Source organism: Nonomuraea sp. NPDC050540, from assembly GCF_044457485.1.
Taxonomy (GTDB): Bacteria; Actinomycetota; Actinomycetes; order Streptosporangiales; family Streptosporangiaceae; genus Nonomuraea.
Window position 1 is genome coordinate 733,810 of record NZ_JBITHA010000002.1, and the last position, 57,671, is coordinate 791,480.

Sequence of the window (57,671 nt, forward strand, 5' to 3'; positions counted from 1 at the left end):
GCTGACCGGCTGGCAACTGACGTGGGGCGGGCTTCTGCTGGTGCCGTTCATGTTCCTGATCGAGGGCGCGCTGCCGTCCTTCACCCTCACCAACCTCGGCGGCTACGCCTACCTCACGCTCGTCGGCACCGCGCTGGCGTACGTCCTGTGGTTCCGCGGCGTCACCACGCTCGCGCCCACCCGGGTCACGGTCCTCGCACTGCTCAGCCCGGTGGTGGCGGCCGTTCTGGGCTGGGCCGCGCTCGGCCAGTCGCTGTCGCCCGGTCAGCTTCTCGGCGCCGTGGCGGTCCTGGGCGCGATCCTGCTGGGCGCCTCCCGGCCGCGCCGCCGCACCGAGCCGCCCGCCGGTCCGGCGGCCGAGCCCCTGGCCTCGGCTAAGCGAGCGTGAGCCTGATCAGCTCTCTGCGCGAGGAGATGCCGAGCTTGGGATAGGCCTTGTAGAGGTGGTACTCGACGGTCCGCGGGCTCAGGAACAGCTTGGCCGCGATCTCCCTGCTGCTGGCTCCGTCGGCCGCCAGCCGTACCACCTGGAGCTCCTGCGGCGTCAGGCGGTCGAGCAGGTCCGCGGCGGCGGGCGTCGCGGCGGAACCACCGGCGATCCGCAACTCGGCGCGCGCCCGCTCGGCCCACGGCCGCGCGCGCAGCCGTTCGAACGTCTCCAAGGCCGACCCCAGCAACCCCCTCGCGTCGGCGCGGCGCCGCTCACGCCGCAACCACTCGCCGTAGAGGAGCTCGGTCCGCGCGCGCTCGAAGGGCCGGCTCGTCCCTTCATGCAGCTGCACGGCCCGCGCGAAGTGAGCCTCGTCCTCGGTCAGCAATGCCAGGCAGCGCTCGGCCATCGACAGCGCCCAGGGCTGCCCGCCCGCGGCCGACCACTCGCGCAGCCCGCGCAACGGCTCCCGCGCCGCCTCCGGCGCGCCGGCCCTGACGGCGGCCTCCACGAGATCCCCGGTCGCTCCCATGAGCACGCCCGCGTGCCCGCCGGGCCCGCGCCGGGCGGCGAGCAGGCGGTCGAGCGCCTCCTGGGGACGTCCGAGGCCCAGGTCGAGCAGGCTCAGCATCGTGTCGGCGGCGACCCGGCCCGTGGCGGTGGAGTGGCGGGTGAGTTCCAGGCAACGTTCCTCGTCGCCCTCGATCGCGGCGATCCTGGCCAGGACCGTGTCGAGCTGCCCGGCCCGTCGCCGCAGCCCGGTGTCGCGGGCGATCGCCGCCGCCTCGGCCACGGACGCCTCGGCGTCGCGGTGGAGCCCGGCCACGACCTGTATCTGGGCGAGCGCCTGGAGGGCGTCCGGCAGCGCGCCGACCAGGCCGTAGCGGCGGCACATGGCCACCTCCTCGGCCGCCCCGGCGAGCGTGGCGTCGTCGTCGCCCACGATCCAGCCCAGGTGCACGGCCCGCATCCGTGGTACGCCGTCCTCCCGCGCGGCGCTCCTGAGCAGGCGGACGCCCTCGGAGTGGTCGCCGGAGATCAGGGCGGCCATGCCGCGCGCCGCCGGGTCCGGCCGTCCCAGGTCACGCAGCCGGTCGGCGGCCACGGCCACGATGTCCGGCATCCCGGCGAACCAGGCGTAGTCGGCCGCGGTGCGCAACATCCCGGCCGCCACGTCCACGGGCGCCGATCCGGCGGCCTCCACGAGGATGGCGGCGGCGTCACCGGCGTCGCCGCGTTCGAGCTCCACCGCGGCCCGCACCCGCGCCGCCGTCGCCGGAGCGGGCCCTTCTGAGGTGAGTGCGCGGGTCTGCCCGGCCAGGTCGGCGGCGACGTCCACGTCACCGGCGGACAGGGCGAGCGTGGCGGCCTCGGCCAGGCGTACGGCGCGTTCGTCCGGGGCGGGGGTGAGGTGGGCGGCCTGCCGGTAGAGGTGCGCGGCGGCGGCGCAGGCGGTGCGGAGCCTGGCGCGCTCGGCGGCTGCCACCAGTTCCACCGCGGTCTCCTCGCCGGGGGCGATCGTGACCAGGGACAGGTGCAGGGCGCGGGTGTCGAGGTCGTCGGCCGCGCCCGCCAGCGCCCGGTGCGCGGCCATCCGCCGTGCCATGGGCATGCCGCGATAGGCGGCGGTGGCGATCAGCGGGTGCCGGAAGGCGATCCCGGCGCCGGTGACCCGGATCAGGGCGGCGCGCTCGGCGGGCTGCAGATCGTCGAGCCCCACCCCAAGCTCCTTCCCCGCCGCCAGCACCGCCCGCAGATCCCGCCCATCCCGCCCATCCCGCGCAGAAGCACCAGAAGGGCTTGAGTGGCCGGAAGCACCTGAGGAGTCGGCGTGGCCGGACGAGCCAGACGAGCCGGCGTGGCTGTAGGAGCCGGAGGGGCCGGCCTCGACGTGGGCGCTGCCCGCGGCGGCCGCGAGCAGCAGCATGAGCTGCGTCCGCTCCGGCAGCACCGCGATCTGCGCCCGGAAGGCCGCCAGCACCCGATCGGCCACCGGCAGCGGCTCGCCCCGCCCACCCTCGGGAGCGGCGGCGGCGAACTCCCGCAACGCCAGCGGGTTGCCGCCCGACTCGGCCAGGACACGTTCCCGCAACGCGGGCGCCAGCCCGTACGCGCCCAGCAGCCGGCCGGCGTCATCGGCCCCGAGCCGGCCGGGCCGCAGCTCGGCCAGTCCCGGCGCGTCGAACCCCTCCTGCCGCGCGGCGAACACCATGGCCACCCCGTCCGCGCCGAGCCGCCTGGCGGCGAAGGTCAGCGCGTCCGTGCTGGCCCGGTCCAGCCATTGCGCGTCGTCCACCAGGCACAACACCGCCCGATCGACGGCCAGCTCCGCCAGCAGCGTCAGCACGGCCAGCCCGATCCTGAACCGGTCGCCGGGCGCCCCGTCGGCCGCCGGACCGCCCAGGACGGAGTGCAGCGCGCGGGCCTGGGCCTCAGGCAGGTCATCCAGGCGCGACTGCACCGGCCACAGCAGCCCGACCAGCCCGGCGAAGGCGAGGTCGGCCTCCGCCTCGATGCCGGTCACCCTGACCACCAGCAGCCCGGCCGCCGCCGCCCGCTCGGCGGTCCAGTCGAGCAGCGCCGACTTGCCGATCCCCGCCTCGCCGCGCAGGACCAGCGCCCCGCTGCGTCCCTCCAGGGCATCGGTGACCAAGGCCCCGAGCGCGGCCTGCTCGGCGTGCCTGCCGTGCAGCACGTGGCCCACCGGACACCCCCGAAGTTCCGTAACCCAACCCAGAAATCCTACTGATTCGCGGTACGTAGACCTTTCCTACGGTGGTGACCAGCCGTTTTAAGGAGTTTGACCGTGAATGAGAAACGTGGGCTGAGCCTGGCTCTCCTGGCGTTCGCCAACCTGATCACCTCCCTGGATTTCACCATCGTCTACGTCGCCTTGCCGGACATCGCGCGGGAGGTCGGGTTCACCCCGCACTCGCTGCAGTGGGTGGTGAGCGCCTACGCGGTGCTGTTCGGCGGGTTCCTGCTGCTCGGCGGCCGGTTGGCGGACCTGGTGGGCCGGCGCAGGATGTTCGCCGCCGGCCTCAGCCTGTACGGCGTGGGCTCGCTGCTCGGCGGCCTGGCCCCCTCGCCCGCCCTGCTGATCGTGGCCAGGATGCTCCAGGGCCTCGGCGGGGCGATCCTCGCACCGGCCACGCTTTCCCTGGTCAACACCATGTTCCCGGCCGGCAGGGCCCGTACCAGAGCATTGACCGTGTGGGCGACCGGCGGTGCGGCGGGGCTGAGCCTCGGCTCGCTGCTCGGCGGCGCGCTCACCAACTGGCTCGGCTGGCAGTGGGTCTTCTTCGTCAACGTGCCGCTGGCCCTCATCGGCCTCGCCCTCGCGCCCGGCCTGCTGGTCGCCGACGGCGCGCGGGAGCGCGGGCGGACCTTCGACCTGCCCGGCGCCCTCACCGGTACGGCCGGCGTCACGCTCCTGGTGTTCGCCGTCGCCCAGGGCCCGGAGGCGGGCTGGACCTCGGCCCCGGTGATCGTCTCTGCCCTGCTGGCCGTGGTCCTGCTGGCGGCGTTCCTGCTGGTGGAGAAGCGCAGCTCCAGCCCCCTGATGCCGCTGAGGCTGTTCGGCAACCGGAGCCTGAGCGCCGCCGCCGTGGTCATCCTGGTGTTCGGGCTGACCCTGCAGGCGATCCCGTACTTCCTCACGCTGTACTTCCAGGGCGTGCTCGGGTTCAGCGCGCTGCAGACCGGGGTCGCCTTCCTCGGCCCGACCCTGTCCATCACGTTCGGCAACACGATCAGCGAACGCCTGATCGGCCGGCTCGGCACCAGGACCACGCTCATCGCCGGTCTCGTCGCGGGCGCGGCGGGCAGCGCGCTGCTCGGGCCGGGCATGACGGCGGACGGGTCGTACCTGACCGTGCTGGCCGGCATCGTGGTCGTCGGCCTGGGGATGGGCCTGATCTACCCGGCCATGTTCAACGCGGTGGGCAGCGGCGTGGACGGCTCCGAGCAGGGCACCGCCTCCGGCATCGCCAACACCGCGCTCCAGGTGGGCTCAGGCGCCGGGCTGGCGGTGCTGGTGGCCGTGGCCAACGCCGGGCTGGGCGGGCTGTCCGGTGAGGCGCTGCGCGCTGCCACCGCCGACGGCCTCGCGGTCGCCGCCTACGTCGCCGCCGCCGGATCGCTGCTCGGCGTCCTGGCCGCGCTGCGCCTGCCCGGTCAGTCCAGGACCCCGGTCCTGGCGGAGGAGAGCGTCTAGACGCCTGAGGGGTGGGCGCCGGGCGGCGGCCCCCCCCCCCGAACGTGCGAGCCCGCCGGCCCCCCCCGCAACAACGGCCGCCGCCGCGCGCCCCGCGTCTAGATAGGGTGGGCGGCCCGCACCCCGCGCGGGCGGGTGGGGGGCCGGGCGGGCGCGCCGGGGGCCCCGGCCCCGGCCCCGCCCGCCCCGGGGCGGGGGGTGTGCCGCCCCGGGGGGGGCGGGGGGGGGCCCCGCCGCCCCCCCCCCACCCCTCAGGAACGTGCGATCAGGCCTTCAGCCAGCTCATCATCGGCCGCAGCTGAGCGCCCGTCTTCTCGATCGGGTGCTCGGCCAGCTCCTCGCGGTGCCGGGTGAACTCCTTCTGGCCGCTCTCGAACTCCTCGACCAGCTGCCGCGCGAAGGTGCCGTTCTGGACCTCTTCGAGGATGCGCTTCATCTCCTTCTTGGTCTCCTCGGTCACCACGCGCGAGCCGCGGGTGTAGCCGCCGTACTCGGCGGTGTCGGAGACCGACCAGTACATCTTGGAGATGCCGCCCTCGTACATGAGGTCGACGATCAGCTTCATCTCGTGCAGGCACTCGAAGTAGGCCACCTCGGGCTGGTAGCCGGCCTCGATGAGCGTCTCGAAGCCCGCCTTGATCAGCTCGGAGACGCCGCCGCACAGCACGGCCTGCTCGCCGAACAGGTCGGTCTCGGTCTCCTCGGTGAAGGTGGTCTTCAGGGCGCCCGCGCGCGTGCCGCCGATGCCCTTGGCGTACGACAGGGCGAGGTCGAAGGCCTTGCCGGAGGCGTCCTTCTCGACCGCGACCAGACACGGCACGCCGCGCCCGGCCTGGTACTGGCGGCGCACGAGGTGGCCGGGGCCCTTCGGGGCGACCATGGCGACGTCGACGCCCTCGGGCGCCTCGATGAGGCCGTAGCGGATGTTGAGGCCGTGGCCGAAGAAGAGCGCGTCGCCCTCCTGCAGGTTCGGCTGGATGTCGTTCTCGTAGATGCCGCGCTGCAGGTGGTCCGGCGCGAGGATCATGATGAGGTCGGCCTCGGCCGCGGCCTCGGCCGGCGTGACGACGCGCAGGCCCTCGGCCTGGGCCAGCTCACGGCTCTTGGAGGTCTCGGGCAGCCCGACGCGGACGTCCACGCCGGAGTCGCGCAGGGACAGGGCGTGCGCGTGGCCCTGGGAGCCGTACCCGATGACGGCCACGACCCTGCCCTGGATGATGGACAGATCGGCGTGGTCGTCGTAGAAGATCTCGGTCACTTGCTGAAAACCTTTCAGGCGGTACGGTCCAGTGCCCTGAGGGACCGGTCGGTGATGGAACGGGCGCCGCGGCCGATGGCCACCATGCCCGACTGAACGAGCTCTTTGATGCCGAACGGCTCAAGCACCTTCACGAAGGCCTCAAGCTTGTCCGGCGTGCCGGTGACCTCGATGGTCACCGCGTCGGCCGCCACGTCGACGCAGCGGGCGCGGAAGAGCTGGACGAGTTCGAGCACGTGCGAGCGGCTGTCGGCGTCGGCCTTGACCTTGATGAGCATGAGCTCGCGCTGCACGGAAAGCGAGGTGTCCAGCTCGACGATCTTCAGGACGTTCACCAGCTTGTTGAGCTGCTTGGTGACCTGCTCCAGCGGGAGTTCTTCCACGCTGACCACGATCGTCATACGGGAGATGTCGTCGTGCTCGGTGGGCCCGACGGCAAGTGAGTCGATGTTGAAGCCTCGCCTGCTGAACAGCGAGGAGACGCGTGCCAGCACGCCGGGCTTGTTCTCCACCAGCACGGAGAGCGTGTGTCTGCTCATCAGTCCTCGCTGTCCCAGACCGGGGCCATGTCCCGGGCGATCTTGATGTCGTCGTTGCTGGTGCCCGCGGCCACCATCGGCCAGACCATCGCGTCCTGGTGGACCACGAAGTCGACGACGACGGGCACGTCGTTGATCTCCATGGCCTTCTTGATGGTCGCGTCCACGTCCTCGGGGCGCTCGCACCGCAGGCCGACACAACCATAGGCCTCGGCGAGCTTCACGAAGTCGGGGATGCGGCGGGTGGTCTGCAGGTCGGTGTTGGAGTAACGCTTGTCGTAGAACAGGGTCTGCCACTGGCGGACCATGCCGAGGTTACCGTTGTTGATGACCGCGATCTTGATCGGCACACCCTCGATGGCGCAGGTGGCCAGCTCCTGGTTGGTCATCTGGAAGCAGCCGTCGCCGTCGATCGCCCACACGGTCGCCTCGGGCCGGCCCATCTTGGCGCCCATCGCGGCCGGGACGGCGAAGCCCATCGTGCCGAGCCCGCCGGAGTTGATGAACGTGCCCGGGTTCTCGTAGTCGATGAACTGCGCCGCCCACATCTGGTGCTGCCCGACCCCGGCCACGTAGTACGTCTCCGGCCCGGCGTTGGCGCTGAGCCGCTTCATCACGTACTGCGGGGCCAGCGAGCCGTCCTCGAACTCGTCGTAGCCCAGCGGATAGGTCTGCTTGTAGCCGTTGAGCAGCGTCCACCATTCGGCGTAGTCGCCCTTGCCCGCGGTCCCGACGGCGCCGATGAGGTCGGTGATGACCTCCTTGCAGTCGCCCACGATCGGGACGTCCGCGTGGCGGTTCTTGGAGATCTCGGCCGGGTCGATGTCCGCGTGCACGATCTTGGCGTACGGCGCGAACGTGGACAGCTGGCCGGTCACCCGGTCGTCGAAGCGGACGCCGAGGCCGACGATCAGGTCGGCTTTCTGCAGGGCGCCGACCGCGGAGACGCTGCCGTGCATGCCGGGCATGCCCATGTGCTGGGGATGGCCGTCGGGGAACGTGCCGCGCGCCATCAGCGTGGTGATGACCGGGATCTCGGTCAGCTCGGCCAGCTGCAGCAGCTCGGCGGAGGCGCCCGCCTTGTGCACGCCGCCGCCCACGTAGAGGACGGGGCGCCGCGCCTCGGCGATGAGCTTGGCGGCCTCGCGGATCTGCTTGGAGTGCGGCCGCGTCACCGGGCGGTAGCCCGGCAGCTGCATCGTCGGCGGCCAGTGGAACTCGGTCTGGGCCTGCAGCGCGTCCTTGGAGATGTCCACCAGGACCGGACCGGGACGGCCGGTGGAGGCGATGTGGAAGGCCTCCATGATCGTGCGCGGGATCTCCGCGGGATCGGTCACCAGGAAGTTGTGCTTGGTGATCGGCATGGTGATGCCGGAGATGTCGGCTTCCTGGAAGGCGTCCGTGCCGATGGCCGCGCTCGCCACCTGGCCGGTGATGGCCACGATCGGCACCGAGTCCATGTACGCGTCGGCGATCGGGGTCACCAGGTTGGTCGCGCCGGGGCCGCTGGTGGCCATGCACACGCCGACCTTGCCGGTCGCCTGCGCGTATCCCTCGGCCGCGTGGCCGGCGCCCTGCTCGTGGCGTACGAGCACGTGCCGGACCTTGACCGAGTCGTAGAGGGGATCGTAGGCGGGGAGGATCGCTCCGCCGGGAATCCCGAACACGGTGTCGACTCCCACGTGCTCCAAGGCCCTGACCAGGGCCTGTGCACCTGTCATCCGTTCGGTCATCGGCTCGTTCCTTAAAGGCCAGACACTTAAGGACATAAAAAAGGCCCCTCCCCACCGGGGGGTGGGACTGGGGCGGCGCGCAGGTCGAAGTGCTTCGCTATCGGCCCGCGCGCCGGCGAAGTACTACGAGAATCTCACTGCGAAGCATGCTGCCACCTTAGCCGCTCAATGGCCCACAGTGTCAACTTGCTGGACAGCTATCTCATTATTTGGGATCAGAGGGCGGACTGGAGGCTGGTGCGCATCAGGGTGTCGACGCCCCGCGCCGCCATCGGCCGCGCCACCAGGAAGCCCTGGCCGCGCGTGCAGCCCATCTCCCGCAGCTTCTCCAGCTGCTCGGGACGCTCGATGCCCTCGGCCACCACGATCAGGCCCAGGTCGTGTCCCAGGCGGACGATCGTCCTGGTCAGCAGCGTCAGCGTCTCGTCGCGGCCCAGGCCGGAGACGAAGCTGGGGTCGATCTTGATCATGTCGACCGGCAGCTGCCGCAGGAACGCCAGTGAGGCGTAGCCGGTGCCGAAGTCGTCGATGGCCAGTCGTACCCCCAGAGCGCGCAGCTCCGACAGCCGGGAGATCGTCTCCTCGGCGTCCTCCACCAGCATCTCCTCGATCACCTCAAGGGTCAGCGCGGAGGCCGACAGGCCGCTCTCCTCCAGGGCCTGCGAGACCGTCTCGACGAAGCGCGGCGCGGTGATCTGCCGGGCCGAGAGGTTGAGCGACAGGCCGATGTCCCAGGAGGACGCCCGCCAGGCTGCCACCTCGCGGCAGGCCTCGCGCAGGATCCACTCGCTCAGCGGCACGATCAGCCCGGTGTCCTCGGCGGGGCCGAGGAACTGCTCGGGCGGCACGAACGTCGAGCCGCGCCACCAGCGCACCAGCGCCTCCACCGCGGTCACCCGCGAGGTCGCCAGGTCCACCACGGGCTGGTACTCGATGGCGAACTGGTTCTCGATCAGCGCGCGCTGCAGGTCGGCGGCGAGTTCGAGGCGGCGCACGGCGTCGGCGTGCATCTGCGCGGCGAACACCTCCACCCGCCGTCCGCCCAGGTCCTTGGCCCTGGCCATGGCCACGTCGGCGTTGCGCAGCAGGTCGCCCGCGGGCATCTCCTCCTCGGCGAAGGCCACGCCCACGGACGCGGTCAGCGCCACGTCGCGGTCGGCCACGCGGAAGGGCTCCTGGGAGACCGCGCGCAGCAGGCGCTCGGCCACGTCCACGGCGAGCTGGGCCTCGCCACCGGTCTCCACCAGCACCGCGAACTCGTCGCCGCCCCAGCGGGCGAGCGTGTCCTCGGGGCGTACGACGCCGCGCAGCCGCCTGGCCGCCTGGCCGAGCAGGGTGTCGCCGCTGGCGTGGCCCACCGAGTCGTTGACCGAGGTGAAGCCGTCGAGGTCGAGGAAGATCGCGGCCTGCCCGTAGACGCGCCCCGCCACCACCTCGCGGGTGCGCTCCTCGAAGTAGGAGCGGTTGGGCAGCCCGGTCACGCCGTCGTGGAAGGTCAGGTGGACGACCTGGTTGCGCAGGGCCTCTTCGTCGCTGATGTCGCGGGTGGTGATCAGCAGCACGTCCTCGCCGCCCACGTGGCGGGTGGCCACCGACTCGGTGGGCCGCCAGGTGCCGTCGGCGGCGCGTACCCGGCAGGCGATCAGGCAGGCGCCGGGTTCCGCCGTGTCCTCGTCGAGGCCCATGGCGCGCAGCGCGATCTGGATGCCGGGCAGGTCCTCGGGGTGGATGTAGTCGAAGATCGAGCCGCCGACGATCTCGTCGGGGCGGTAGCCGTACGTGACCTCGACGCCCGCGCCGATCTCGCGCACGGTGCCGTCGTAGTCGCACAGCAGCACCACGTCGCCCGAGCTCTCGGCCAGCTCGCGCAACTGCCGGTCGCCGAGCGCGACCAGCCCGCGCAGGCGGGCGTGCGAGGTGGCCAGCACGAACAGGCGCAGCACGAGGATCAGCACCACCGAGGCGGCGACCACCACCACGCCCGTGACCGGACGGTCGCGGCTGCCTGCCAGGTGGACGGCGAGCACGACGACCGAGACGGCCACCAGAGCGAGCGGGACCAGCGCGAGCAGGTCGGCCACGGCGGGACCGCTCGCGGGCCGCTCGTCGCCGCCACGGCGCACGCCCCAGGGCGCCGCCGCCAGCAGCAGGAACGCCACCGGCGCCAGCACGAGGCTCCAGGTGGGCGGGGCGCCCTCGCCGAGCCTGGCCACGGCGGAGGCGGTCTCGGCGATCGTGGTCGTGGCCAGGACGCCGATCCCGGCCAGGCCCAGCGGCAGGCCGGAGACGGTCCCCTTGACCACGACGGGAATGGTGGCGCAGGTCACCAGCAGGCAGACCATGGCCGGCAACAGCATGAAGGTGAAGCCGGGCGAGCTTTCCGCGTAGACCTGGCGCAGCGCGACGACCCAGCCGATGAGGAAGAGCGCGGCCGTGCACAGGTAGGCGTCGATCAGGTAGCGCAGCGCCGCCTTGGCGGTGGTCCTGCGCCCCGAGGCGATGATCGCGCCGCCCGCCATGAGGACGGCGCCGACCAGCACGAGCAGGTCGGCGAAGCTGAGGATGAAGCCGGAGGCGATCGGGCGCACGCCGACGCCGGCCGACCACACCACCGCGCCGGCGCCCAGCCAGCGCGCCCCGGCCGCGTGCCGTGGGTCGCCCGACCTGAACGCGCTCACCAGCAGCGAGACCGCCGCCAGCAGCGCCGCCGTCAGTCCCGCGATCGCACCGGTCGCCAGCGCGGGCCCGCCCACCGCCAGCGCCATGGCGAAACCGGCCGCGCCTATGGCGGCGGCGGCCGTAATCGGCGCCCGTGGGTCACGCCAGCGGATCACAGTCCTTGCCCTCACATCGACAGTGTGTGCGGTGCCGGGTACGCGAGTGGTGACAACGCCGATGTCGTCACCGATCTGATAACCACACAGACCGAATAGCTCCCGAGCCCTCCTTGACTGGGAGTCAAGGGGCCCCAGTAGACGACAACCGTACGCACCGAAGGTCACGGACCAGCCACGTTCCGGATTCCTCTCAATACGTGTCGGAAATGACGTTGTTCAGCGGCTCGCCCGCCAGATAGCGCAGCAGTTGCGAGCGCACCAGGCGCAGCATGCGCCGGCCGGAGGCGGGGGTGCTGCCCGCGACGTGCGGGGTGATGAGCAGGCCGGGAGCCGACCAGAGCGGGTGCCCATCGGGCAGCGGCTCGGGTGCGGTGACGTCCAAGGCCGCCTTGAGCCGGCCGGACTTCAGCTCGGCCACCAGCGCGTCGGTGTCGACCACGCCGCCTCTGGCCGCGTTGACGAGCAGCGCGCCGTCCTTCATCCGGGCCAGGAACGCCGTGTCGACCATGCCCGCGGTGTCGGCGGTGGCCGGCACGAGCAGCACGACCACGTCGGCCCGCGGCAGCAGTCCGGGCAGTTCGTCCATGCCGTGCACGCCCTCGCGCGCGGTGCGTGCCACGCGGACGACGTCCACCTCGAACCCGTCGAGCCGCCGCTCCAGCGCGCCGCCGATGGACCCGTAGCCGACGATCAGCACCGTGGAGTCGGCCAGCACCCCGGTGTGGTGGTAGGTCCAGGCGCCCCTGCGCTGCGCGTCCACGAACTCGGGGAACTCGCGCAGCACCGCGATCATCGCGCCGACCGCCCACTCGGCGGTGCCCGCGTCGTGCACGCCGCGCGCGTTGCAGAGCATCGCGCCCTCGGGCATGTTCGGCCGGTACGGTTCCACGCCCGCGGTGACCGTCTGCACGAGGCGCAGCGAGGGCATCTTGGCCAGCGTCCCCTTGACGTCGGGCGGCGTGATCAGCGGCGGCACCCAGACCTCGACGTCCTCGATCCCGTCCGGCAAAGCCTCCTTTCCGTCATAGACCACGCATTGAACGCGAGGCAGGTCGGAAAGGACGTCAATCATGGCTTCTGACGGCACCCAGATCTTCATGCCGAGAACCTTACGACCCGGGGGTCAGTATGGAAGGCATGAGGAAGCTCTGGTTGATCGTCCTGCTCGCGCTGGCCGGGTGTTCCACCGGCGGCGCGGTGACGCCCGCGGCCAACGTGCCCGCCGCCCCGCCGCCGGACGAGCCGCGGGTCGTGGCCTCCGGCCTGAGCGTGCCGTGGGGCATCGCGTTCCTGCCCGGCGGGGACGCCCTGGTCACCGAGCGCGACAGCGCGCGGCTGCTGCGCGTGACGCGGCAGGGCAAGGTCACCGAGGTGGCGAAGATCTCCGAGGTCAGCCCCGGCGGCGAGGGCGGGCTCATGGGCGTCGCGGTCAAGGACGTCTTCGTCTTCCTGTACTACACCGCGGCCGAGGACAACAGGATCGTCCGCTACCGCCTGAACGGTGACACGCTCGCCGAGCCGAAGGTCCTGGTCGAGGGCATCCCCAAGGCCGGCATCCACAACGGCGGCCGGCTCGCGTTCGGCCCGGACGGCTTCCTGTACGCCTCGACCGGCGAGGCGGGAGAGCGCCCCCTGGCCCAGGACCCGGACTCACTGGGCGGCAAGATCCTGCGCGTGGGCGTGGACGGCGACGCCCGGATCTACACACTCGGACACCGCAACGTCCAGGGCTTGGCCTGGGACGAAGCGGGCCGCATGTACGCCTCCGAGTTCGGCGCCAGCTCCTTCGACGAGGTCAACCAGATCGTCGAGGGCCGCAACTACGGCTGGCCGCAGGAGGAGGGCCAGGGCGAGGACTCCGCCTTCGCCGACCCGATCGTCACCTGGGACACGGGCGAGGCCTCGCCGTCCGGCATGGCCTACGCGGCGGGCTCCCTGTGGGTGGGCGCGCTGCGCGGCGCCCGGCTGTGGCAGGTCCCGCTGGACGCCGAGGGCCGGCCGGGCAAGCCGGTCGCGCACTTCGCGGAGACCTACGGCCGGCTGCGCGCGGTAGCCGTGGCCCCCGACGGCACGCTGTGGGTGGGCACGAGCAACAAGGACGGCAGAGGCTCGCCCGCCCAGGACGACGACAGGATCCTCGCCGTCACTCCACGTCGTTCCTAGCGGCGCAGGTGACCTGGGCCTGCGGGCGGTACTCGGTGGTCATCTTCTTGTCCCGCTTGACTTCCTTGCCGTTGTCGTAGAAGACGCGGGTGACGTCTACGGTGAAACCCTGCTGGCCGACGGTCGGCAGGCAGCCTGCCTCGCTGCTGCTCTGGCGGCGGAACGGGGTGACCTCGCGGCGGTCGGAGACGACGGCCTCGACCTTGTCGTAGCGCCGGGTGCTCCACAGCGTGACCGTGACCGAGGTGGGTGAGGAGGCGGTCTTGATCAGCACGCCGTACTGGGAGTTGTTGACCCAGGTGAAGTCGCGGCGGGGGTAGAGGACGGCCACGTCGCGGCCCTCGGGGTAGCGGGGGGCGTGGTAGTCCATGGGCGTGTGCTCGCCGTTCTCGAAGCCGCCGAGGAAGACCGCGTTGTAGAGCGTGGTGGCGAACTGCGAGCCGCCGCCGCCCACGACGTTCACCATCCGGCCGCCGACGACCTGCGGGGCTTCGAGATAGCCGGCCTCCGCGGTCGGCTGGCCCATGGCCTCGTTGAAGGAGAAGGTCTTGCGCGGCAGCACCATCGCGCCGTCGAGTTGCTGGGCCATCTTCTGGATGTTGGTCGCGCGCGCCTGGCAGCAGTCGAACAGGGTGGTGAAGGTCGCGACGTTCTCCTTGATCCCGAGGCCGCTCACGTCCGCGGTGCTGAGCCGCGGCTTGACCGCGCCGAGCGAGACCGCCAGCGTACGGCCGCCGCCCTGCGTCAACATGCGGTTCAGGTCCTCGGCCAGCTTGCCGGCGTCCACTCCCCTGCCCTGGCGGGCCGGGACGAGCACGGGCCTGTTGTCGATGATCTGGTACGTGGCGTCCGCCGGCCGCTGGGCCAGGTCGACCAGCTCGCCCTCGATGGGCTCCAGTGCCTTCTCCGCGTCGAACTGCGGCTTCAGCTCGCCCTTGCCGTCGGGGACGAAGGTGAGGTGGGCGGCGATGGCGGCGGGGGTGAGCTCGGCCCGCTTGCCGTCCTTGGTCAGGGTGACCGGGGCGGCGACCGCCCGCTTGGCGCGGGCCGCGGCCTGCCGTACCGCTTCCTCGGTGGTTTCCGGCTTGGCCGGGACCATGTTGAGCGCGACGTCGCCCTGGGAGCGCAGGAACGCGGTGCTGATGGCGCGCACGGCGGCGTCGCGGTCGAGGAGCAGTCCGTCCTGCGGCAGTACGGCGCGCGGACGCAGGCCGGAGAAGACGACGCGGCCCTCCTTGGGCGCCTTGTCCACGGCTTCCGCGAGGCCTTCGACGGTCCTGGCGAGCTGGGCGGCGTCGATGGAGATCTTCGGCTGGAGGTCGGTGGTGCCGGTCAGGGCCCGCCAGACCTCGGCGGGAGTGGGGAAGCCGCTGGGGGCCTCGCCGATGGTGGCGACCACGTCGAGTTCGAGCCCGGCCTCGTCGGGCTGGATGCTCTCCTCGCGCCCGCCCATGCTGACGGTGACGGGCCGGTCGAGCCGCGCGGCGAGCTCGGCGCGGAGCTTGTCGGCCGCCTGGGTGACGGTCAGCCCGCCGATGTCGATGCCGGCGACGCGGGTGCCGCGCAGCACGGAGCCGGACATGACGACCGCGGGCACGAGGTAGGCCAGCAGGCCCAGGACCACGAGGACGAGCAGGAGCGTGGGCAGGATACGGCGGCGGTGCGGCTCGGGGTCGAAGCCGGGCGGCCTGGGCGGCGGCTCGGCGGGCCGGAAGGAGGCGGGCGGCTGGGGCTCCTGCATCGGCCAGGGCGTGGGCGGCGGGGCCACGGGCGGCAGTCCGCCGCCGGCGGCCGGTTCCGGCTTGGGTTCGGGCTGGCCGGTGGCGCCGAAAATATCCCGTGAGACGCCAGGTGGCAGTCCTTCGACCTTCGGTGGCTTCTTGCCGGGCATGGGCAAGGGCACCGAGGCGAACGGGTCGGTCGGTGAATCGATCGGTCCGGCGCGCCGCACGCCTCTATCTCCTCCTGCTCCGCAGCCTCTCCTCAGGCAACAGTAAGGCACGGGTATCCCGGTATGTCACGGGAAATGGGTTATCTCGGGTCAACCAATCCAGCGGTAGCGGTGTTCTGGGCGGCCGGCGGTGCCGTACCTCGGACGGAGTTCCGCTTTGCCCACCGCGCACAGGTGCTCCAGGTACCTGCGGGCGGAGACCCGTGACAGGCCGGCGAGCACGGCCGCCTCGGCGGCCGACAGGTCGCCGGCCGCGGTGCGCAGCGTGTCGGCGACCAGCTCGCACGTGGCCGACGACAGGCCCTTGGGCAGCGGCGTCTTCAGCGCGCCGAACAGCCGGTCGACCTCGTCCTGGCCGACCTCCGGGCCGAGCGCGGTCAGCCGCTTCCTGCTCGCGGCGTACTGCCGCAGGCGGTCGGCCAGGGCGGCGGCGGTGAACGGCTTGATCAGGTAGTTGACCGCGCCGCTGCGCATCGCCTCCCTGACCGTGGGCAGGTCGCGGGCGGCGCTGATCATGAGCACGTCCACGTCGTTCAGCGCCTTGAGCACGTCGAGGCCGGACAGATCGGGGAGATAGATGTCGAGCAGCACCAGATCCGGGCGGAAGCGGCGGACGGCCTCCAGCGCGTCGTTGCCCGTGTGGGCCGCGGCCACGACCTCGAAGCCCGGCATCCGCGCGACGTAGCCGCTGTGGATCCTGGCCACCATGAAGTCGTCGTCGACGACCAGCACCTTGATCATGGCAGCAGCGCGGTGAAGACCGCTCCTCCCTCGTTGCGTACGTTCACCCAGCCGCCTCTCCGCAAACACGCCTGCCTGGTCAGCGCCAGCCCGAGCCCGCGCTGGCCGGCGCGCGCGGCCTTGGTGGTGAAGCCCTCCCTGAAGACCTCCTCGACCAGGCCGGGGGTGATGCCGGGGCCCGAGTCGCCGACGCGCACGTGCAGGCCGTCGGCGGTGGCCCTGACCGACACCTCGATCGTGCCGGGCGCTCCGTCGAGCGCGTCGATGGCGTTGGCCACCAGGTTGCCGACGACCAGGACGGCGTCCTGCGGGTCGCCGAGCACGCCCTCGGGCACCTCGGAATCCTCGGCGAGCTCCAGCGTCGCGCCGCGCTCGGCGGCCTCGGCCGACTTGGCCAGCAGCAGGGCGGCCAGCGTGGGGTCCTGGACGCGTTCGCGGATGCCGACGGCGTAGGTGCTGCGGGTGGTTCTGGTGATGAAGGAGACCGCCGCCTCCTGCTCGCCCAGTTCCAGCAGGCCGACCACGGTGTGCATGCGGTTGGCGAACTCGTGGGCCTGCGCCCGGAGGGCCTCGGTGGCGCTGCTGGCGTCGTCGAGATCGCGGGCCAGCCGTACCAGCTCGGTCCGGTCGCGCAGGGTGACCACCCAGCCGCGGTGCTGGCCGCGCACCGAGACCGGCGTGCGGTTGAGCACCAGCACACGCTCGCCGTGCAGGACGATGCGATCCTCGCCCGGGTCGGCGCCGCCGAGCACGTCGCGCATGCGGTCGGAGACCGGCATGGCGGTGAGGTCCTCGCCGACCTCGCCGAGCAGCTCGCGGGCGGCGTCGTTGACGAGCGTGACGCGTCCGGTGAGGTCGAGGGCGAGCACGCCCTCCTTCACGCCGTGCAGCACGCCCTCGCGCTGTTCCAGCAGCGCGGCGATCTCGCGCGGCTCCAGGCCGAAGGTCTGCCGGCGTACGCGCGCGGTGATCAGGGCGGCGGCGGCGGAACCGGCGAACAGTACGGCCAGCGCCGTCCACAGCAACGGCGGCAGGGTGTCGAACAACTGCTCGCTGACCGTCGCCTCCAGCACGCCGACCGAGGTCAGGCCGATCACGGTGCCGTACTCGTCGAAGACGGGCGCCTTGCCCCTGACGGTGGTGCCGATGGTGCCGGTCTCGGTGCCGACCCAGGTGCGGCCGGTCTCGATGACGCCGCTGCCGTCGGTGGACAGCTTCCGGCCGATCAGGGTGGTGTTGGGATGCGCGTAGCGCGTCTGCTCGCGGTTGGCGATCACGACGTAGTCGGCGCCGGTGGCCTGTTGGACGCTGACGGCGAGCGGCTGCAGCACCTTTTCCGGATTTTTCGCGTTGAATGCCTCGCGGACCTGCGGCATGCCCGCCACCGACTGGGCGATGGCCAGGGCGCGCTGCTGGTAGCGCGAGTTCAGCTGGGTACGCGTGTGCCCGGCCCACACGACGGCCGTACCACCGACGGCGAGCAAAACGATCACCATCTGGAGCACGAACAGCTGAGTGCCGAGCGAGGCGTTTGTGACCCTCCTCACGCGCTTCATGGAAACAGGCCCAGGTCACGGGCGGGTAGCGACCAATACGAACAAAAAGACGGCAAGTGCGTAAAGGCTCGACCGGGAGGGGTTCTCGGCTCACGATCGCAGTTCACCGAACGTGAGAACCCCCCTTGGAGTGATCATGCGCCTGCGCATATTCGCCGCGCTCGCGGCCCTTTCCGTGGCCGCCCTGTCGGCCTGCGGCAACAGCGGCGGCACGAGCGCCTCCGGCAGCGGCACGCTGAAGATCATGGCGCCCGCCAACGCCGGCGGCGGCTGGGACCAGACCTCGCGCACCGCCGAGCAGGCGATCAAGCAGGCCGACCCCTCACGCAAGGTCGAGGTCTACAACGTGCCCGGCGCCGGCGGCACCATCGGCCTGGCCCAGCTCGCCGGCGAGAAGGGCAACGGCAACCTGCTCATGACGATGGGCCTGGTCATGGTCGGCGCCATCGAGCAGAACAAGTCCAAGGTCACGCTGTCGGACACCACGCCGATCGCCAAGCTGACCGAGGAGTACGAGATCATCGTCGTACCCGCCGAGTCCAAGCTCAAGACCGTCGCCGACCTGGTCGCGGCGTGGAAGGCCGACCCGAAGACCGTCTCCATCGCGGGCGGCTCGGCCGGCGGCACCGACCACATCCTGGCCGGGCTCATGGCCAAGGCCGCGGGCGTCGACCCCAAGCAGATCAACTACGTCGCCAACTCCGGCGGCGGCGAGGCGCTCAACCTCCTGCTGGGCAACAAGGCCACGATCGGCATCTCGGGCGTCGGCGAGTTCGCCGAGCAGGTGAAGGCCGGCAAGCTGCGCGCGCTGGCCGTCAGCTCCCCGCAGCGCCTGCCCGACCTCGACGCGCCCACGATCAAGGAGGGCGGCCTCGACGTCGAGATCGCCAACTGGCGCGGCATGGTCGCCCCCGGCGGCCTGTCCGACGCCGACAAGAAGGCGCTGACCGACCTGGTCACCAAGATGCACGCCTCGCAGGCGTGGAAGGACGCGGTCGCCAAGAACGGCTGGATCGACTCCTTCCAGACCGGCGACCAGTTCGCCACGTACCTCAACTCCGAGCAGACCCGGGTCAAGTCCATCATCGCCGAGATGGGCCTCGTCTCCTGATGGACCCCTCGTCCTCGTCCTCGCCGTCGTCCTCGCCCGAACCTTCGCCTGAGGCTTCGACCGAGCCCTCGACCGAGACTTCGACGGGCAAGAAGCGGGGCTGGTGGCGACCCGAACTCGGGCTGGCGCTGGCCCTGCTGGCCGTCGGCGTCTACGTGATCGTCGGCACCCTGAACGTGGAGGCGGCGACGTCCGTCGTCGGACTGGGGCCGAGGTTCTTCCCCATGCTGGTCGGCGGCGCCATCACCGTCGTGGGCGTGTTCTACGTGATCGACGTCGTGCGCGGCGGCCGCGGCGACCCCGAGGAGAGCGAGGACATCGACGCCGACGCCCCCGCCGACCTCAAGCAGGTCGGGCTGGTCGGCGGCGTCTTCCTCGCCTTCACCGCGCTGCTCGACACGCTCGGCTGGGTCATCGCGGGCAGCCTGCTGTTCTTCGGGCTGTCGCTGGCCCTCGGCGCCGAGCACCGCGTCCGCGCGGCGATCATCGGCGTGGCTCTGGGCCTCGGCACCTACCTCGCCTTCGTCAGGGGCCTCGGCGTGAACCTGCCCGCGGGCCTCCTGGAAGGGGTGATCTGAACCATGGACTCCCTCCAGCTCCTGCTCGACGGCTTCGCCTCCGCGCTGACGCCGGTCAACCTGCTCTACGCGCTCGTCGGCGTCACCCTCGGCACACTCGTCGGCGTCCTGCCCGGCATCGGCCCGGCCATGACGGTCGCGCTGCTGCTGCCCGTGACGTTCACCGTGCCGCCGGCCAGCGCGTTCATCATGTTCGCCGGCATCTACTACGGCGGCATGTACGGCGGCTCCACCACCTCCATCCTGCTCAACACCCCCGGCGAGTCCTCCTCCATGATCACCGCACTGGAGGGCAACAAGATGGCCAAGCGGGGCCGCGCCGCCCAAGCGCTGGCCACGGCGGCCATCGGCTCGTTCGTCGCGGGCACGCTGGCCACCGGCCTGCTCGTGGTGGCCGCCCCGGCCGTGGTCGCGTTCGCGATCGCGTTCGGCCCCGAGGACTACTTCGCCCTGGCCATCCTGGCCTTCACCGCGGTCTCCTCGGTGCTGTCCCGCTCGGTCGTACGCGGCCTGGCCTCGCTCGGCTTCGGCCTGGCGATCGGGCTCGTCGGCATCGATCAGCAGACCGGCCAGGCCAGGCTCACGCTGGGCATTCCGCAGCTGTTCGACGGCATCGACGTGGTGATCGTCGCGGTGGGCCTGTTCGCGCTGGGCGAGGCTCTGTACGTGGCCTCCCGGCTGCGGCACGTGCCGCCGGAGGTCATCCCCGTCGGCCGCGCATACCTGGGCCGCGCCGACTGGGCGCGCTCCTGGAAGCCGTGGCTGCGCGGCACCGCGCTGGGCTTCCCGTTCGGCGCGCTGCCGGGCGGCGGCGCCGAGATCCCCACCTTCCTGTCGTACGCGACCGAGAAGAAGCTGGCCCGCGGCGTGGCCCGCGAGGAGTACGGCAAAGGCGCCATCGAGGGCGTGGCGGGCCCGGAGGCGGCCAACAACGCCTCGGCGGCCGGCACCCTGGTCCCCCTGCTCAGCCTGGGCCTGCCCACGTCGGCGACCGCCGCGATCCTCCTGGCCGCCTTCCAGCAGTACGGCCTGCAACCCGGGCCCCAGCTCTTCGACCACAACCCGGCCCTGGTCTGGGGCATGATCGCATCCCTGTTCGTGGGCAACGCGATGCTGCTGGTGCTCAACCTGCCGCTGGCGCCGCTCTGGGCGAAGGTGCTGCATGTGCCGCGGCCATACCTTTATGCGGGGATCGTGATGTTCGCCGCGCTCGGCGTCTACGCCCTGAACGCCTCGGCCGTGGACCTGATCGTGCTCTTCGTCCTCGGCCTGCTGGGCTGGGCGATGCGGCGCTTCGGCCTGCCGGTGGCGCCCGCGGTGATCGGCATGATCCTGGGCCCGATGGCCGAGATCCAGCTCCGCCGCGCACTGGCCATCGGGGCGGGCGAGGTGACCGTACTGGTCAAGAGCCCGATCGCGGTGGTGCTGCTCGTGTTGTCGGCGCTGGCGCTGCTGACCCCGCTCTTCAGAATGCTGATGGCACGCAGGCGCGGCAAAGCGGTCGACGCCCCGAGTAGAGGAAGGTGAAACGGGGCATCACCCGAGTGGTTCCTGGGGGAAGTCGTTGTGGCCCCGCCGACCTTGTCCACCGGCGGGGCCACAAGCACGTTCTTTCCCTGCGGCGCGCTCCGCGCGTGCGGGGTTCCAGGCGTTTCTCCAGCCGAGCTGAAGTACACCCCTTGAAGCTCCTCCCCCGACCGGCTGCCCTCTCAGGCCCGCCAGTGGCCCGGTCATGGAAACCCGCCCCGGTCAACCGTGCTCCGCACGGTCCGCCACCCGGAGCGTGGCCCCGACCCCACGACCGATGCGTAGACGCGCTGTCGACCCTCCGCACGAGCACGCGGGAATACTGCGGCACTGGAGAACGTGGACGGCTTGCAGGATGCCCTCGGCCGCCAACCGCTCGCGGTGACCGGTCCAACCAGCTCACGGCGCGGCGGCCGTACCCCTGACTCCGCGCCCGCGCCCCGCACGCGAGTCGGAGGCGAGGTGCGAGGCACCTGGCGCGTGGGGCGGGAGTGCGGCGGGGCGGGGGACGTGGAGGAGCCGGGCGCCTGGGTGGGCGTCCGGCTCCGGGCTCAGCAAGGGTTAGGCGGCGGTGGCCACGGCTGTCTTCTGGTGGCCCGGGGTGGTCACGCCGAAGCGGGGGGCCACCCACAGGCCTGCCAGCGCCATCACCAGCGTCGCCGCGAACACGGTCCAGTAGCCCGAGGCCGCCGCCGTGAACAGGGCGCTGGTGACCGCGACCGCCACCACCGAGAAGACCGCCTCGCCCACCTGCAGCGACGAGCTGTTGGCCCCCTGCTCGCCGGGCGAGGACAGTTCGAGCGTCAGCACCGAGAGGGTCGGGTACACCAGCCCCATCCCGAAGCCGGCGATGATCCACGACGGGTACGCCAGCCAGATCGGCACCGGCTCGAAGGTGACCGCGCCCATCAGCAGGATGCCCAGGGCGATCAGGGCGGTGCCGCCACGGAGGTTCGTCATCCGGCTGAAGACCTCGCGGCCCTGCAGCCACGAGGCGAGTGACCAGGTCAGAGCGCCGCCGGTCAGGGCGACGCCGGCGACGAAGGTCGACAGCCCGCGCTGGCTGATCAGCATCAGCGGGATGATCACTTCGGCGGCGAAGAAGGCGCCGGTGGCCAGGCCGCGCAGGGCCACGACCGAGGGCAGGCCTCTGGCGGCGCGCAGCGTGCCGGCGGGCAGCAGCCTCGGCAGGGCCAGCGCCAGGACGACCAGGCCGGAGACGAGGAGAAGGACCTGGCCCTGGCTGCCGTACTGCATGAGGCCGGCGCCGACGGCGGTCACCGCGGCCCAGCCGAGCTTGCCGAGCATGCCGGGCGCGGTGTCGGCCTGCCCGCCGGAGACCGGCTGGCCCGCAAGGCCACGGAACAGGACGAGTGCCGCGATCGCGGTCAGGATCGGTACGCCCAGAAAGACCCAGCGCCATCCGGCCGTCTCCACGACGACTCCGACGATCGCCGGTCCCACCATGGACGGCACCACCCATGCCGTCGCGAACAACGAGAAGATCTTCGGGTGCATCGCCTCGGGGTAGGTCCTGGCCACCACGACGTACAGGGCGACCTGGACCAGCGCCCCGCCGAAGCCCTGCACGAGGCGTCCGGCGATCAGCATCTCCATGCTCTGCGCGAACCCGGCCAATCCCAGACCGCCGGCGAACGCCACCGCTCCCACCCAAAGCGGCGCCAGCGGCCCGCGGAGGTCGGCCCATCGGCCGCCCAGGACGGTTCCGATCACGCCGGCGGCCATGGCACCGCTGAAGGCCAGGCCGTACAGCTCAAGTCCGCCCAGTTCGCGGGCGACGACGGGCATGGCGACCGCGACCGCCATGTACTCGAAGGCGACGAGCGACACCATCGCCACCAGGCCAACTGTCAATGCTTTGCGCTTCATGCCCATGAAAGTACGGCGGCGCCGGGGACAGCACATCGTGCCGTGGTCCTAGGTCCCCATGGGTCCATAGTCCTAGACCTTCTATATCCAGAATAACCGGAATCAAGCGCGAGCAAGGGCCCCGCCGCGACGGCGGGGCCCTAGGAACTACTCGGAGACGCCCAGCTTCTCCAGGATCAGCTGCCGGGCGCGGCCGGCGTCGGCCTTGCCTCGGCTGGCCTTCATGACGCCGCCGACCAGCGCGCCCACCGCGGCGATCTTGCCGGAGCGAACCTTGTCGGCCACGTCGGCGTTGCCGGCCAGGACCTCGTCGATGATGGCCGACAGCTCGCCCTCGTCGTTGACGATCTCCAGGCCGCGCGCGGCCACGACCGCGTCGGGCGTGCCCTCGCCGGCCAGAACGCCCTCCAGCACCTGGCGGGCCAGCTTGTCGTTGAGCGAACCCGAGGCGACCAGCACGGTCACGCGGGCGATGTCGGCCGGGGTGATGGGCAGGTCGGCCAGGGCGGTGGCGCTCTCGTTGGCGCGGCGGGCCAGTTCGCCCATCCACCACTTGCGCGCGTCGGCCGCCGGGGCGCCCGCCGCGACCGTCGCCTCGACCAGGTCGATGGCGTCGGCGTTGTGCATGGCCTGCATGTCGAGGTCGGACACGCCCCACTCGGCCTGCAGCCGCTTGCGCTTGACCAGCGGCAGCTCGGGCAGCTCCGCCTTCAGCCTGGCCACCCACGCCGCGTCGGGCGCGATGGGGACCAGGTCGGGCTCGGGGAAGTAGCGGTAGTCCTGCGCCTCTTCCTTGGAACGGCCGGGCGTGGTGGTGCCGGTGTCCTCGTGGAAGTGCCTGGTCTCCTGGATGATCTTGCCACCCTCGGCCAGGATGTGGGCCTGCCGTTCGATCTCGGAACGGACCGCCCGCTCGACGCTGCGCAGCGAGTTGACGTTCTTGGTCTCGGTGCGGGTGCCCCACTCGGAGGCGCCGCGCGGCATCAGCGAGACGTTCACGTCGCAGCGCATGGAACCTTCCTCCATGCGTACGTCGGAGACGCCCAGCGACCGCATGATCTCGCGCAGCTCGGTGGCGTAGGCCTTGGCCACCTCGGGCGCCATCCGGTCGGTGCCCGGGATCGGCTTGGTGACGATCTCGACCAGCGGGATGCCGGCGCGGTTGTAGTCGACGATCGAGTAGTCGGCGCCCTGGATGCGGCCGGTGGCGCCGCCCACGTGGGTGGACTTGCCGGTGTCCTCCTCCAGGTGCACGCGCTCGATCTCGACGCGCACGGTCGCGCCGTCGACCTCGACGTCGAGGTAGCCGTCGAAGCAGAGCGGCTCGTCGTACTGCGAGATCTGGTAGTTCTTCGGCATGTCCGGATAGAAGTAGTTCTTCCGGGCGAAGCGGCACCACTCGGCGATGGAGCAGTTGAGCGCCAGGCCGATGCGGATCGTGGACTCGATCGCCGCCTCGTTGGCCACCGGCAGCGCGCCGGGGAAGGCCAGGCAGGTCGGGCAGACCTGCGTGTTCGGCGCGGCGCCGAACGTCGTCTTGCAGCCGCAGAACATCTTGGAGGCGGTGCCGAGCTCGACATGGGTCTCAAGGCCGAGAACGGGCTCGAACCGGCCCAGCGCCTCGTCAAAAGCCATCACGGTCATAGCGCGGGCGCCTCCTTCAGCAGCGGGCCGCCCCAGCGGCTCTCCAGGGCCTTCTCGACCGCGGCGGCGACCCGGTAGCAGCGGTCGTCGCCCAGCACCGGGGCCATGATCTGCAGGCCGACCGGCAGGTCGTCCTCGTCGGCCAGGCCGCACGGCACCGAGATGGCCGCGTTGCCCGTCAGGTTCGACGGGATCGTGCACAGGTCGGCGAGGTACATCGCCATCGGGTCGCCGGTGCGCTCGCCGAGCTTGAACGCCGTGGTCGGCGTGGTCGGCGAGATCAGCACGTCCACCTGCTGGTAGGCGGCCTCGAAGTCGCGCGAGATGAGCGTGCGGACCTTCTGGGCCTGGCCGTAGTAGGCGTCGTAGTAGCCGCTCGACAGGGCGTAGGTGCCGAGCATGATGCGCCGCTTGACCTCGGGGCCGAAGCCGGCGGCCCTGGTCAGCGCCATGACCTCCTCGGCGCTTCTGGTGCCGTCGTCGCCGACGCGCAGGCCGTACCGCATGGCGTCGAAGCGCGCCAGGTTGGACGAGCACTCCGACGGCGCGATGAGGTAGTAGGCGGGCAGCGCGGTGGTGAAGGTCGGGCAGGAGACCTCGACGACCTTGGCGCCGAGCGACTCCAGCAGCTCGACGGCGTCGTGGAAGCGGTTGAGCACGCCCTGCTGGTAGCCCTCGCCGCCGAACTCCTTGACGACGCCGATGCGCATGCCCTGGACGTCGCCGTGGCGCGCGGCCTCGACGACGGCGGGCACCGGGGCGTCGATGGAGGTGGAGTCCATCGGGTCGTGCCCGGAGAAGACCTCGTGCAGCAGCGCCGTGTCGAGCACGTTGCGGGCGAACGGGCCCGGCGTGTCGAGTGAACTGGCGAAGGCGATGACGCCGTAGCGGGAGGAGCCGCCGTAGGTGGGCTTCATGCCGACGATGCCGGTGACCGAGGCGGGCTGGCGGATGGAGCCGCCGGTGTCGGTGCCGGTGGACAGCGGCGCCTCGTAGGCCGCGACCGCCGCCGACGAGCCGCCGGAGGAGCCGCCCGGGGTGCGGGTGAGGTCCCACGGGTTGTGCGAGTCGCCGTAGGCGGAGTTCTCCGTGGAGGAGCCCATCGCGAACTCGTCGAGGTTGGTCTTGCCGAGGATGACCAGACCGGCCGCGCGCAGCCGCGCGGTCACGGTCGCGTCGTACGGCGGCCGCCACCCCTCCAGGATCTTGGACGCGGCGGTCGTCGGCATGTCATGCGTGGAGAAGATGTCCTTGTGCGCGATCGGCACGCCCGCCAGCGGCCCGAGCTTCTCCCCCGCGGCCAGCCGGGCGTCGACCGCCCGCGCCTGGGCCAGCGTGACCTCGCGGTCGACGTGGAGGAAGGCGTTGACCTTGGGCTCGACCTCGGCCATCCGGTCGAGGTGCGCCTCGGCCACCTCGGCGGAGGAGGTCTCGCCGGACGCGATGAGCGCGCCGAGCTCGGCGGCCGTCTTACGGATCAGACTCATGCTTCCTCCCCCAGGATGCGCGGAACCCGGAAGCGGTCGTCCTCGACGGCCGGCGCCCCGGCCAGGGCTTGCTCGGGCGTCAGGGACTGTCGCACCTCGTCGGCGCGGAAGACGTTGGTCAGCGGAAGCGCGTGCGACGAAGGCGGCACGTCCTCGGCGGCGACCTCGGCGACCTTCGCGACAGCTTCGATGATCGCATCGAGCTGCGTGGCGTAGTGGTCGAGCTCGTCGTCGGACAGCGCCATCCTGGACAGCCGGGCCAGGTGGGCGACCTCGTCGCGGGTTATGGCGGACATGAGTCGTTGAACCCGTTTCTGGATGGAGTTTGGACACTGTCATCCTAGGGGGCTCGGGCAACCGGGGCCGAACGGATAACGGGGCCCGCGGTTCATCCGTTTCCGCTGCGTAACTCCCCGGCGGCCGACGAGGAGCGGCGCGCCTGGGTCCTGGACCTGCACGCCGCCGGTCCTGAAGGGCTGGGACGGCTCAGGCGGTTCTGGTGACCTCGGCGGGGCGGTAGCCGTAACCGAGCGCGGGTTCCGCGTCGAGGTGGTCGCGCAGCCAGAGGGTGGCGTCGGCGGCGACCATCGGCTCGCAGAACAGCCAGCCCTGGCCCACGTCGCACCCCATCTCGGCCAGCCGGTGCGCGGCCTCGTCCGACTCGACGCCCTCGGCCACCGAGCGCAGCCCGAGCGAGCGGACGAGGTCGACGATGGAGCGGACGATCCGCTCGTCGTCCTCGGACTCGGTGATCCGCCGCACGAACGACGAGTCGATCTTGACCTCGGCGACCGCGAGGCGCTGGAGGCGGATGAGCGAGGAGTAGCCGGTGCCGAAGTCGTCCAGGGAAAGGGGGACGCCGAGCGTGGCCAGCGCCTTGATCGTGTCGTGCGTGTACGCCTGGTCGCCCATGAGGATGCGCTCGGTGACCTCCAGCTGGATGGCGTCCGGCGGCAGGCTGTAGCGGGCCAGCCCGACCTCCAGTTGCTCGGGCAGCGCCGAGTCGAGCAGGTCACGGGCCGAGACGTTGACCGAGATCTGCACTTTGAGCCCCATGTGCCACCACCGGGCGGCCTGTTCCAGCGCCTCCTCGATGACGTACTCGGTGAGCTGCCGCATCAGGTACGACTGCTCGGCCAGCGGGATGAACTCGGCCGGGGGGATCGTCCCGTGCACCGGGTGCCGCCAGCGCACCAGCGCCTCCACCCCGTGGACGGCGCCGGTGGTGAGGCCGACCTTGGGCTGGTAGTGCAGGCGCAGCTCACGGTTGTCGACCGCGCGGCGCAGGTCGCCGAGCAGGTGGAGGCGCTCGGGCGAGTTGCGGTCCTTGTCCGGCTGGTAGAGCTCGACGCCGGTACGCGCCTCCTTGGCCATGTACATGGCGACGTCGGCGCGCTGCATGAGGAGCTCGAAGTCGGGCGCGTGGTCGGGGAAGAGCGCGATGCCGACCGATCCGTCGAGGTCGAACGTCATGCCTTCGAGCCGCACCGGCTCGGTGAGGGCGGCGCGCAGCCTGGCCGCCACCTCGCGGGCGGCGTGGGCGTCGCGGATGGACGGCAGCAGCACGGCGAACTCGTCGCCGCCGAGCCTGGCCACGACGTCGCCGGGCCGTACCGAATGGAGGAGGCGGTGGGCCACCATCTGCAGCAGGCGGTCGCCCACCGGGTGGCCCATGGTGTCGTTGACCTCTTTGAACCGGTCGAGGTCGAGGAGGAACAGGCCCACGCGCTCGCCTTCACGCGCCTCGGCCAGCGCCTCCTCGGTGCTGACGATGAGCATCTTGCGGTTGGGCAGGCCGGTGAGCTCGTCGTGCAGCGCCTGGTGGTCGCGGCGCATCGAGAGCGTGGCGGTGAAGTACACGGCCGCCAGCGGGGCGACGAAGAGCGGCACGAGGCCGGGCGAGTGGCTCATGACGACCACGACCAGGGGGGCCAGGCCCAGCAGCGCGGTGTAGACGAGGGCCTGCGGTCCGGCGGTGCCGCGCAGGACGCGGATCACCGAGCGGCGCTCGTGCAGGGCGACGGCGCCGCAGACGAGCGTGGCGCGGGTGATGAAGTAGGCGATGCCGGACAGCGCGATCGGCACGAGGTCGGCCCCGCTCGGCACCCAGGGCACCGCGGGGGTGGGCACGATCCCGAAGACGCCGAGCACGACGGCGGCGGCGGTGAGGGCGAGTGTGGACTGGCCCACGTTGAACACGACCCGGTGCCAGGCCTTGCGGGTGACGACCCCGTTCATGACGACGCCGACGACCTGCATGAGCACGGCCGTGGGCAGCCCGAAGTGCAGCAGCACCGCGAAGGTGAACATCGTCGAGGGGTAGGTGCCGCCCACGGAGGCCGCGGACGAGACCATGACGGGCCTGAGCTCGCCCAGCACGACCAGCACCGCGAGCACCCAGAACAGCGGGGTCCTGGCGAGCTCCGCCAGGCCGACGGGGTCGAGCCTGAGGAGGGCCGCGACCAGCGCGGTGCCGCCGATCGCGGAGATGGCCGCGAGGAAGGCCCACAGCGGAGTGCCCATGCGCGGGCCGGTGTCGCGGGTGTCGGTTGGGTCAGTCATGAGTAACAGAACCCCCATTAGGTCACTATGGGAGGGTACGACCTTAACCCCACTTCGCGAAACCAAGCGCGTACGTTCCGTCACTTCGCCTTTCCGACATTCCTTCACATTCTGACCTGGCCAGAACCTACTTCTAGAACCCCATACGGCCCCCGACCTCGCGCGATGCCCGCCGCGACCAAGGGCTCCAGGATCTTTTACGGCTCAGGCTCGACCGCGACCGCCGCGGCCGCCTCCGGCCCCTGCTCCAGCAGCACGCCGAAGCCCCGCTCGTCCAGGACGGGCACGCCGAGCGACACCGCCTTGTCGTACTTCGACCCGGCGTTCTCCCCCACCACCACGAACGCGGTCTTCTTGGAGACCGAACCGGCCACCTTGCCGCCGCGCGACTCGATCTCCCGCGCGGCCGAGTCGCGGGTGTGGCCCTCCAGCGTTCCGGTGACCACGAGCGTCAGCCCCTCCAGCGTCTGCGGGGCGGTCGCCCGCGCGGGCTCGTCGTCCTCCATGCGCACGCCCGCCGCCCGCCACCGCTCGACGATCTCGCGGTGCCAGCCGACCTCGAACCACTCCTTGATCGTGGCGGCCATGTTGGGCCCGATGTCCTTGATCGCGGCCAGCTCGTCCACCGAGGCGTTCATGATGGCGTCGATCGAGCGCATCGCCGAAGCCAGCGCGCGCGCCGTCGGCGGCCCCACGTGCCGGATCGACAACGCCACCAGCACCCGCCACAGCTCCTTGTCCTTGGCCGCCTCCAGCTGCTCGCGCAGGCTGAGCGCGGCCATCGACGGCTCACCGTTGGCGTTGGAGAACAGCGAGACGACCTTGGGCTCGCCGGTCTTCTCGTCGATCTTGGGCACGCCGGTGTCCTGGTCGCGGACGATCGAGCGGATCGGGATCAGCTTGTCGAGCGTCAGGTCGAACAGGTCGGCCTCGGTACGCAGCACCGGCTCCTGCCCGGCCACCGGCTGGGTGAGCGCCGTCGCGGCAACGTACCCCAGGCCGCCGATGTCGAGGGCGTTGCGGCGAGCGGCGAAGAAGACTCGCTCGCGCAGCTGCGCCGGGCAGTGCTGGGCGTTCGGGCAGCGCAGGTCGGCGTCGCCCTCCTTCTCGTAGGCCAGCGCGGTGCCGCAGGCCGGGCAGTGCGCCGGCATCGTGAACTCGCGCTCGCCGCCGTCGCGCAGGGCGAGCACCGGCCCGACGATCTCGGGGATGACGTCTCCGGCCTTGCGCAGCACCACGGTGTCGCCGATGAGCACGCCCTTGGCCTTCACCACCGCCGCGTTGTGCAGCGTTGCCCGTTCCACCGTCGATCCGGCCACCACGATCGGCTCCATGACCGCGAACGGCGTGACCCGCCCGGTCCTGCCGACGCCCACGTGGATGTCGAGCAGCTTGGTGTTGACCTCCTCGGGCGGATACTTGTAGGCGATCGCCCAGCGCGGCGCCCGCGAGGTCGAGCCCAGCTCACGCTGGGTGCGGAAGGCGTCGACCTTCACCACGACGCCGTCGATCTCGTACGCCGGGTCGTGCCGGTGCACCCGGTAGTGCTCGATGAAGGCGTTGACCTCGGTGAGACCGGCCACCACCTGGTACAGGTCGGAGACCGGCAGCCCGAAGGCCCGCAGCCGGTCGTAGACGTCCGACTGCGCCTTCGGCTCCTCGGCGCCCTCCCAGACCCCGATCCCGTGCACGATCATGCGCAGCGGGCGCTGGGCGGTGACGCGCGGGTCCTTCTGCCGCAGCGTGCCCGCCGCCGCGTTGCGCGGGTTGGCGAACAGCGGCTTGCCCTCCGCGCCCAGCTGCTCGTTGAGCTGGGCGAAGTCGGCCACCGGGATGTACACCTCGCCGCGTACCTCCACCAGCGACGGAATGTCGTCGCCCCGGAGCCGGTGCGGCACCCCCTGGATCGTGCGCACGTTCGGGGTCACGTCGTCACCTGTGCGCCCGTCGCCGCGGGTCGCTCCGCGCTCCAGCTTCCCGTCCCGGTAGACCAGCGCGATCGCCAGCCCGTCGATCTTCAGCTCGCACAGGTACGGCCCCGCGTCCCCCTCGGCCAGCCGTTCCGCCCGCGCGCTCCAAGCGGCCATGTCGGCCTCGTTGAAGGCGTTGTCCAGGCTCTCCATCCGCGCGATGTGCTGCACCTTGGCGAAATCGCCCGACGGCGGCGCGCCCACCTTCTGCGTGGGCGAGTCGGGCGTGCGCAGCGTGGGGTCGATCTCCTCCAGCGAGAGCAGTTCACGAAACCACTCGTCGAACTGGGCGTCGCTCACCGTCGGATCGTCGAGCACGTAATACCGCCAGCGAGCTTCTTCGACCAGTTCGCTCACTTCCGCGTGCCTCTTACGGGCATCGCCCGGCGCTTCGGCGGTCATCCCCGTACTCCCCTCGTTCAACGTTCAGAGAGAACGCTATCCAAGGGAGCGGCGGTCAGGAAAAGACATTGGGGTCCCTGCCGCGCACCCCTGTCTCGTGCGAATTGATCCGCTCGACTTTCGCGCCCATCTCGGTGATCTTCCGGCTGGTGTTGATGACGATCGTGCCGGTGTCCGTACCGGGCCCGGGATTGTAGATCTCACGACTGCCCCGGCCGCCGCCCTCGGTCCTGTAGTAGATGGTCAGCCGCGTGTCCCACCCGGGTCCGCCGTCCTCCAGGGAGTAGCGGACGCGGTACCTCTTGAACCCTTTTCTCCTGGGGCTGATCTTGAGTGTCGCGTCGGCCCGGTGAGAAGGCGACGGAAGGGGCACCGTTCTGCTGCTGCTCTCCACCATTTCCCGCCTCTCCTAACACGTGGTCAGTGCGCAGGCCGCGATCAACGGCTGGTCGATCACATCGGCCAAATAGCGGAAATCCCATTCGACAACCCCGCTTTGGACGCTACTTGCGACCATCGCGTACGTGCCAGGCCCAAAGGCGACCCCTTCCCCGGCCCTGGACAGCGTGTGCACGCGGCGGGGTCCGGAACGGTCCCGGATGAGCCAGACGGCGACCGTCTCGTCCAGGGCGGCCGTCGCGGCGACGCGGCCGTCGGGGCTGATCGCCACCTCGTGGACCGGGCCGCCGTGCCCGCCCATCGAGCCCGCCGCGTCCAGTCGCGTGCCCCCGCTCACCTCCCACAGCACCGCCTTCCTGTCCTCGCCGCCGCTCACCACCACGTCCCCGCGTACGGCCAGCGCCCGCACGTCACCGGAGTGCCCCGCACCGGTGGCGGTACGGCGGGGCCGTACGGGATCACGCAGATCCCACAGCGCCAGCCGCCCGTCCGTCCCGCCCACGACCCCGAACCCGTCGCCCAGCGCGACCACGGAGGCGGCGCCCGTCCCGGGCAGGCGGCTCTCCAGCCCGGTCGCCGCCGACCACAGGACCACCCCGCCGGGCCCGCTCATCAGGGCCAGGCGGCCGTCGGGGCTGAGCGCGACCGAGCGCAGCCGCATCCCCGCGGCCAGCGTCAGCGATCCGGCCGGACGGCGCAGCGTCGCGCCGGACTCGCCGCCGACCAGAGCCGTGGTCCCGTCCGCGCTCAGCGCCACCGCCGTCGCCTCCGGAAGCCTCGCCACCTCGCCCCCCGGGCCCCAGAGGGTGGCGCCTTCACGGTCGTGGGTCAGCTTCATCGGCCCGCCCACCGCGATCTGGTCCGCCGTGCCGGGCAGGACCTTCCTGCCGGGCGGGTCGGCGTAGCGCCAGAGGATGGCGCTGGTGTCGCCGCCGCCCGTGAGCAGCCGCCCGCCGGGTCCGAACCCGACCGCGGTCACCTCGGCGGTGTGCCCGGCCAGCCGGGTCCTGATCTGCGGGAAGCGCGGGTCGGCCAGGTCCCAGACGATGACCGAGTAGTCGTCGCCGGCGGTGGCCAGCATGGTGCCGTCCGGCGCGAAGGCGACGTCGCCGACGAAGCCCTCGTGCCCGGTCAGGTAGCCGACCAGCTCGGGCCGGCCGCGTACGTCCCAGACGCGCTCGCCCACCACGGCCAGGTCGCCGTCCGCGCGCAACGCGACGCCGAGGCTCGGGTTGCTCTCCGTCTCCGGCACGGGCAGCGGCTCCGAGGTTCCGGCGCCCAGGCGCCAGACGCGCCCCGCGCCGGACCCGTCGGACGCCACCAGCACCTCACCGGCCACGGCCAGGTCGGTGACCGGAGGGCCGAAGTGGGAGAGCATCTCCGGCGTGCCGCGCACGTCCCACAACTGCACGCCCCGGTCCGTGGCCACGGCCACCCGGTCGCCGCCCGCGTAGAACTCCGCGTGGTGGCCGGGATCGCCCAGAACCGCCTCCAGCCGGGGCGACGGGCCGGTCAGGTCCCAGATCTCCGGCGCCGTCTCACGCCAGGACACCACCGCCCGGCCGTCCGGGCCGAAGCGGGCCGCGTAGACCGAGCCCTTGCCGGTGGCGGGCAAGGTGGCGAGCCTGGTGCGTTTGTCCAGGTCCCAGAGATGGAGTGCGCCCTGGAAGTCGCCGGTCAGGGCCCTGGCGCCGTCCGGGCTGACGGCGACCGCGTTGACCGAGGCGGTGAACCCGGTCAGGCGGGCGCGGTAGGCCATGCTGAGCGCGTCGGCGGCGAGGGCGGACTCCGTCACGGTTCCGGCGTCGGTTCTGACCGCCTCGATGCCGAGGCGGAGGGCGGCGGGTGGGTCGGCCTGCCGTACGACGTCGGCCTGGAAGACCTTCGCGCGCGCGGCGGCCGTGCGGCGCTCGCGCTCGGCGTCCTGATATTTGAGTACGGCCGCCGCGGAAGCGATCAGCGACACCACGAGCAGCCCGCTCAGCACGGACACCAGCGCCACCCGCAGCCGGGCCCGCCGCCTGGCCAGCGCCTGCGAGGCGGCCAGGAACCGGGCCACCAGCGGTCCGGGCCGCCGCCCCGCCGCCCATTCGCGGGCCAGCTCCAGCCGCGAGCCCCGATACAGTCCCGCCGCGTCGCCCTCCCACGCGCGGGCCGCCTCGACCAGGCGCTGCTCGACCAGGAGCGCGGCCCGGTCGTTCTCGATCCAGTCGCGCAGCGCCGGCCAGGCGGTCAGCAGCGCCTCGTGGGTGATCGTGACGTGCTCGCCGTCCAGCGTGAGCAGGCGGGCGTCGTCGGCGGCGAACGCGGCGATCGCCTCCTCGGCGGGCAGCTCAGCGGCGGGCAGTTCCAGGGCGAGCTGGTCGCGGGTGAGGCGGCGGCGGGTGTCGTCGGTGCCGTCGCCGACGTGCACCAGCCGCAGGAACAGCGCCTTCGCGCGGCCGGGATCGGGCAGCGAGGCCAGCACGTCGTCGGCGGTGGCGGCGAGCGCGCCGTGGATGCCGCCGGTCTGGCGGTATCCGGCCACGGTCAGGACGGTTCTGCGCCGCTGCTGCCAGGTGGTCAGCAGCGCGTGGGAGAGCAGCGGCAGCCGTCCCGGCTCCTGGCCGAGGTCGCGCAGCAGCAGCTCGGCCAGACCCGGCTCCAACGTCAGCCCGGCCGCCGCGGCGGGGCGTTCGACGGCGGCGCGTAACTCGTCCTCGGTCATCGCGCCGACCACGACCTGGCCGCGTTCCAGCGCGGTGCGCAGGGCCGGGTGCTCGGCGCAGCGGCCGAGGAAGTCGGCGCGGACCGCCAGCACGGTCAGGCCGGGACGGGCGCAGACGCGCGCGGCGGCGTCCAGGTCCTCCTCGAACTGGTCGACGATCAGCACGTCCACGTCGCCCGGCAGGGGGTCGCCCGGCCTGATCACCGCGGCGGAGCGCGGGCCGCCCATCGCGCCCTGGCGCAGCGCCGGGACCAGGCCCGCGCGCAGCAGCGAGGACTTGCCCGACCCCGACGGCCCGGTGACGATCAGCGGCGCCGGGTCGGCCTCGCGTTCGGCCAGCCGCCTGACCAACTCGGCGACCAGGCGGTCCCGGCCGAAGAACAGCGCCGCGTCCGTCTCGCCGAACGCGGCCAGGCCCTTGTAGGGCGCGCCCTCCGGCAGGCTGGACGGCGACAGCCGTACACCGTCGGGAGAAAGCCCGTGGGCGGGGTTGCGGGCGAGCGCGAGCTCGCCCACGCGGCCGGTGGAGCGGGCGCGCGGGCGCGGAAACCCGGCCGCGGGCAGCGTGCGGCTCAGATGCCGGTGGACGTGCTGCAGCGTCAGGTACGGCGGGCCGCCCGGATCCCCCTCCCGCAGCAGGCGCAGCAAGGCCCCGGAGAAGGCCGTGTACCTGGCGCCCTCCGGGGCGAAGGAGGGCTCGCTGCGCCCGGCCGAGGTCAGCACGTACGCGCCGGTGATCTCGGTGAGCCCGGCCACCTCGTCGAGCGCGGACATGCCCTCGATGGCCCGGCCGGAGAAGCAGCAGTCGAGGACCACCGCGACCGGCGCGTCCACGTTGTCGAGGAGGTAGCGCCGCACGGTGTCATACGGCAGAGCCGTGTGTTCCAGGTGGAGCGGCCCGGAACGGGTGACACCGGCGGCGAGATGAAGCGAGCCACGACGGCTGACAAGGCCGTGGCCCACGTAATACACGATCAGCGGGCCGCCCGCGGCGGCCGCCGCCTGGGAGACGGCGGCGCCCAGCTCCAGCGGACTCGCCAGATCGAGCCCGACCCGGACGTCGGCCAGCCCGCACGTCTCCAGCAACACCGCACGCAGGTCGTGGAGGGTACGAGCGACCGCGGGGAGGTCCGGCAGGTCGGATTCTGGACGATGCGTGCCCGTGCCGATCAGCAGCGCGCTGGCGCCCGCGAAGTCACCGGCTCTCACGCATCGAGTTCAGCACAATCTCGCGATCGCGCCATGGGTAGGGCCCTACTCAGCCACCTGGGGTCTCAGCCTTGGGCCCCAGACTGGGCATTGGGCCCCAGACTGGGCCCCGGGCCTCAGCCGCCTTGGGCCCAGACGCCGTCCCAGCCGGAGCACCTTCCGGTGATCTTGGTGGCGGTGCCGCGGCAGACCTTGCCCTCGATGGAGAGCATGTAGCCGGTGCTCAGGGAGAACGCCAGCGGCTTGGTGCCCGAGCAGTTCCTGTAGGTCTTCTTGCCCTGGCCGCCGCTCTCCTTGGTCCAGCGGAACTTCAGCCAGGAACATCCCTTCTTGCCGGGGAAGTCGTAGAGCTTGCCGGAGACGGTGAAGCCGGGCCGGTCGAGGACGACCTTGCCCTTGGCCTTGCCCGCGCGGTCAGCGGAATAGATGGAGCCCCAGCTCCAGGTCTCGGGGTTGGCCGAGGCCATGGCTGGCGCCGCCAGCGTCGCCGACGCGAAGAGGAGGGTCGCGCCGACGGCCATGGTGCGAAAAATCATGATTCCGAGGCTAGTCAGGCGCCTTGCATCCCGCTTGCAGGATCATCCCGCAGCACCTCCGCCGCCTTGTGGCAGGCGCGCAGCGCCGCCCGCGCGTACCGGGGAGAGGCCCCGGCCAGCCCGCACGCGGGCGTGAGCGTGACCCGGTCGGCCAGATCACCCGGCGCGAACCCGAGCCGCCGCCACATCTCCACCGCCGGACCGGCCACCGCACCGACGTCCGGCAGCGGCGCGTCCGTGCCCGGCACCACGCCCAGCAGGAACACCAGCCCGGCCTCGACGGCCTCGCCGATCGCGTCGTCGTCGCGCCGCCGCAGCAGCGAGGCGTCCATGGAGACCCCGCGCACCCCGGCCCGCCGCAGCAGGCCGAAGGGCACACCCGGCGCGCAACAGTGCACCAGCGGCGCCTCGAACCCCTTCAGCGACTCCTCCACCCGCCATTCCTCGACCGCGGCCAGCCGCCCGAACCCCGAGGCCGTCGGCACCGTGCCCCTCAGCACGCCGGGCAGTCCGGGCTCGTCGAGCTGGAGCACCACCTCGCTCACCCCGGGCAGCCGCTTCCTGACCTCGGCCAGATGCTCCTGAACTCCCTGGGCGAGAGAAGCGGTCAGATCCCGCACCGCCCCGGCGTCGGACAACATCTTGTCGCCGTGGCGCAGCTCGATCGTGGCGGCCAGCGTCCACGGCCCGCACCCCTGCACCTTGAACGGCCCCTCGAACCCCTGCCCCAGCTCTTCCAGCCCGTCGAGGTCACGGCGCAGGTGGTCGGCCGCGCGGTGGTGATCACGTCCGGGCCGGTCCGTCAGCCGCCAGCCCGACGGCTGCACCTCGACCGCCAGATCGACGAGCATCGAGGCCGTCCGCCCGACCATGTCCGCGCCCACGCCCCTGCCCGGAAGCTCCGGCAGATAAGGCAACCCGGGCACCTCACCGAACACCACACGCAGCGCCTCCAGATGATCTTCACCCGGATGCGAACCAACCCCGGTAGCCTCCCACGCAGTCATGGCCCCCAGCCTAGTTATCGTGGGGACCATGGAGCTCACCAAGTACGGACACGCGTGCGTGCGGCTGGAGAAGGACGGAAAGGTCCTGATCATCGACCCGGGCGTCTTCACCGAGGACCCGGTCCTGGACGACGCCGACGCCGTCCTCATCACCCACGCCCACTTCGACCATCTCGACACCGAGCGCCTGAAGGCCGCCTCCCCCGACATCGAGGTCTGGACCTGCGCGGAAGTGGCCGCCGCCCTGACCGACGCGCCCATGAAGATCCAGACGGTGAAGCACGGCGACACCTTCACCACCGCCGGATTCACCGTGAGCACCCACGGCGAATGGCACGCCGCCAACCACCCCGACATGCCGATCGCCAACAACGTCGGGTTCCTGGTGGACGAAGAGCTCTTCTACCCCGGGGACGCGCTGACGGTGCCCGAGGCGCGGGTGGGAACACTGCTGGTGCCTACCGGGGCGCCATGGTTGAAGCTGTCGGAGATGGTGGAGTACCTGCGCACGATCCGCCCGGCGCGCGCGTACTCGACGCACGACGCGCTGTACAGCGAGGTGGGCCTGACCTTGGTCGACAACTGGCTCAAAATGGAAGCCGACCGCCAGGGCGCCGACATCCGCCGCCTCCCCCTCCGCTCCCCAACGACCCTCTCCTGACCCGTCCCTGTCCGTCGCGTTGCCTTCATACGGGCGCCTGCCCGTCGCGTTGCCTTCTCAAAGGCGCCTGCCCGTCGCGTTGCCTTCTTAAGGGCGCCTATCCGTTACGGCAAGCCGCCCCACCGCCACCCGCCGTCGTGGGCTGACGCAGGTCGGGGGGATCGCTTCTCACGTCGGACGTGGTCCCCACCGCAACGGCCCCCTTGACCAGCTCCCGTGGTCAATCACCGGCTCGAAGGCACGCTTCCGGGGGCCCACCCCTCCTCACCCACACGATGGCCACGCGGCTGGGAGCGCAGACCGACGCGTACGTGAGCGGGGCAGGGTGAGGTGCGCGCCCGAATGCGCAGGGCGGAGGCGTGTGTTTGGGGTGAGGCGGGGGTGGGGTTAGGAGGAGGAGGTGATGGTGGCGGAGCCTATGACCGTGTCGCCCGTGTACAGGACGGCGGCCTGGCCGCCGGCCACGCCCGTGGCCGGGCGGGCCAGCGTGATGTGGAGGTCGTCGCCGGTCTGCTCGTAGTGGCAGTCGTAGACCTCGCCGTGGGCGCGGAGCTGGACCGTGACCGGGCCGGTGGCGGCGGGGCCGTTCCAGAGAGGCCGGACGCAGTGGATCCTCGTGACCTCGAGCGCCGCGCGCGGGCCCACCGTCACGGTGTTGGAGACCGGCTCGATCGACAACACGTAGCGGGGGCGGCCGTCGGGGGCGGGGCGGTCGATGTGCAGGCCCTTGCGCTGGCCGACCGTGAACCCGTGCGCCCCTTGGTGGGCGCCCACCACCTCGCCGTCCTGGTCGAGGATGCGGCCAGGCTCGGAGCCGAGGCGCTTGGCCAGGAAGCCGCGGGTGTCGCCGTCGGCGATGAAGCAGATGTCGTGGCTGTCGGGCTTGTCGGCCACGGTCAGGCCGCGGCGGGCGGCCTCCTCGCGCACCTGCGCCTTGGTGGAGTCGCCGAGCGGGAAGATCGCGTGGCTGAGCTGCTCGCGGGTGAGCACGCCGAGCACGTACGACTGGTCCTTGGCCATGTCCGGGCTCCTGGACAGCACCCCGTCGGCCAGCTTCGCGTGATGCCCGGTGGCCACCGCGTCGAACCCCAGCGCCAGCGCCCGATCCAGCACCGCCTCGAACTTGATCTTCTCGTTGCACCGCAGGCACGGGTTCGGCGTGCGTCCCGCGGCGTACTCGGCCACGAAGTCCTCGACCACGTCCCGCTGGAAACGCTCGGCCATGTCCCAGATGTAGAACGGAATCCCGATCACGTCCGCGGCCCGGCGGGCGTCGCGGGAGTCCTCGACCGTGCAACACCCACGCGCGCCGGTACGGTGCGATTGAGGGTTGGCCGACAGAGCCAGATGCACACCGGTGACATCATGACCGGCCTCGGCGATCCGGGCAGCGGCCACGGCAGAGTCGACGCCGCCCGACATGGCGGCAAGCACACGAAGTCCCATGACCCAACCAGCGTACCCGCTCAACCACGCCACCCTTTTCCCCTCCCACCCCAAGGACAGACACCCCAGACCCAAGACCAGACCCACCAGCCCACGACGTCCCCACCCGGGGCGACGGACAAAGACCCGGCAGACAAGGCGACCGTGCGAGCGAGCCAACGGAGCCCACAAGCGGGACCCTGCAAGCGGGCCAACAGGGCCAACGGAGGCCGTTGCGGTGGGGACCACGTCCGACGTGAGAAGCGATCCCCACGATCGGCGCCCGCGCACGACGGCGGGTGGCGGTGGGGCGGCTTGCCGTAACGGAAAGGCGGCCCTAACGGAAAGGCGGCCGTAACGGGAAGCGCGCCGTGAGAAGGGCACCGCGGAACGCGCCGTGAGAGGGGCGGACGCTGCCACGAAGAGAGAAGAGACGGAGGAAGGGGTGCGGGGGCTCTGAGAGAATGACGGGTTATGCGACTGTTCGGGCGCAAGGACGACGAGGACCAGGAGCCGGTCATGCCCGGTGATCTCATTGCCGACTTCTGGGTGTGGTGGGAGCGGACGCGGCCACAGCTGGACGGCATGGTGGCGGCCGAGGAGCCGGAGCGGCTGGCCGAGGCGCTGGAGCCGGCCGTCGCGGCGGTGCATCCGGGGCTCGTGTACGAGATCGCGCCGGGCCGGGGTGCGGCCCACGCGCTGGTCGTGACCGCTGCCGGGGACGCCGAGCTGCGGTCGCTGGCGCACCGGTGGGCCAAGGCGGCGCCGCCGGCGGATCTGCTGTGGGAGTTCCATCCGTCGCGGCAGGCCAATCCGCTGGCGCTGGAGCTGACGCTGGATGTGGGCGGCAAGGAGTTCGCGCTGGAGGAGCTGATGCTGGGGCTGCGCGTGCCGCGCGGATCGGCGCGGATCGACGTGGCCGCCTACCACCCGGTGTTCAGCGATCTTGACGACGAGACGCGCATGGAGGCGGCGCTGCTGGCGCTCGACTGGCTGCTCGGCGAGGACGATGTGGCCCGCTGGATCGGTGAGATCACCGCGGCGACGTTCGAGCCGATCGACGCCGTCTCGGCGGCTCATCTGCGGGCCGTCGTCGACGACGTGGCCTCGGGGTATGACGAGGAGCAGTGGGCGCTGCTGGAGGGGCAGACGGCGGGTGGCGCGCCGCTGGTCGCCACGACGCGGTATCCGCTGCGGCCCGTCGACCATCCGATGTTCGACCAGCACATCCAGATCACGCTCCCCTACTCCCACCGCGACGAGAACGGCCTGCCGGTCGGCGACTCGCTCATCGCGCTGCGCGACTTCGAGGAACGGCTGGCCGCCCGCCTGACCAAGCTCCACGCCGACGCGATCCTGGCGGCGCACCTGAGCGCCGAGGGTCACCGGGTGATCCACCTGTACGCGGACCCGACGGGCGAGGCGGCCATCCACGCCAAGGAGCTCATCGTCAGCTGGCAGGAGGGCGATCCGGTGGTGGACGTCGACTCCGATCCCGCCTGGGTGTCGGTGGCGCCGTTCCTGTCCTGAGCGGCAGGGTGACGGTGAAGACGGTGCCCTCTCCCGGGGCGCCGGCGGCCGTCACCGTGCCGCCGTGGGCGGTGACGATGCTGCGGACGATGGCCAGGCCGAGTCCGCTGCCGCCGCCCTTTCTGCTGCGGGAGCGGTCGGCCCGCCAGAAGCGGTCGAAGACGTGGGGCAGATCTTCGGGGGCGATGCCGGTGCCGGTGTCGGCCACCTCGATCGCCATCTGATCGCCGAGCGGGCGGCCGGTCAGCGCGATGTGGCCGCCGGGCGGGGTGTGGCGGATGGCGTTGGTGACCAGGTTGCCCACGGCTTGGCGCAGCCGTACCGGGTCGGCTTCGAGGGTGAGGCCGGGGGCGGCGGTGACGGTCAGGGTGAGGCCGGGCGCGGGGTGGGCGGCGGCCACCTGGTCGAGCAGGTCGCGCAGGTCGGCGGGCTCGGGGTGGAGGCGGAGCCTGCCCGCGTCGGCGATCGACAGGTCCTGCAGGTCGTCGATGATGTGTTGCAGCAGGAGCGACTCCTTGAGCAGGCGCCGCGTGTCCAGGGGGGCGACGCCGTCTTCCACCGCCTCCAGCCAGCCGCGGATGTTGCTGAGCGGGGTGCGCAGTTCGTGGGCGACGTCGCTGACCATGTCCTTGCGCAGCGCCTCCAGGCGGAGCCGGTGCTCGGCCATCTCGTTGAAGGCCGCGGCGAGGTCGCCGAGTTCGCCGCCCGCCGACACGCTGACCTTGGCGGCGCCGTCCTCGCGCATGCGGTGGACGGCGGCGGTCAGGGCGCGTAGCGGGTGGATGACGCGGGTGGCCAGGTAGAAGCTGATGGCGGCGCTCAGCACCAGGATGGCGGCGGCCACGGCGGCGATGCGGGCGGTGTTCCCCGGCGAGAGGTTCAGGGCGGGGGCGGTGGGCGCCGACTCGATGAACAGCCAGGCCGCGGGGGCCACGTGGGAGCGCAGTTGCTCGCGGCGGCTGGTGTCGAGGCAGCCGTTGACGCCTTCGGCGACGGGGCCGCCGACGACCGCGGGGCGGGTCCAGGTCCAGGTGAGGTCGCGGGAGAGCTTGACGGGGTCGCGGCCTTCGCGGTTCAGGCAGGCGTTGACCAGGGAGTTGAGCTGGCGCAGGGCCTTGGCCTCGGTGCGGGTGGAGCGGGTGAGCTCGTACTTGGTGCACGCGTCCCGGACCGGGGTGGGTTCTGTGCCTTCCACCTCGACGTCAGGACGGCCGGACGGGCTGGTCACCGCCTTGGCGTCGAACCCGGTGCGGCGCAGGCACTCCACGCGCAGCTGGGCGAGCCGGCGCAGCGCGCGTACCTCGGCGGTGCGCAGGGTGAACGGGCCGGTGGCTCTGGGGTCGATGCGGTCGGGGCCGGCCGAGGGCAGCAGCGCGGTGTCCACGGCCAGCGGGTCGACCACGGCGGAAGGGGTCGCGGGCGGGGTGCCGGGGGCGGAGGCGGCGATCGGGCGGCGGTCGTGGGTGGTCAGCGTGATCTTGCGGCCGGTCTTGGCGGCGAGGTCGGCGACGACCCGGTCCACGCCGTTCCACGCGGGGTGGCGGGCGGCGTAGGCGAGGAGGGTGTCGTAGACGCGGGTGTCCTCGGCGAGTGCCTGGCCGCGCTGCTGCTGGATGGCGCCCGAGGTCAGGGTGCTGACGACCCAGGCGGTCGCGGCGACGGAGCAGACGGCCACGAGGACGGAGGCGGCGAGCAGCTTGACCCGCAGCCCGCTACGGCGCCGCATCGACGAGCTTGTAGCCGACGCCGTAGACGGTCAGCAGGGTGACGGGGCGGCGGGGGTCGGGCTCGAGCTTCTTGCGGAGGTTCATCACGTGCATGTCGACCGTGCGCTCGGTGATGTAGCGGTCGAATCCGTGGATGTGCTCCAGGAGCTGGCGGCGGGTGAAGACCCGTTCCGGTTCCGCCGCCATGGCCGCCAGGAGCTGGAACTCGCCGGGGGTGCACTCGACGGGCCGGCCGCCCTGCCGTACCTGGTGGCGGAGGGGGTCGATGAGCAGGTCTCCGATGGCGTGCACCGGGGAGGCGGCGCGCACGCGGCGGCGCAGGAGGGCGCGGGCGCGCGCCATCAGCTCACGCGGGCTGAACGGCTTGGTCATGTAGTCGTCGGCGCCCAGGTCGAGGCCGAGCAGCAGGTCGTCCTCGGTGCTGCGGGCGGTCAGCATGAGCAGCGGCACGTCGGACTCGGCGCGCAGCACGCGGCAGACGTCCAGGCCGTCCACCCGGGGCAGCATGAGGTCGAGGATGACCAGGTCGGGCTCGGCGGCGCGGGCGGCGTCAATGGCGGCGCGGCCGTCGTGCACGGCGGTGACCCGGTGTCCCTCGTGTTCGAGGTAGCGGCGGATCAGCTCGGCCTGGCCCTCGTCATCCTCGGCGATCAAGACATGTGCCCCCATGCGCTTCACGGTATGTGACAAGACAGGTTTCCCATGTCGTCCTGACAAGTCCCTTAAAAGCGGGCGGCAGGGTGAGGCCCATGAAGCTCACCCAAGCACTCGCCATCGCCGGTCTCACCGCCGTCACGCTGGGCGGCGGCATGGTCGCGGCGCACGCCGCGACCCCCAGCCCGGCGCCCGCTCCCGCCAAGAGCCCCGCACCCGCGCCTGTCGCGGACAAAGCGGAGAAGGGCGTACGGCTCCCGCTCGACTACACCGAGTCCCGGCTTCTGCGCCTGAGGGAGGTCTACAACCGCTGCCTCAAGGCGCAGGGCGTGAAGTTCACCTCGGCCCCGGCGGTCGTGGGGCCGGGCGGCATCGGCGTCCCGGCCAAGGGCCAGGAGGCCAAGGTGAAGCGTTGCGCGGACAAGCGGGTGCTGATGCCCAAGGCGATGGACCCCAGGTACAACCGGAACTACGACGCCGACTTCCGTGAGTGGGTACGCCTGCTCAACGCCGCCGGGGTCAAGGTGAAGGCCGTGAAGGGCGGCTGGGAGTACACCGAGACCCCGAAGATGGGCAAGGCGGAACGCCTGGAGATCGAGCGGCGCACCCGCGTCGAGGCCTTCTCCTAGCCGGCCCTGGCCAGCTCGCGCTCCTCGCCCCGCTCCGGCATCCTCACGGGGGCGAGCAGGCGCGGGCGCGGCAGGAAGCGGGCGGCCAGCGCGATCAGCAGGCCGAGCACCACGGCCAGACCCAGCGCGGTGCGCAGTGAGGTCACGTCGGACAGGAACCCGATCACCACGGGACCGAGCAGCAGTCCGGCGTACCCCATCGCGCCCGCCTGGGCGATCGCGCGCCCGGGGGTGTCCGTGGCGGTTCCCGCCATGGACATCGTCACCGGTGCGATCGTGGCGACGCCGAGGCCGACGAAGAACATCGCGGCCAAGGCCATGATCGGCGTCGCCGCGGTCAGCACGATGGCGAAGAAGGCGGCCGTGGCCAGCCCGGAGGCGGTCATCAGGCCCTTCACCCCGAAGCGGGAGCGCAGGCGGTCACCGGTGAGCCGTGCCAGCAGCATGCCGGCCTCGAAGATCGGGTAGCCGAGCGCGGCCAGCGCCTCGGGGGCGCCGAGCGAGTCGCGCATGAACAGGCCGTTCCAGTCGGCCACGGTGCCCTCGACCATGAAGGCGAAGAACATGATGGCGCCGAGCAGGTAGACGACCGGGGGCAGGCGCTTCTTGCCGGTTTCCCTCGTGGAGCCCGCGACGGGCTTGTCGGCCAGGTACGAACGGCTCACCCACACCATGACGGGCAGCGAGACGAGGGCGATGAGCGCCAGGTTGGCGGTCAGCGACAGCCCCGAAGCGATCGACAGGGAGCCGATCACACCCGCGCCGATGGCGCCGACGCACCAGCCCGCGTGCATGCTGTTCATGAGCGGCCGGCCGTACGCCTGCTCGACCGCCGAGCCCTGGGCGTTCATGGCGATGTCGACCGCGCCGAACGCCATGCCGAACAGCACCGCGGTCACCAGCAGCAACGGCAGGTTGGGCGCGAAGGCGAGTCCGAGCAGGGAGAGCGCGGTCAGGGGACCGCCGACCCGCAGGACCGCCCCGCTGCCCGCGCGGCTCATGACGCCGCGCATCGCCTGCATGCTGACGAGCGCGCCGAGACCCCAGGCGAGCAGTACGCCGCCCACCTCCGCCGCGGACAGACCGAGTTTGTCGGTCAGCGCGGGGATGCGCACGGTCATGGTGCCCACCATCAAGCCAGCAAGGACAAAGGTGAGGATTGCCCCGAAACGGGCAGTCCTCAGGTCGCGGGTCATCACAGGTTCCTTTCACACACACGAAGAAGAGGGGCACGGCCGCCGGGCCGTACCCCTTGTCAGGAAGGGTTTCGCTCAGAGGAGCGCGAGCAGTCGCCGCTCAAGCGCGGCGAGCTCCTCCTCCGAATGCAGGCTCGGGTCGTGGCTGGCTACGTCCCACAGGCCCTCACAGGCCAGGCGGACGATCTGGGCGGCGACCGGGTCGGGCTCGTCCCTGATGCCCTCGGAATGCCAGCGGCTCATGGCCTCACGCAGCGGCGTGAGCAGGAACATGTTCCCGGAGGCTCCGGTCACCACGGCCCATCGTCGGAGCCGGCCGGAGCGGATCGCCGCCATCGTGGCGCCCAGGTAGCGTTTGGTATAGGTGTCGTACGGCTGCGCCGCCATCAGCTCGTCGAAGTCGCCGATGAGGCGTTCGGCCATCGCTTTGATCAGCGCTTCCTTGGTGCTGAAGTGATAGAGCAGCCCGCCCTTGCTCACTCCCGCACGGTCGGCCACGGCGGCCAGCGTGAGCGCGTCGGAGCCATGGTCACAGAGGAGTCCCTCCGCGGCATCCAGCAACTCGTCTCTACGCATACCTGACACTGTACCGTCCGGACGGTACAGTAGCAAGCGAGATACCCTGGACGGGTGACCAGACCGTCGGCCTACCTTGATCACGCGGCGACCACCCCCATGCTCCCCGAGGCGATCGAGGCCATGACGGAGCAACTCGGCCGCGTGGGCAACGCCTCCTCCCTGCACGCCGCCGGCCGCCAGACGCGCCGGATCGTCGAGGAGTCACGCGAGTCCATCGCCGAAGCCCTCGGCGCCCGCCCCAGCGAGGTCGTCTTCACCTCCGGCGGCACCGAAGCCGACAACCTCGCCATCAAGGGCCTGTACTGGTCGCGCCGCCCCGCCGACCGCATCCTCATCAGCTCCGTCGAGCACCACGCCGCCCTCGACCCGGCCCAGTGGCTCGAACGCAGCCAGGGCGCCCGCGTCACCCTCCTGCCCGTCGACCCGGCGGGCCGCGTCGACCCGGCGGAGCTGCGCGCGGCGATCGCCGAGGACCCGTCCGGCGTGGCCGTGGTCAGCGTCATGTGGGCCAACAACGAGGTCGGCACCGTCCAGCCCGTGCGCGAACTGGCCGGCGCCGCCCACGAGCACGGCATCCCCTTCCACACCGACGCCGTGCAGGCCATCGGCCAGCTGCCCGTCTCCTTCGCCGCGTCCACGGCCGACGCGCTCACGCTGACCGGGCACAAGATCGGCGGCCCGATGGGCGTCGGCGTCCTGCTGCTGGCCAGGGGGCTGACCCCGGTCTCCGTCCTCCACGGCGGCGGCCAGGAGCGCGACGTACGCTCCGGCACCCTCGACGCCCCCGCCATCGCCGGGCTCGCCGCCGCGGTGCGCGTGGCCGTACGCGATCAGGAACACGAGCACGCCCGCCTGACCGCCCTGCGCGACACCCTCATCCAGCGGGTACGGCAGGCCGTCCCCGACGTCGTGCTCAACGGCGACCCCGTCGACCGGCTGCCCGGCAACGCCCACTTCTCCTTCCCCGGCTGTGAGGGCGACGCCCTGCTCATGCTCCTGGACGCCAAGGGCGTGGAGTGCTCGACCGGCTCCGCCTGCTCGGCGGGGGTCGCCCAGCCCTCCCACGTCCTGCTGGCCATGGGCGCCGACGCGGCCGCCGCGCGCGGTTCGCTCCGCTTCACGCTGGGCCACACCTCCACCCCGGAGGACGTCGACCGCCTGGTGGACGTCCTCCCCGCCGCCGTCGAACGCGCCCGCCGGGCGGGCCTGTCGTGACCGGCAAGGTCCCCTTCGACGTCGCCGCCTACCACGAACGCGTCCAGGGCAACCCGTGCTTCATCTGCGCGATCGTGGCCGGTGACCCCGCCTACGACGTGGAGAAGGTCTTCTACGAGGACGAGCGCCACCTGGCCTTCCTCGCCCGCTACGCGACCCTGCCCGGGGCAACTCCCACCTGCACTGGCACGTGGCGGCGCTGCCGCCGGGCGTTCCGTACGAGCGGCAGCAATACCACGCGCTGATGGCCGAGAACGGTGTCCTGGAGTGGAGTCCCGAGGAGGGCGAACTCCTGGCCGCACGCCTCAGGCGGGCGCTCGGGTGAAAGCGGGCGGCGCCGGAGCCCGCGAGGGGTCCGGCGCCGCCCGTGTGCCTACTTGCGCTTGTTGACCTCTTCGGTCAGCTGCGGCACGACCTGGTGGAGGTCGCCCACCACGCCGTAGTCCGCGAGCTCGAAGATCGGCGCCTCGGGGTCCTTGTTGATCGCGACGATGGTCTTCGCGGTCTGCATGCCGGCCCGGTGCTGAATGGCGCCGGAGATGCCCGCCGCCACGTACAGCTGCGGCGAGACCGTCTTGCCGGTCTGGCCCACCTGGAACTGGTGGGGGTACCAGCCGGCGTCCGTCGCGGCGCGCGAGGCGCCCACGGCGGCGCCGAGCGCGTCGGCCAGGCCCTCGATGACCGAGAAGTTCTCGGCCGAGCCCACACCTCGGCCGCCGGAGACCACGATGGCGGCCTCGGTCAGCTCGGGGCGCGCGCCCTTCTCCTGCTTGACCCGGTCGACCACCTTGGCCGCGCGGGCGGCGTCGGACAGCGCGACCGCGACCTCCTCGACGGCGCCGGCGCCGGCCGCGGCCACGGGGGCCGTGGAGTTGGGGCGTACGGCGACGATCGGGGTGCCCTTGGCCACCTTCGACTTGACGTTGACGCCACCGCCGAAGATCGACTGGTCGGCCACGAAGCCGTCGCCGAGGCCGACGGCGTCGGTGATGACGCCGGAGTCGGTCTTGACGGCCAGGCGGCCGGCGATCTCCTTGCCCTCGGCCGTGGCGGCGACCAGGACGGCGGCGGGCGCGGCCGCGGAGACCAGCTGCGCGAGCAGCTCGGCCTTCGGGGCCACGACATAGTCCACGATCTCCTGGGCGGAGGCGTTGTAGACCTTGTCGGCGCCGTACTCGGCGAGCTTGGCCGTGGCGGCGTCGCTCAGGCCGGGACCCGCCCAGACGGCCGACGGGGAGCCGAGGGACTTGGCCAGGGTCAGCAGCTCAAGCGTGACCTTCTTGACCTCGCCGTCGACGTGTTCGACCAGAACGAGAATTTCCGACATATCAGCAAACCCCCGTTCTCAGATGAACTTCTTGGACGCGAGGAAGTCGGCGGCCTTCGCGCCACCGTCGCCCTCGTCCTTGACGATCGTGCCGGCCGCGCGGGGCGGGGCCGCGGCGAAGTCCACGACCTCCGACCAGGCGGCGCCGAGGCCGACCTGACCCGCGTCGGCGGAGATGTCGGCCACGCCGAGCGTCTCGACCGGCTTCTTCTTGGCCGCCATGATGCCCTTGAAGGACGGGTAACGCGGCTCGTTGATCTTCTCGACGACGGAGACGACGGCCGGCAGCGTGGCCTCGACCTTGTCGTAGCCGTAGTCGGTCAGGCGCTGGATCGTGATCGAGGAGCCCTCGACGTCGACCTTGTTGGCCAGCGTGAGCTGCGGCGCGCCCAGGCGCTCCGCCAGCATCGCGGGCAGCACGCCGGTACGCGCGTCGGTGGACTCGGAGCCGAGGATGACCAGGTCGAACCCGATCTTCTTCAGCGCCTGGGCCATCGCGTAGGAGGTCGAGAGCGCGTCCGAGCCTCGCAGGGCGTCGTCGGTCAGGTGGACCGCCTTGTCGGCGCCCATGGCCAGGGCCTTGCGGATGGTCTCGGTGGCCTTGCCGGGGCCCATGGTGAGGACGGTGACCTCACCGCCATGGGCCTCCTTGAGTTTCAGCGCCTCCTCGACCGCATACTCGTCAAGCTCGTTCACCACGCCGTCGACGGCGTCACGGTCGAGCGTCTTGTCATCGGACCGCAGCTTGCGCTCGGTCGCCGTGTCGGGAACCTGCTTCACGCAGACGACGATGTTCATGGCCGGTGGCCGACCTCCCGTTTTCGCCGGATAGCTCGGTAGAAAGCTCGTGCGGTGTCCAGAGTGCCAGGTGCCAGGGGTGGACCGCGTCGGCGGGTCACCCCTCGTCCCTGGCTCGCTATGTTACCCATGAGTAGCTTGAGGGCAAACTCGCAGGTGGCCCCAGCTTACCGAACTTTGTTCCAGAGTTGGGGTGTGATCAGGCCGACATGAGGAAGACCACACCGGCCACCAGCGCGGTCCCGGCGAACAGCGCCAGAGTGATCGGGCTGAAGAACGTGCTCAGCCCGAACCACAGCGCCCCCGTCCCCGCGAACGTCGCCAGGTCGGCCACGATCCTGCGGTTCCTGAACGGCCGCCGCGAGGCCAGCGCCACTCCTGCGTCGGCCACGATCGCCAGCGCGAAGGCCGACAGCAGGAACAGCGACACCTCGGGCAGCGGCTCGCGTGCCGCCGCGGCCAGCAGCGACACGAACAGCCCCGACCCGATCACCCACCGCCTGCGCACCTTCTCCCGGTGCAGCGCGCGCTCCAGATCCACGTCCCGCCGGGCGCCGGGCCGCCATTCGCGGGTGGGCTCGGCGTGCGGATCGGCCACCAGGACCGGCGGCTGTGCCGTACCGGGGGAAGGCCCGCGGCTGTGGCCGCCGCGCGGGGCCGGTGTGGCGCCCAGCACCGCGCAGACCCGCGCGGCCGTCGGCCGCGCGGCGGGCTCACGCTCCAGGCACTCGCGCAGGAGCGGGGCCAGCCACTCCGGCACGCCGTCGAGGTCGGGCTCGTGATGGACCACCCGGTAGGCGACCGCGGAGGCGGGCCCCTTCCCGTACGGCTCCCGCCCCGTGGCGGCATAGGCCATGGTGGCGCCGAAGGAGAACACATCGGCCTCCATCCCCGCCTCCCGCCCCTCCAGCAGTTCCGGCGCGAGATAGCCGGGCGTCCCGATCACCGCGCCCGAGGCGGTCACCGACAGGGAGTCGAGCGCGAGCGCGATCCCGAAGTCGATCACCACCGGCTCGCCGTCGGCCATCATCACGTTGGCCGGTTTGAGGTCTCGATGGGTCACGCCCGCCTCGTGCATCGCCGACAGCGCCTCGGCCAGCCCGGAAGCCAGCAGCCGCAGATCGGCGACCGGCACCGTGACGGCGGAGAGCGGCTTGCCCTGCACATACCTGGTCACCAGGTAGGGCCGTTCGCCGTCCAAGGAGGCGTCCAGCACCTCGGCCACCCGCGCCCCGCGCACCCGGCGCATCGTCTCGACCTCACGCGCCAGCCTGGTCAGAGCGGCATCGTCGGCGGCCACGTGCGGATGCAGAATCTTGACCGCCACCGTCCGGCCCTCGGCGTCGAGCGCGAGATGCACCTCGCCGAACCCGCCCGCGCCGAGCCGGGACAGCAACCGGTACGGCCCCAGCTGCTCGCTCATACCCATCCTTTCCCCCGGTGGCAGGGACGGGACACTCAGGACCAGGGTGACAAGAATCCCAGCCCGGACTTCTTGAGCAGGTCGTCGGCCAGGCCGGTGAGGAGGCTGACGGCACCGTCCTGGGCTTGGGCGGTCAGGCGGTCGATGACTTCGGAGGGAGGCTCCCAGGGGGTCCAGACGGTCTTCTGGCTGAAGGCGAACAACACCGCCAGCAGGGTCAGGGTGCCGACGGCCACCGTGGCGACCAGGGCGGCGCCCGGCGTGCGCAGCACGCTCGTCAGGCTGCGGGTCACGGCCTTGCGCGGAGCGCCACCGCCGGGCAGGACGAACAGGCCGAGCGTGAAGGCCCCGGCGGCGTAGGCGGCGGCCCCGTTGATGCTCATGCCGCCGCCCCAGCGCAGGATGCCCCAGACGATCGCGCCGAAGGCCAGGGCGAGCGGCACGTGCACGAGGGTCATCAGGGCGGCCTTCACCAGCGCCCACGGGGTGCCGACGATCGCCAGCAACGCGTCGGCGGAGCTGCCTCCCCCGCGCGCGCGTCGCCGGTTCACCATCTCGCCGAACAGGTACTCGCCGACGCGCAGCACGACCGCGAGCGCGATGGCGACCGCGCCGACGGTGACCGGGACCATGACCGTCATCGCGGTCAGCCCCACGAGCAGCAGGAACCCGACGAGCTGGCTGCCGACGACGAAGCGCTTGCGCTCCCCCGGCGGCGTGTACGGCCTGGCCTGCGTCTGCGGCGCGGGCGGCGGCGTATAGGGACGCACCTGAGGCGGCGCCGGGTATCCGGCCACCCGCTGGTCGGTGCGCGGCAGCGGCGCGGGCACGTACGGCGGCGGCGTGGGGTTGCGCGGCGCGGGCGGCGGCTTCTCCACCCGCTGCTTCTCCACCCTCGGCGGCTTGGAGTACTCGACCGGCGGCAGCAGGTCGGAGTAGTTGTCGCCGGCCGGCAGCACACGCGTGCCCGACGAGGGCGGCGGCGTGGTGGGTACCTCGTGGAAGGCGGTCCTGGTCGGGTCGAGCTGCCTGGCCATCCGCAGGAGTTCCTGGGCGCCGGGCCGCGAGCGGGCGTCGACCTGGAGGGCACGGCTCAGCCAGCCGCGCAGCCACATCGGCGCCTTGTCGAGCTGGGCCCGGCCTTCCATGATGTTGAAGCAGACCGCCTCGAACGTGCCCGTGCCGAACGGCGGCGCGCCCGTGGCGGCGAAGAAGACGGTGGAGGCCAGCGCGTGCACGTCGGCCGCCTGGGTGATCTCCGAGTCGCGGATGATCTCGGGAGCCAGATAGCCCGGCGTGCCGACGAACATCCCGGTCTGGGTCAGCCGCGTGGCGTTGACCAGGTGCGCGATGCCGAAGTCGATGACCAGCGGCTCCCCGCCCACGAGCATGACGTTGGAGGGCTTGAAGTCGCGGTGGATCACGTCGGCGGCGTGGATGGCCACGAGCGCCTGGCAGAGCCCGCGCGCCAGCCGTACCAGCTCGTAGTCACGCAGCGCCCCGTCGGCGAGGACGGTGTCCTCCAGCGTGCGGCCCGGCGCGAACCGGGTCACGACGTACGGCTGACCGCCCACGAGCTCGGCGTCGAGCACCTCGGCCACGTGCGAACTGCGCACGCGCCGCATGGTCTCGACCTCGCGGGTGAGCCGGTCGCGCGCCTTGAGGTCGGCGGCGACATGCGGGTGCAGGACTTTGACGGCCACCTGGCCGCCGTCGGCGTCCATGCCCAGGTGGACCACGCCCATGCCACCCTCGCCGATCTTCCTGACCAGCCGGTACGGCCCGAGCCGCTCTGGAACCTGCGTGTTCATCGCCTGGCTCCCTGCATCATCCCCCCGACTTCGACAGTTTCCCGAGCTGATCTTCCAGCTGCGAGACGTTCACTGGTGTCCATACTGCGCGCAAATTCGGCGACGTGCCGAACGTACCGATGGCGAGCACCAGTGAAAGCGCGGCGCCCGCCGCGAGCACCCCGGCCATCACCATGGCCGCTGTCCTTGAGGGTACGAGGGATGAGAGGGTCCTGCGCATCTGGCGGCCAGGTCCCTCGACGCCGGGACCGGCGCAAATGGTCCAGATGGCGACGGCCGCGCCCCAGGCCAGAGCGTTCGCCGGCACACTCCTGCCCAGCACTGTGAGCAGGAGGGTGACCGGCAGCCCGAGGATGGCGGCGTACAGGACCAGCGCCAGCGTGATCCCCGCCGACTTGACCAGCGCCTTCGGGTGGCTGAAGACGCGCAGCACGTCGAGCGCGGCGGCGCCGGTGGAGCGGCGCGCGCTCAGCTCGGGCTGGGCCAGGTCCGCGGCGCGCAGGAGCAGGGCGGCCGGGAGCGCCACCAGGGCCACGAGGACCGGGGCGATCGCGGCCAGGACGATCATGATGATCAGGAGCATCGCGCCGGCCACGCCGTACGCGCGGGACCGCTGCAGGAGCTGTCCCGGCCGCATTCCCGGGATGTACGGCTCGCGGCGCGTGGCCGGGTCCTGCGGGTACTGCTGCTGATGCGGCGGCGCCTGCACCGGAACGTAGGGCGGCGGCTCGGAGCGCACCCGCGTGGTCGGCACGTCGCCCTCGCGCGGAGGGGGCGGGTAGCTGTTGTGCCAGCCCTGCTGACCCGGCCACGGCACGCTGGGGGCGCCGCCGCCGTCCTGCATCTGGCGCAGCTCTTCCGGGGTGACTCTGCGGGTGGGCCACGGGTCGCCCTGGGCGGGAGTCTGCTGGTAGCCGGGCGGCCTGGCGTGCTGGTCGGAGTGCGCGGGGCCGGCCGGGGGCGCTCCGTGCTGCGGCGGCCCCTGCGCTCCCGACGCGGCGTGCGGGGGCGGCTGGCCGTGCTGGGGATGCGTGGTGACGTGCTGACCCTGGCCGCTCTGGCCCTGGCGTGGGCCCGAGGGGGACGGCGGGGCCTGGCCCTGCTGGGGACCCGAGGTGGCGGGCGGGGCCTGGCCGCCGTTCTGGGGGCCGTTGGGGAGCAGGGAGACGTACTGCTGAGGCGGCTGGGCCGGGGCCTGGGAGTCGCCGGTGCGGTCCGTGCGGGGGACGGTGGAGATCTCGTCGGGGATGGACCTGGCCGACTTGGGCAGCAGCCGCGCGGTCTGCTCCGCCAGCTCGGCCGCCTTGGGCCGCCGGGCGGGGTTGCGCTGGAAGGCCGCCTTCAGCAGCGGCTGCAGCACCGCCGGGGCCGCGCTGACGTCGGCCTTGCCCGCGGTGATGTTGTAGAAGATCATCTCCAGCGTGCCCTTGCCGAAGGGCGGCAGGCCGGTGCCGGCGAAGAGCAGCGTGCCCGCCCAGGCGTGCACGTCGACCTCCGGCCCCGCCTCCTGGCCCTCGATGATCTCGGGCGCGAGGTAGCCGGGCGTGCCGATGAACATGCCGGTCTGGGTCAGCCGGGTGGCGTCGACCGCCTGGGCGATGCCGAAGTCGATCAGCACCGGCTGGCCGTCGAGGATGAGCACGTTGCCCGGCTTGAGGTCGCGGTGGATCACGCCCACGGAGTGGACGGCGGACAGCGCGGAGGCCACGCCGTGCGCGACCGCGAGCAGCGCGGGCAGCTCCAGCGGGCCGTCGTCCCTGACGATCTCGTCGAGGGCGCGCCCGGCCACGTACCGGGTGACGATGTACGGCCGATGACCGGTGACGTCGGCGTCGACCACCTCGGCGATGTACTTGCTGCGCACCCGCCGCATCGTCTCGACCTCGCGCGAGAGCCGCCGCCTGGCGACCTCGTCGCCGGCGACCTCCGCACGCAGGACCTTGACCGCCACCTGCCGACCATGCTGATCGACAGCGAGGTGGACAACACCCATTCCGCCTTCACCGAGCCGCCTGAGCAGCCGGTAAGGGCCAAGTCGGTCATCGTTCATGGCATGAAGCACCATACCGGCTTAATCCCCGCCCACGAGATGAACCATGGGGCCACATTCCCACTCGTACAACGTCCGGATCAGCCCCATCGGTTTCCCATCCAACGGTCTCGAATACGTCTCAATGTCTAATGGTCGCGTCCGCTCTAGTGGCCAGGTCGAGAACCTCAGCCCCCTTGAGCCCGGCCAGCAGTGCCCCGGAAACGGCGAGCTTGGACCTGCGCACGCCGCTCCCGATGACGACCCTGTTATGCGATGCCACGTTCGAATCAACCAGGATAGGCCAGTCCGCCGGCAGTCCGAGCGGGGTGATGCCTCCGTACTCCATGCCGGTCAGCTCGACCGCCTCGGTCATCGGCGCGAAGCTGGACTTGCGGACGTCGAGGTGCTTGCGGATCACGCCGTTGACGTCGGCCCGCATGGTCGCCAGCACCATGCACGCCGCGTACCGCACCTCACCGCCCCGCTTTCCCGCCACGATCACGCAGTTGGCCGACTCGTCGAGTGCCACGCCGTACTTCTCACAGAACGCGGCGGTGTCGGCCAGGCCGGGGTCGATCGCGGCCACGTGGACGTCGTCGTCGGCGAGCGCGCGCACCGCCTCGGCCACCGGGCCGGCGAGGAGCTCGGTGTGTGTCGCCGCAGGCTGCCAGTGCAAAGTCTCTTCCATCCTCAGGACCTTACGCCCGCCGTCACTAGGGTGACTGCAGCACTCGTTGATGCAGCTGCGTGACGGCGTTGCGCGCGGACTCCATGGCCCCCGCCTGCCAGGCGATCAGGTGGGTGAGCCAGTCACCCGCGAAGTAGACCCTTCCGCTGGGGCGTTGCAGAAGAGTGAAGGACGAATCAAAGGCGGGCCAGCGGGCCCATCCGCCCTGGATGTGCGGCTGGCGTTCCCAGGCGACGGAGACGTCGGACAGCAGCTCCGCCCGGTACTTCTCGCCGTGGATCTTCTTGCCCTGGGTGAGTGCCCGGCGGCGGCGGTCCTCGGGGGTCAGGGCGCCGTACAGCTCGGCGTGCTCGTCGCTGGCGTAGTAGCCGACGATGAGGCCGCGCTGGGAGTGGTAGCCGTGGGAGGGGTACCAGATGTGGGTGATGTCGAGGTCGGTCTCGGTGATGCCGCCGTAGATCCGGTCGTCGATCTCCCACCAGCGCCGGCCGTACTCCAGGCCGATCTTGCCCGCCGCGACCGGGACGGGCCGCTTCAGGGCGGCCGTGACATCGGCGCCGAGGTTGTGCGTCATCTTGGCGAGGATGTGCGGCGGGAGCGTGGCCAGGCAGTAGTCGGCGGTGAGGGCGCCGCCGTTCCAGGTGACCTGGACGTCCTTCTCGCGGGTGGCGACCTCGGTGACCTGGACGCCGGTCCTGATGCGTTCGGGGCCGACGGCGGCGGTCAGGGCCTTGACGATGGCGTCCATGCCGCCGACCGGCTGGAACATGGGGGTGGCCTGTTCGTAGCCGAAGTCGTTGGTGATGGCGCGGCCGGTGGCGGCGGCGAGGACCTGGTGGAGCGACCCGGGCGGATCGAGCCGGATGCCGTTCTGGGTGGCCGGATATTTCACGAATCCGCGGCGGGCGGAGCCGTTGTAGTCGTAGGCCGGGCCGAGGTCGCCGAAGCGGCGCAGGAACTCCAGCAGCCGTTCCTTGTCGTCCTTGGTGAGCTTGCGGTTGAGCTGGCCGACATTCGTGGCTTTGGCGAGGAGTTCGGCGATATATCCGTACATGTCGGCTCGGGCGGCCTTCGCCCGGACCGTCCGCCCGTTGGTGTGCACGAACGCGTTGGCGTTGTTGTTGATGAACGCCTCGATCGGAATGCCCAGCTCACGGCAGTAGTCCATGGTGACCATCCACGGCGCGATCCGCCCGGGTCCGGCGTTGAAGTACACGCCCTCCCCGAACCGCACGTCCTGCGCGGGCCCGCTCGTCTCGGTCAGCCGGTCGCCGCCGCGCAGCGTCAGGTTCCGCCCGCCGGCCTGCGCCCGCGCCTCCAGCAGCGTGCAGTCGTAGCCGGCCTTGCCCAGCTCGTACGCGGCCGTCAGCCCCGCGACCCCCGCCCCGATGATCACCACCTTGGCCGAGGCCTTGCCGCGCAACGTGAAGTCGCCCGGAGACGGCGGTGTGAACGCCTTCTCCTGTTCGTCGGGCGCCAGCCCCAGCGCCCCCATCGCCGCGTACATCGCCCCCGCTCCCCCGGCCGCGCCGATCCCGACCAGGAGCCCGCGCCGGGTGACCGTATTCATCCGTAAGGGCCGCTTCCGCAGGCGACCTGACCGCCGATGGTCGCGAACAACCCGAACAGCGCCATGATCTGGGTGAAGTCGTCGGTCGTGAACTCGATGTGGCGCGTCCCCGCCGCCTTCACACCCGGGATCAGCGCCACCGCCGCCGCGATGGCGGTGGAGTTCCACTCCACTCCCAGCGTGTACGGCGCCGCCACCGCATAGGGCGTGAAGTCCGCGACCCGGTTCAGCGCCCGCTCCGTCGCCTCGCGGATCCTGGCCTGGGCCACACTCGGCGGCAGCAGTTCGGCGGAGAACTTGTCGATGCCCTTCTTGACCGCGACCGTCTCGACGTCGCCGAGCAGCTCGCGGGCCTCCTCGCCGACCGCCTCGTCCCCGGCGACCAGCACGACCGGCACCCCGTGGAACCCGGCGCACGCGGCCACGATCCTGGTCTCGCCGCAGACCTCGCCGTTGAGGTAGACGTTCTGGATCTCCTTGCCCATCCACGTGTGGTTGAGCACCCCGTGCGGCACCCCGGCCATGGCGTGGTAGCCGACGAAGCAGGCGGCCTGGAAGGAGGCGTCGAGTCCCTGGGCCATCCGCTGCGACTTGCCCGGCCCTCTGATGAGCGTGGCGCGCGGGTCGAGCAGGTCGATCCGCAGGTTCTTCGTGGAGCCGTGCGCGTCGTTGACCAGCACGTTCGTCGCCCCGGCCGCGAACGCTCCCTCGATGGCCGCGTTGGCGTCGGCCGTCATGAGCTCGCAGCCGCGTTCGTAGCCGCGCTTGCCCGCGTGCATCTCCTCCGGGTCGGTCAGCCCGGTCACGCCTTCCATGTCGACCGACAGATAGACCTTCACGATCCCCATTCCTCCACGCGCCGTGCCTCGCCGGGGGTCATCAGCCCGGCGTTCTCCGCCATGAACGCACTCGCCGGCTCGCGCCACGGCTCGGGGATCTCGGCCAGGGCGGGCGGGTAGCAGCGCTCCAGCCAGCTCGTGGACTCCTCCGTGGCGTCGAAGTGGTCGAGGGCTCCGGCAAGTATGGAGCCTTCCACACGGGGGATGCGGGCCAGGCCGTACTCGATCATCTCCATGCCGCCGTAAGGCGGCTTGCGCAGCCATTTGCGCACCACGGCGCGGTCGGCGGTGAGCGGCGTGTCGAGCGGCCGCCGTTCCACGGCGGCCTGGATGATCTCCTTGTAGAAGCATTTCCCGCAGGTACGGCAGGGCCCGTCGCCGCCCTGGAGGCACCAGCGGACCTGGGCCCTGAGCGCCGAGCCGAGCGCCAGCCGCATCGTCACGGCCTCGCTGACCCCGCCGACCGGCAGCACGATGGGCACGCCCGCGGCGGCGAACAACCGGCCCCACGCCCCGTGCGGCGCCCACATCGGGTTGTCCGGCGTGAACCGCAGCAGGTACCGGTCACCGCCCAGCCATCGGGAGCCGAGTTCGTAGCCGAACGCGAGCCCGCCGAGGTCCATCCGGTCGGCGAGCAGCAGCGCGCCCGCCGCGACGGCGTGGTGCTCGGGGTATCCGGGACGCGGCTCGGCGAGCGTGAACTCCAGGTCGGAGGTGACCGTGGTCAGCTCGCGGCCGGTCTTCTTCGCCAGCTCGGCCAGCACGTCGGAGCGGTAGTGGGTCCACCGGTTGGGCACCCTCGGGTGCGGCACCCTCCTGAAGTGCACGAACGGCGCCTCGGGGAAGATCGCCGCGGCCGCGGCGGAGTCGGCGCCGCCGCTGTAGGAGATCGCCAGCGTCCGGCCCTGGCTCCTGGGCGGCCCGCCGACGGGGCCCGCCTCGATCCCCCATCCGTCGTGCAACGCCTGCGCCACCTCGGCGGAGACGGGCCGGTCGAAGGTGATCCGCCTGCGTGTCCAGGGCGCGACGACCGACCAGGCGGCCACGGCGAACAGGTCGGGGTGCGCGTCGTCCGGCACGCCGCCGAACGCGCACGAGCTGGTCCTGAGCTTGA

The 57,671-nt window shown here is 71.8% G+C and carries 44 protein-coding genes (2 of these 44 only partly in view); 11 read left to right on the forward strand and 33 right to left on the reverse strand.

The genetic code is table 11. The features are described 5' to 3' along the window. Positions 1-388: the 3' portion of an EamA family transporter gene (locus ACIBI5_RS09765; RefSeq protein WP_397245049.1), read on the forward strand. It extends 557 nt beyond the left edge of the window; 388 of the gene's 945 nt are visible here — the last part of the coding sequence; the start codon falls outside the window, past its left edge; the stop codon is at positions 386-388. Here ACIBI5_RS09765 and ACIBI5_RS09770 read toward each other — a convergent pair. Continuing rightward, positions 375-3,134 carry an ATP-binding protein gene (locus ACIBI5_RS09770; RefSeq protein ID WP_397245051.1) on the reverse strand — a complete coding sequence of 920 codons (2,760 nt, stop codon included), beginning with the start codon at positions 3,132-3,134 and terminating at the stop codon, positions 375-377. The two genes, ACIBI5_RS09765 and ACIBI5_RS09770, sit on opposite strands and share 14 nt — an antisense overlap. 102 nt (positions 3,135-3,236) lie before the next feature. On the opposite strand from ACIBI5_RS09770, the gene ACIBI5_RS09775 reads away from it, so the two are divergent. Next, positions 3,237-4,646, forward strand: a complete 1,410-nt coding sequence (locus ACIBI5_RS09775; RefSeq protein WP_397245053.1) for an MFS transporter — start codon at positions 3,237-3,239, stop codon at positions 4,644-4,646. A gap of 265 nt (positions 4,647-4,911) precedes the next feature. On the opposite strand, the gene ilvC is transcribed toward ACIBI5_RS09775, so the two are convergent. The 5 genes from ilvC to ACIBI5_RS09800 form a co-directional block, all read right to left on the reverse strand. After that, complete coding sequence (gene ilvC / locus ACIBI5_RS09780) at positions 4,912-5,895, reverse strand: ketol-acid reductoisomerase (protein ID WP_379612253.1); 984 nt, start codon at positions 5,893-5,895, stop codon at positions 4,912-4,914. Positions 5,896-5,918: 23 nt separating this feature from the next. Continuing rightward, a complete protein-coding gene (gene ilvN / locus ACIBI5_RS09785) occupies positions 5,919-6,443 on the reverse strand; it encodes an acetolactate synthase small subunit (RefSeq protein WP_184960445.1) in 525 nt (174 codons plus the stop codon). Continuing rightward, positions 6,443-8,176, reverse strand: a complete 1,734-nt coding sequence (locus ACIBI5_RS09790) for an acetolactate synthase large subunit (protein WP_397245055.1) — start codon at positions 8,174-8,176, stop codon at positions 6,443-6,445. Before ACIBI5_RS09790 ends, ilvN begins: the two co-directional genes overlap by 1 nt. A gap of 215 nt (positions 8,177-8,391) precedes the next feature. Beyond that, entirely contained in the window at positions 8,392-11,025 is a 2,634-nt protein-coding gene (locus ACIBI5_RS09795) for a putative bifunctional diguanylate cyclase/phosphodiesterase (RefSeq protein WP_397245057.1), read from the reverse strand. Positions 11,026-11,203: 178 nt separating this feature from the next. After that, entirely contained in the window at positions 11,204-12,046 is an 843-nt protein-coding gene (locus ACIBI5_RS09800) for a 2-hydroxyacid dehydrogenase (RefSeq protein ID WP_397245059.1), read from the reverse strand. Between the two features lie 104 nt (positions 12,047-12,150). Between ACIBI5_RS09800 and ACIBI5_RS09805 the strand changes: the two genes are divergently transcribed. Then, a complete protein-coding gene (locus tag ACIBI5_RS09805; protein WP_397245061.1) occupies positions 12,151-13,176 on the forward strand; it encodes a PQQ-dependent sugar dehydrogenase in 1,026 nt (341 codons plus the stop codon). Here the strand turns inward: ACIBI5_RS09805 and ACIBI5_RS09810 are convergent. The 3 genes from ACIBI5_RS09810 to ACIBI5_RS09820 all read right to left on the reverse strand — a co-directional run bounded on the left by ACIBI5_RS09810 (position 13,157) and on the right by ACIBI5_RS09820 (position 17,424). After that, entirely contained in the window at positions 13,157-15,127 is a 1,971-nt protein-coding gene (locus ACIBI5_RS09810) for a VanW family protein (protein WP_397245063.1), read from the reverse strand. The two genes, ACIBI5_RS09805 and ACIBI5_RS09810, sit on opposite strands and share 20 nt — an antisense overlap. A gap of 90 nt (positions 15,128-15,217) precedes the next feature. After that, complete coding sequence (locus ACIBI5_RS09815) at positions 15,218-15,868, reverse strand: response regulator (RefSeq protein ID WP_397245065.1); 651 nt, start codon at positions 15,866-15,868, stop codon at positions 15,218-15,220. Further along, a complete protein-coding gene (locus ACIBI5_RS09820; protein ID WP_397245067.1) occupies positions 15,865-17,424 on the reverse strand; it encodes an ATP-binding protein in 1,560 nt (519 codons plus the stop codon). Before ACIBI5_RS09820 ends, ACIBI5_RS09815 begins: the two co-directional genes overlap by 4 nt. A 136-nt stretch (positions 17,425-17,560) precedes the next feature. Between ACIBI5_RS09820 and ACIBI5_RS09825 the strand changes: the two genes are divergently transcribed. From ACIBI5_RS09825 to ACIBI5_RS09835, 3 genes are read left to right on the forward strand one after another with little or no spacing between them, the layout of a single operon-like run. Next, a complete protein-coding gene (locus tag ACIBI5_RS09825; RefSeq protein ID WP_397245069.1) occupies positions 17,561-18,535 on the forward strand; it encodes a Bug family tripartite tricarboxylate transporter substrate binding protein in 975 nt (324 codons plus the stop codon). Beyond that, entirely contained in the window at positions 18,535-19,113 is a 579-nt protein-coding gene (locus tag ACIBI5_RS09830) for a tripartite tricarboxylate transporter TctB family protein (protein WP_397245071.1), read from the forward strand. Before ACIBI5_RS09825 ends, ACIBI5_RS09830 begins: the two co-directional genes overlap by 1 nt. 3 nt (positions 19,114-19,116) lie before the next feature. Further along, the gene (locus ACIBI5_RS09835) at positions 19,117-20,640 is read left to right on the forward strand and encodes a tripartite tricarboxylate transporter permease (protein WP_397245073.1); all 1,524 of its coding nucleotides are present in this window, start codon (positions 19,117-19,119) and stop codon (positions 20,638-20,640) included. 561 nt (positions 20,641-21,201) lie between these two features. Here the strand turns inward: ACIBI5_RS09835 and ACIBI5_RS09840 are convergent. From ACIBI5_RS09840 to ACIBI5_RS09885, 10 genes are all read right to left on the reverse strand, one after another. Further along, on the reverse strand, positions 21,202-22,530 hold the full coding sequence (locus ACIBI5_RS09840) for an MFS transporter (protein WP_397245075.1): 1,329 nt from the start codon (positions 22,528-22,530) through the stop codon (positions 21,202-21,204). A gap of 147 nt (positions 22,531-22,677) precedes the next feature. Further along, positions 22,678-24,165, reverse strand: a complete 1,488-nt coding sequence (gatB, locus tag ACIBI5_RS09845) for an Asp-tRNA(Asn)/Glu-tRNA(Gln) amidotransferase subunit GatB (protein ID WP_397245296.1) — start codon at positions 24,163-24,165, stop codon at positions 22,678-22,680. A 5-nt stretch (positions 24,166-24,170) separates the two neighbouring features. After that, entirely contained in the window at positions 24,171-25,661 is a 1,491-nt protein-coding gene (gene gatA / locus ACIBI5_RS09850) for an Asp-tRNA(Asn)/Glu-tRNA(Gln) amidotransferase subunit GatA (RefSeq protein ID WP_397245077.1), read from the reverse strand. After that, entirely contained in the window at positions 25,658-25,957 is a 300-nt protein-coding gene (gene gatC / locus ACIBI5_RS09855; protein WP_184960458.1) for an Asp-tRNA(Asn)/Glu-tRNA(Gln) amidotransferase subunit GatC, read from the reverse strand. The genes gatA and gatC overlap by 4 nt, the downstream gene beginning before the upstream one ends. Before the next feature lie 190 nt (positions 25,958-26,147). Then, positions 26,148-28,223: a putative bifunctional diguanylate cyclase/phosphodiesterase gene (locus ACIBI5_RS09860; RefSeq protein ID WP_397245079.1), complete on the reverse strand. Its 2,076-nt coding sequence runs from the start codon at positions 28,221-28,223 to the stop codon at positions 26,148-26,150. 197 nt (positions 28,224-28,420) lie between these two features. Beyond that, on the reverse strand, positions 28,421-30,595 hold the full coding sequence (gene ligA, locus ACIBI5_RS09865) for an NAD-dependent DNA ligase LigA (RefSeq protein WP_397245081.1): 2,175 nt from the start codon (positions 30,593-30,595) through the stop codon (positions 28,421-28,423). Between the two features lie 55 nt (positions 30,596-30,650). Further along, a complete protein-coding gene (locus ACIBI5_RS09870; protein WP_397245083.1) occupies positions 30,651-30,992 on the reverse strand; it encodes a hypothetical protein in 342 nt (113 codons plus the stop codon). A 12-nt stretch (positions 30,993-31,004) separates the two neighbouring features. Continuing rightward, a complete protein-coding gene (locus ACIBI5_RS09875) occupies positions 31,005-34,910 on the reverse strand; it encodes a hypothetical protein (protein ID WP_397245085.1) in 3,906 nt (1,301 codons plus the stop codon). A gap of 116 nt (positions 34,911-35,026) precedes the next feature. Further along, the gene (locus ACIBI5_RS09880; RefSeq protein WP_397245087.1) at positions 35,027-35,446 is read right to left on the reverse strand and encodes a hypothetical protein; all 420 of its coding nucleotides are present in this window, start codon (positions 35,444-35,446) and stop codon (positions 35,027-35,029) included. A gap of 14 nt (positions 35,447-35,460) precedes the next feature. Further along, a complete protein-coding gene (locus ACIBI5_RS09885) occupies positions 35,461-36,453 on the reverse strand; it encodes a methionine synthase (RefSeq protein ID WP_397245089.1) in 993 nt (330 codons plus the stop codon). Between the two features lie 28 nt (positions 36,454-36,481). Between ACIBI5_RS09885 and ACIBI5_RS09890 the strand changes: the two genes are divergently transcribed. After that, the gene (locus ACIBI5_RS09890) at positions 36,482-37,114 is read left to right on the forward strand and encodes an MBL fold metallo-hydrolase (RefSeq protein ID WP_397245091.1); all 633 of its coding nucleotides are present in this window, start codon (positions 36,482-36,484) and stop codon (positions 37,112-37,114) included. 387 nt (positions 37,115-37,501) lie between these two features. On the opposite strand, the gene mnmA is transcribed toward ACIBI5_RS09890, so the two are convergent. Further along, positions 37,502-38,560 carry a tRNA 2-thiouridine(34) synthase MnmA gene (gene mnmA, locus ACIBI5_RS09895; protein ID WP_397245093.1) on the reverse strand — a complete coding sequence of 353 codons (1,059 nt, stop codon included), beginning with the start codon at positions 38,558-38,560 and terminating at the stop codon, positions 37,502-37,504. A gap of 453 nt (positions 38,561-39,013) precedes the next feature. On the opposite strand from mnmA, the gene ACIBI5_RS09900 reads away from it, so the two are divergent. Then, the gene (locus ACIBI5_RS09900; protein ID WP_397245095.1) at positions 39,014-40,069 is read left to right on the forward strand and encodes a DUF695 domain-containing protein; all 1,056 of its coding nucleotides are present in this window, start codon (positions 39,014-39,016) and stop codon (positions 40,067-40,069) included. Here the strand turns inward: ACIBI5_RS09900 and ACIBI5_RS09905 are convergent. After that, positions 39,990-41,795 carry a sensor histidine kinase gene (locus ACIBI5_RS09905; protein WP_397245097.1) on the reverse strand — a complete coding sequence of 602 codons (1,806 nt, stop codon included), beginning with the start codon at positions 41,793-41,795 and terminating at the stop codon, positions 39,990-39,992. The two genes, ACIBI5_RS09900 and ACIBI5_RS09905, sit on opposite strands and share 80 nt — an antisense overlap. Then, on the reverse strand, positions 41,782-42,465 hold the full coding sequence (locus tag ACIBI5_RS09910) for a response regulator (RefSeq protein ID WP_397245099.1): 684 nt from the start codon (positions 42,463-42,465) through the stop codon (positions 41,782-41,784). The genes ACIBI5_RS09905 and ACIBI5_RS09910 overlap by 14 nt, the downstream gene beginning before the upstream one ends. A gap of 80 nt (positions 42,466-42,545) precedes the next feature. Here ACIBI5_RS09910 and ACIBI5_RS09915 point away from each other — a divergent pair, with 80 nt between their 5' ends. Next, positions 42,546-43,079: a hypothetical protein gene (locus tag ACIBI5_RS09915; RefSeq protein WP_397245101.1), complete on the forward strand. Its 534-nt coding sequence runs from the start codon at positions 42,546-42,548 to the stop codon at positions 43,077-43,079. Here ACIBI5_RS09915 and ACIBI5_RS09920 read toward each other — a convergent pair. Further along, positions 43,076-44,200, reverse strand: coding sequence for an MFS transporter (locus ACIBI5_RS09920; RefSeq protein ID WP_397245103.1), 1,125 nt, complete (start codon positions 44,198-44,200; stop codon positions 43,076-43,078). The genes ACIBI5_RS09915 and ACIBI5_RS09920 overlap by 4 nt on opposite strands. Positions 44,201-44,350: 150 nt before the next feature. Then, positions 44,351-44,851: a TetR/AcrR family transcriptional regulator gene (locus ACIBI5_RS09925; protein WP_397103071.1), complete on the reverse strand. Its 501-nt coding sequence runs from the start codon at positions 44,849-44,851 to the stop codon at positions 44,351-44,353. A gap of 54 nt (positions 44,852-44,905) precedes the next feature. Between ACIBI5_RS09925 and ACIBI5_RS09930 the strand changes: the two genes are divergently transcribed. Both ACIBI5_RS09930 and ACIBI5_RS09935 read left to right on the forward strand, forming a co-directional pair. Further along, positions 44,906-46,069 (forward strand): cysteine desulfurase family protein, encoded by a 1,164-nt coding sequence (locus ACIBI5_RS09930; RefSeq protein ID WP_397245105.1) that lies wholly within the window; start codon positions 44,906-44,908, stop codon positions 46,067-46,069. Then, complete coding sequence (locus ACIBI5_RS09935; protein WP_397245107.1) at positions 46,066-46,314, forward strand: hypothetical protein; 249 nt, start codon at positions 46,066-46,068, stop codon at positions 46,312-46,314. The genes ACIBI5_RS09930 and ACIBI5_RS09935 overlap by 4 nt, the downstream gene beginning before the upstream one ends. Before the next feature lie 128 nt (positions 46,315-46,442). Here the strand turns inward: ACIBI5_RS09935 and ACIBI5_RS09940 are convergent, their stop codons facing one another. The 9 genes from ACIBI5_RS09940 to ACIBI5_RS09980 all read right to left on the reverse strand — a co-directional run. Continuing rightward, positions 46,443-47,396 carry an electron transfer flavoprotein subunit alpha/FixB family protein gene (locus ACIBI5_RS09940; RefSeq protein ID WP_397245110.1) on the reverse strand — a complete coding sequence of 318 codons (954 nt, stop codon included), beginning with the start codon at positions 47,394-47,396 and terminating at the stop codon, positions 46,443-46,445. 18 nt (positions 47,397-47,414) lie between these two features. After that, positions 47,415-48,194: an electron transfer flavoprotein subunit beta/FixA family protein gene (locus ACIBI5_RS09945; RefSeq protein WP_184972740.1), complete on the reverse strand. Its 780-nt coding sequence runs from the start codon at positions 48,192-48,194 to the stop codon at positions 47,415-47,417. A 199-nt stretch (positions 48,195-48,393) separates the two neighbouring features. Next, positions 48,394-49,617: a serine/threonine-protein kinase gene (locus ACIBI5_RS09950; RefSeq protein WP_397245112.1), complete on the reverse strand. Its 1,224-nt coding sequence runs from the start codon at positions 49,615-49,617 to the stop codon at positions 48,394-48,396. Between the two features lie 35 nt (positions 49,618-49,652). After that, complete coding sequence (locus tag ACIBI5_RS09955) at positions 49,653-51,428, reverse strand: serine/threonine-protein kinase (RefSeq protein WP_397245114.1); 1,776 nt, start codon at positions 51,426-51,428, stop codon at positions 49,653-49,655. Between the two features lie 16 nt (positions 51,429-51,444). Next, complete coding sequence (locus ACIBI5_RS09960) at positions 51,445-53,493, reverse strand: protein kinase (protein WP_397245116.1); 2,049 nt, start codon at positions 53,491-53,493, stop codon at positions 51,445-51,447. 106 nt (positions 53,494-53,599) lie between these two features. After that, positions 53,600-54,148 (reverse strand): YbaK/EbsC family protein, encoded by a 549-nt coding sequence (locus ACIBI5_RS09965; protein ID WP_397245118.1) that lies wholly within the window; start codon positions 54,146-54,148, stop codon positions 53,600-53,602. Positions 54,149-54,173: 25 nt separating this feature from the next. Then, positions 54,174-55,718 (reverse strand): flavin monoamine oxidase family protein, encoded by a 1,545-nt coding sequence (locus ACIBI5_RS09970; protein ID WP_397245120.1) that lies wholly within the window; start codon positions 55,716-55,718, stop codon positions 54,174-54,176. After that, positions 55,715-56,566, reverse strand: coding sequence for a M55 family metallopeptidase (locus tag ACIBI5_RS09975; RefSeq protein ID WP_397245122.1), 852 nt, complete (start codon positions 56,564-56,566; stop codon positions 55,715-55,717). Before ACIBI5_RS09975 ends, ACIBI5_RS09970 begins: the two co-directional genes overlap by 4 nt. Further along, positions 56,554-57,671 carry the 3' portion of a DUF6395 domain-containing protein gene (locus ACIBI5_RS09980; protein WP_397245124.1) on the reverse strand. It continues 88 nt past the right edge of the window, so the window shows 1,118 of its 1,206 coding nt (coding positions 89-1,206); the start codon falls outside the window, past its right edge — the gene reads right to left on this strand; it ends in the stop codon at positions 56,554-56,556. The genes ACIBI5_RS09975 and ACIBI5_RS09980 overlap by 13 nt, the downstream gene beginning before the upstream one ends.

Coding starts and splice junctions, on each gene's coding strand:
- ilvN (WP_184960445.1), bottom strand. CDS start 6,443: ATGAGCAGACACACGCTCTCCGTGCTGGTGGAGAACAAGCCCGGCGTG.
- ACIBI5_RS09790 (WP_397245055.1), bottom strand. CDS start 8,176: ATGACCGAACGGATGACAGGTGCACAGGCCCTGGTCAGGGCCTTGGAG.
- ACIBI5_RS09805 (WP_397245061.1), top strand. CDS start 12,151: ATGAGGAAGCTCTGGTTGATCGTCCTGCTCGCGCTGGCCGGGTGTTCC.
- ACIBI5_RS09815 (WP_397245065.1), bottom strand. CDS start 15,868: ATGATCAAGGTGCTGGTCGTCGACGACGACTTCATGGTGGCCAGGATC.
- ACIBI5_RS09820 (WP_397245067.1), bottom strand. CDS start 17,424: ATGAAGCGCGTGAGGAGGGTCACAAACGCCTCGCTCGGCACTCAGCTG.
- ACIBI5_RS09825 (WP_397245069.1), top strand. CDS start 17,561: ATGCGCCTGCGCATATTCGCCGCGCTCGCGGCCCTTTCCGTGGCCGCC.
- ACIBI5_RS09830 (WP_397245071.1), top strand. CDS start 18,535: ATGGACCCCTCGTCCTCGTCCTCGCCGTCGTCCTCGCCCGAACCTTCG.
- ACIBI5_RS09835 (WP_397245073.1), top strand. CDS start 19,117: ATGGACTCCCTCCAGCTCCTGCTCGACGGCTTCGCCTCCGCGCTGACG.
- ACIBI5_RS09840 (WP_397245075.1), bottom strand. CDS start 22,530: ATGAAGCGCAAAGCATTGACAGTTGGCCTGGTGGCGATGGTGTCGCTC.
- gatB (WP_397245296.1), bottom strand. CDS start 24,165: ATGGCTTTTGACGAGGCGCTGGGCCGGTTCGAGCCCGTTCTCGGCCTT.
- gatA (WP_397245077.1), bottom strand. CDS start 25,661: ATGAGTCTGATCCGTAAGACGGCCGCCGAGCTCGGCGCGCTCATCGCG.
- gatC (WP_184960458.1), bottom strand. CDS start 25,957: ATGTCCGCCATAACCCGCGACGAGGTCGCCCACCTGGCCCGGCTGTCC.
- ACIBI5_RS09860 (WP_397245079.1), bottom strand. CDS start 28,223: ATGACTGACCCAACCGACACCCGCGACACCGGCCCGCGCATGGGCACT.
- ligA (WP_397245081.1), bottom strand. CDS start 30,595: ATGACCGCCGAAGCGCCGGGCGATGCCCGTAAGAGGCACGCGGAAGTG.
- ACIBI5_RS09870 (WP_397245083.1), bottom strand. CDS start 30,992: ATGGTGGAGAGCAGCAGCAGAACGGTGCCCCTTCCGTCGCCTTCTCAC.
- ACIBI5_RS09880 (WP_397245087.1), bottom strand. CDS start 35,446: ATGATTTTTCGCACCATGGCCGTCGGCGCGACCCTCCTCTTCGCGTCG.
- ACIBI5_RS09885 (WP_397245089.1), bottom strand. CDS start 36,453: ATGACTGCGTGGGAGGCTACCGGGGTTGGTTCGCATCCGGGTGAAGAT.
- ACIBI5_RS09890 (WP_397245091.1), top strand. CDS start 36,482: ATGGAGCTCACCAAGTACGGACACGCGTGCGTGCGGCTGGAGAAGGAC.
- mnmA (WP_397245093.1), bottom strand. CDS start 38,560: ATGGGACTTCGTGTGCTTGCCGCCATGTCGGGCGGCGTCGACTCTGCC.
- ACIBI5_RS09900 (WP_397245095.1), top strand. CDS start 39,014: ATGCGACTGTTCGGGCGCAAGGACGACGAGGACCAGGAGCCGGTCATG.
- ACIBI5_RS09905 (WP_397245097.1), bottom strand. CDS start 41,795: ATGCGGCGCCGTAGCGGGCTGCGGGTCAAGCTGCTCGCCGCCTCCGTC.
- ACIBI5_RS09910 (WP_397245099.1), bottom strand. CDS start 42,465: ATGGGGGCACATGTCTTGATCGCCGAGGATGACGAGGGCCAGGCCGAG.
- ACIBI5_RS09915 (WP_397245101.1), top strand. CDS start 42,546: ATGAAGCTCACCCAAGCACTCGCCATCGCCGGTCTCACCGCCGTCACG.
- ACIBI5_RS09920 (WP_397245103.1), bottom strand. CDS start 44,200: ATGACCGTGCGCATCCCCGCGCTGACCGACAAACTCGGTCTGTCCGCG.
- ACIBI5_RS09925 (WP_397103071.1), bottom strand. CDS start 44,851: ATGCGTAGAGACGAGTTGCTGGATGCCGCGGAGGGACTCCTCTGTGAC.
- ACIBI5_RS09940 (WP_397245110.1), bottom strand. CDS start 47,396: ATGTCGGAAATTCTCGTTCTGGTCGAACACGTCGACGGCGAGGTCAAG.
- ACIBI5_RS09945 (WP_184972740.1), bottom strand. CDS start 48,194: ATGAACATCGTCGTCTGCGTGAAGCAGGTTCCCGACACGGCGACCGAG.
- ACIBI5_RS09950 (WP_397245112.1), bottom strand. CDS start 49,617: ATGAGCGAGCAGCTGGGGCCGTACCGGTTGCTGTCCCGGCTCGGCGCG.
- ACIBI5_RS09955 (WP_397245114.1), bottom strand. CDS start 51,428: ATGAACACGCAGGTTCCAGAGCGGCTCGGGCCGTACCGGCTGGTCAGG.
- ACIBI5_RS09960 (WP_397245116.1), bottom strand. CDS start 53,493: ATGGTGCTTCATGCCATGAACGATGACCGACTTGGCCCTTACCGGCTG.
- ACIBI5_RS09965 (WP_397245118.1), bottom strand. CDS start 54,148: ATGGAAGAGACTTTGCACTGGCAGCCTGCGGCGACACACACCGAGCTC.
- ACIBI5_RS09970 (WP_397245120.1), bottom strand. CDS start 55,718: ATGAATACGGTCACCCGGCGCGGGCTCCTGGTCGGGATCGGCGCGGCC.
- ACIBI5_RS09975 (WP_397245122.1), bottom strand. CDS start 56,566: ATGGGGATCGTGAAGGTCTATCTGTCGGTCGACATGGAAGGCGTGACC.